The 51,651-nt window shown below is 74.9% G+C and carries 52 protein-coding genes (1 of these 52 cut by a window edge); 23 read left to right on the top strand and 29 right to left on the bottom strand.

Features of this window, described 5'->3' with window-relative positions:
- Window positions 1-61: 61 nt before the first annotated feature.
- Window positions 62-1,057 (bottom strand): aldo/keto reductase, encoded by a 996-nt coding sequence (locus ACFQ8Y_RS16740; protein WP_430549020.1) that lies wholly within the window; start codon window positions 1,055-1,057, stop codon window positions 62-64.
- 143 nt (window positions 1,058-1,200) lie between these two features.
- Here ACFQ8Y_RS16740 and ACFQ8Y_RS16735 point away from each other — a divergent pair, with 143 nt between their 5' ends.
- Both ACFQ8Y_RS16735 and ACFQ8Y_RS16730 read left to right on the top strand, forming a co-directional pair.
- The gene (locus ACFQ8Y_RS16735; RefSeq protein ID WP_430586198.1) at window positions 1,201-2,127 is read left to right on the top strand and encodes an aldose 1-epimerase family protein; all 927 of its coding nucleotides are present in this window, start codon (window positions 1,201-1,203) and stop codon (window positions 2,125-2,127) included.
- Window positions 2,128-2,270: 143 nt separating this feature from the next.
- Window positions 2,271-2,873, top strand: coding sequence for a GDSL-type esterase/lipase family protein (locus ACFQ8Y_RS16730; RefSeq protein WP_430549018.1), 603 nt, complete (start codon window positions 2,271-2,273; stop codon window positions 2,871-2,873).
- Window positions 2,874-2,903: 30 nt separating this feature from the next.
- Here the strand turns inward: ACFQ8Y_RS16730 and ACFQ8Y_RS16725 are convergent, their stop codons facing one another.
- Together ACFQ8Y_RS16725 and ACFQ8Y_RS16720 are read right to left on the bottom strand one after the other, a co-directional pair.
- Window positions 2,904-3,440, bottom strand: coding sequence for a DUF664 domain-containing protein (locus ACFQ8Y_RS16725; RefSeq protein ID WP_430586197.1), 537 nt, complete (start codon window positions 3,438-3,440; stop codon window positions 2,904-2,906).
- A 37-nt stretch (window positions 3,441-3,477) separates the two neighbouring features.
- Window positions 3,478-4,278 carry a DUF4097 family beta strand repeat-containing protein gene (locus tag ACFQ8Y_RS16720; protein ID WP_430586196.1) on the bottom strand — a complete coding sequence of 267 codons (801 nt, stop codon included), beginning with the start codon at window positions 4,276-4,278 and terminating at the stop codon, window positions 3,478-3,480.
- A gap of 159 nt (window positions 4,279-4,437) precedes the next feature.
- On the opposite strand from ACFQ8Y_RS16720, the gene ACFQ8Y_RS16715 reads away from it, so the two are divergent.
- Complete coding sequence (locus ACFQ8Y_RS16715) at window positions 4,438-4,512, top strand: 50S ribosomal protein bL37 (RefSeq protein ID WP_099052597.1); 75 nt, start codon at window positions 4,438-4,440, stop codon at window positions 4,510-4,512.
- 110 nt (window positions 4,513-4,622) lie between these two features.
- On the opposite strand, the gene rsrA is transcribed toward ACFQ8Y_RS16715, so the two are convergent.
- Both rsrA and ACFQ8Y_RS16705 read right to left on the bottom strand, forming a co-directional pair.
- The gene (gene rsrA, locus ACFQ8Y_RS16710; protein ID WP_430549015.1) at window positions 4,623-4,904 is read right to left on the bottom strand and encodes a mycothiol system anti-sigma-R factor; all 282 of its coding nucleotides are present in this window, start codon (window positions 4,902-4,904) and stop codon (window positions 4,623-4,625) included.
- The gene (locus ACFQ8Y_RS16705) at window positions 4,901-5,581 is read right to left on the bottom strand and encodes a sigma-70 family RNA polymerase sigma factor (protein ID WP_430549014.1); all 681 of its coding nucleotides are present in this window, start codon (window positions 5,579-5,581) and stop codon (window positions 4,901-4,903) included. Before ACFQ8Y_RS16705 ends, rsrA begins: the two co-directional genes overlap by 4 nt.
- 64 nt (window positions 5,582-5,645) lie before the next feature.
- Here ACFQ8Y_RS16705 and ACFQ8Y_RS16700 point away from each other — a divergent pair, with 64 nt between their 5' ends.
- A complete protein-coding gene (locus ACFQ8Y_RS16700; RefSeq protein WP_430549013.1) occupies window positions 5,646-5,780 on the top strand; it encodes a hypothetical protein in 135 nt (44 codons plus the stop codon).
- A 63-nt stretch (window positions 5,781-5,843) separates the two neighbouring features.
- Here ACFQ8Y_RS16700 and ACFQ8Y_RS16695 read toward each other — a convergent pair whose 3' ends face one another.
- Entirely contained in the window at window positions 5,844-6,809 is a 966-nt protein-coding gene (locus tag ACFQ8Y_RS16695) for a helix-turn-helix domain-containing protein (protein ID WP_430549012.1), read from the bottom strand.
- A 94-nt stretch (window positions 6,810-6,903) separates the two neighbouring features.
- Between ACFQ8Y_RS16695 and ACFQ8Y_RS16690 the strand changes: the two genes are divergently transcribed.
- From ACFQ8Y_RS16690 to hisN, 8 genes are all read left to right on the top strand, one after another.
- On the top strand, window positions 6,904-7,047 hold the full coding sequence (locus ACFQ8Y_RS16690; protein ID WP_430549011.1) for a hypothetical protein: 144 nt from the start codon (window positions 6,904-6,906) through the stop codon (window positions 7,045-7,047).
- A 65-nt stretch (window positions 7,048-7,112) separates the two neighbouring features.
- Window positions 7,113-7,646, top strand: a complete 534-nt coding sequence (locus tag ACFQ8Y_RS16685) for a DoxX family membrane protein (protein WP_430549010.1) — start codon at window positions 7,113-7,115, stop codon at window positions 7,644-7,646.
- A gap of 73 nt (window positions 7,647-7,719) precedes the next feature.
- A complete protein-coding gene (aroA, locus tag ACFQ8Y_RS16680; protein WP_430586195.1) occupies window positions 7,720-9,102 on the top strand; it encodes a 3-phosphoshikimate 1-carboxyvinyltransferase in 1,383 nt (460 codons plus the stop codon).
- A complete protein-coding gene (gene rsgA, locus ACFQ8Y_RS16675) occupies window positions 9,102-10,139 on the top strand; it encodes a ribosome small subunit-dependent GTPase A (protein WP_430549008.1) in 1,038 nt (345 codons plus the stop codon). The genes aroA and rsgA overlap by 1 nt, the downstream gene beginning before the upstream one ends.
- A gap of 72 nt (window positions 10,140-10,211) precedes the next feature.
- Window positions 10,212-10,709, top strand: a complete 498-nt coding sequence (locus ACFQ8Y_RS16670) for a MarR family winged helix-turn-helix transcriptional regulator (RefSeq protein WP_430586194.1) — start codon at window positions 10,212-10,214, stop codon at window positions 10,707-10,709.
- Window positions 10,706-12,205: an MFS transporter gene (locus ACFQ8Y_RS16665; protein ID WP_430586193.1), complete on the top strand. Its 1,500-nt coding sequence runs from the start codon at window positions 10,706-10,708 to the stop codon at window positions 12,203-12,205. Before ACFQ8Y_RS16670 ends, ACFQ8Y_RS16665 begins: the two co-directional genes overlap by 4 nt.
- Window positions 12,205-12,777: a hydrolase gene (locus tag ACFQ8Y_RS16660; protein ID WP_430586192.1), complete on the top strand. Its 573-nt coding sequence runs from the start codon at window positions 12,205-12,207 to the stop codon at window positions 12,775-12,777. Before ACFQ8Y_RS16665 ends, ACFQ8Y_RS16660 begins: the two co-directional genes overlap by 1 nt.
- A gap of 64 nt (window positions 12,778-12,841) precedes the next feature.
- Window positions 12,842-13,663: a histidinol-phosphatase gene (gene hisN, locus ACFQ8Y_RS16655; protein WP_430563945.1), complete on the top strand. Its 822-nt coding sequence runs from the start codon at window positions 12,842-12,844 to the stop codon at window positions 13,661-13,663.
- Window positions 13,664-13,688: 25 nt separating this feature from the next.
- Here hisN and ACFQ8Y_RS16650 read toward each other — a convergent pair whose 3' ends face one another.
- The 3 genes from ACFQ8Y_RS16650 to ACFQ8Y_RS16640 are packed head-to-tail and all read right to left on the bottom strand — an operon-like array spanning window position 13,689 to window position 16,264.
- Window positions 13,689-14,222 carry a DUF6912 family protein gene (locus ACFQ8Y_RS16650; RefSeq protein ID WP_430549003.1) on the bottom strand — a complete coding sequence of 178 codons (534 nt, stop codon included), beginning with the start codon at window positions 14,220-14,222 and terminating at the stop codon, window positions 13,689-13,691.
- 33 nt (window positions 14,223-14,255) lie between these two features.
- Entirely contained in the window at window positions 14,256-15,608 is a 1,353-nt protein-coding gene (locus tag ACFQ8Y_RS16645) for a CpaE family protein (RefSeq protein ID WP_430586191.1), read from the bottom strand.
- On the bottom strand, window positions 15,608-16,264 hold the full coding sequence (locus ACFQ8Y_RS16640) for a hypothetical protein (protein WP_430586190.1): 657 nt from the start codon (window positions 16,262-16,264) through the stop codon (window positions 15,608-15,610). Before ACFQ8Y_RS16640 ends, ACFQ8Y_RS16645 begins: the two co-directional genes overlap by 1 nt.
- A gap of 142 nt (window positions 16,265-16,406) precedes the next feature.
- Here ACFQ8Y_RS16640 and ACFQ8Y_RS16635 point away from each other — a divergent pair, with 142 nt between their 5' ends.
- The gene (locus ACFQ8Y_RS16635) at window positions 16,407-16,616 is read left to right on the top strand and encodes a helix-turn-helix domain-containing protein (RefSeq protein ID WP_430549000.1); all 210 of its coding nucleotides are present in this window, start codon (window positions 16,407-16,409) and stop codon (window positions 16,614-16,616) included.
- 27 nt (window positions 16,617-16,643) lie between these two features.
- Here the strand turns inward: ACFQ8Y_RS16635 and ACFQ8Y_RS16630 are convergent, their stop codons facing one another.
- Window positions 16,644-17,192 (bottom strand): hypothetical protein, encoded by a 549-nt coding sequence (locus tag ACFQ8Y_RS16630; protein WP_430586189.1) that lies wholly within the window; start codon window positions 17,190-17,192, stop codon window positions 16,644-16,646.
- A 158-nt stretch (window positions 17,193-17,350) separates the two neighbouring features.
- Here ACFQ8Y_RS16630 and ACFQ8Y_RS16625 point away from each other — a divergent pair, with 158 nt between their 5' ends.
- Both ACFQ8Y_RS16625 and ACFQ8Y_RS16620 read left to right on the top strand, forming a co-directional pair.
- Entirely contained in the window at window positions 17,351-18,214 is an 864-nt protein-coding gene (locus tag ACFQ8Y_RS16625) for a LysM peptidoglycan-binding domain-containing protein (protein ID WP_430586188.1), read from the top strand.
- A gap of 45 nt (window positions 18,215-18,259) precedes the next feature.
- Window positions 18,260-18,952: an Rv3235 family protein gene (locus ACFQ8Y_RS16620; protein WP_430586187.1), complete on the top strand. Its 693-nt coding sequence runs from the start codon at window positions 18,260-18,262 to the stop codon at window positions 18,950-18,952.
- 86 nt (window positions 18,953-19,038) lie between these two features.
- Here ACFQ8Y_RS16620 and secA read toward each other — a convergent pair whose 3' ends face one another.
- From secA to mtrA, 8 genes are all read right to left on the bottom strand, one after another.
- The gene (secA, locus tag ACFQ8Y_RS16615; RefSeq protein ID WP_430586186.1) at window positions 19,039-21,981 is read right to left on the bottom strand and encodes a preprotein translocase subunit SecA; all 2,943 of its coding nucleotides are present in this window, start codon (window positions 21,979-21,981) and stop codon (window positions 19,039-19,041) included.
- A 233-nt stretch (window positions 21,982-22,214) separates the two neighbouring features.
- Window positions 22,215-23,819: a cation:proton antiporter gene (locus ACFQ8Y_RS16610; protein WP_430586185.1), complete on the bottom strand. Its 1,605-nt coding sequence runs from the start codon at window positions 23,817-23,819 to the stop codon at window positions 22,215-22,217.
- An 87-nt stretch (window positions 23,820-23,906) separates the two neighbouring features.
- Window positions 23,907-25,157, bottom strand: coding sequence for a winged helix-turn-helix domain-containing protein (locus ACFQ8Y_RS16605; RefSeq protein ID WP_430586184.1), 1,251 nt, complete (start codon window positions 25,155-25,157; stop codon window positions 23,907-23,909).
- A gap of 277 nt (window positions 25,158-25,434) precedes the next feature.
- Window positions 25,435-26,097, bottom strand: coding sequence for a ribosome hibernation-promoting factor, HPF/YfiA family (gene hpf, locus ACFQ8Y_RS16600; RefSeq protein ID WP_430548993.1), 663 nt, complete (start codon window positions 26,095-26,097; stop codon window positions 25,435-25,437).
- A gap of 192 nt (window positions 26,098-26,289) precedes the next feature.
- Window positions 26,290-27,102, bottom strand: coding sequence for a ComF family protein (locus ACFQ8Y_RS16595; protein WP_430586183.1), 813 nt, complete (start codon window positions 27,100-27,102; stop codon window positions 26,290-26,292).
- Between the two features lie 151 nt (window positions 27,103-27,253).
- Window positions 27,254-29,002, bottom strand: coding sequence for an LpqB family beta-propeller domain-containing protein (locus ACFQ8Y_RS16590; RefSeq protein ID WP_430586182.1), 1,749 nt, complete (start codon window positions 29,000-29,002; stop codon window positions 27,254-27,256).
- The gene (gene mtrB / locus ACFQ8Y_RS16585; RefSeq protein ID WP_430548990.1) at window positions 28,999-30,783 is read right to left on the bottom strand and encodes an MtrAB system histidine kinase MtrB; all 1,785 of its coding nucleotides are present in this window, start codon (window positions 30,781-30,783) and stop codon (window positions 28,999-29,001) included. Before mtrB ends, ACFQ8Y_RS16590 begins: the two co-directional genes overlap by 4 nt.
- Window positions 30,770-31,450: an MtrAB system response regulator MtrA gene (gene mtrA / locus ACFQ8Y_RS16580; RefSeq protein ID WP_429735004.1), complete on the bottom strand. Its 681-nt coding sequence runs from the start codon at window positions 31,448-31,450 to the stop codon at window positions 30,770-30,772. The genes mtrB and mtrA overlap by 14 nt, the downstream gene beginning before the upstream one ends.
- Window positions 31,451-31,640: 190 nt before the next feature.
- Here mtrA and ACFQ8Y_RS16575 point away from each other — a divergent pair, with 190 nt between their 5' ends.
- From ACFQ8Y_RS16575 to ACFQ8Y_RS16555, 5 genes are all read left to right on the top strand, one after another.
- Complete coding sequence (locus ACFQ8Y_RS16575) at window positions 31,641-32,894, top strand: glycerophosphoryl diester phosphodiesterase membrane domain-containing protein (RefSeq protein WP_430586181.1); 1,254 nt, start codon at window positions 31,641-31,643, stop codon at window positions 32,892-32,894.
- Entirely contained in the window at window positions 32,891-33,586 is a 696-nt protein-coding gene (locus tag ACFQ8Y_RS16570) for a DUF4129 domain-containing protein (protein ID WP_430586180.1), read from the top strand. The genes ACFQ8Y_RS16575 and ACFQ8Y_RS16570 overlap by 4 nt, the downstream gene beginning before the upstream one ends.
- Window positions 33,583-34,878 carry a DUF4350 domain-containing protein gene (locus ACFQ8Y_RS16565; protein ID WP_430586179.1) on the top strand — a complete coding sequence of 432 codons (1,296 nt, stop codon included), beginning with the start codon at window positions 33,583-33,585 and terminating at the stop codon, window positions 34,876-34,878. Before ACFQ8Y_RS16570 ends, ACFQ8Y_RS16565 begins: the two co-directional genes overlap by 4 nt.
- A gap of 167 nt (window positions 34,879-35,045) precedes the next feature.
- Window positions 35,046-35,987, top strand: coding sequence for an AAA family ATPase (locus tag ACFQ8Y_RS16560; RefSeq protein WP_430549039.1), 942 nt, complete (start codon window positions 35,046-35,048; stop codon window positions 35,985-35,987).
- Window positions 35,988-36,000: 13 nt separating this feature from the next.
- Window positions 36,001-37,407, top strand: coding sequence for a DUF58 domain-containing protein (locus ACFQ8Y_RS16555; RefSeq protein ID WP_430548986.1), 1,407 nt, complete (start codon window positions 36,001-36,003; stop codon window positions 37,405-37,407).
- A gap of 26 nt (window positions 37,408-37,433) precedes the next feature.
- Here ACFQ8Y_RS16555 and ACFQ8Y_RS16550 read toward each other — a convergent pair whose 3' ends face one another.
- On the bottom strand, window positions 37,434-38,423 hold the full coding sequence (locus ACFQ8Y_RS16550) for a stage II sporulation protein M (RefSeq protein WP_430586178.1): 990 nt from the start codon (window positions 38,421-38,423) through the stop codon (window positions 37,434-37,436).
- Between the two features lie 42 nt (window positions 38,424-38,465).
- Between ACFQ8Y_RS16550 and ACFQ8Y_RS16545 the strand changes: the two genes are divergently transcribed.
- On the top strand, window positions 38,466-39,302 hold the full coding sequence (locus tag ACFQ8Y_RS16545; protein WP_430548984.1) for an RDD family protein: 837 nt from the start codon (window positions 38,466-38,468) through the stop codon (window positions 39,300-39,302).
- Here the strand turns inward: ACFQ8Y_RS16545 and ACFQ8Y_RS16540 are convergent.
- The 10 genes from ACFQ8Y_RS16540 to ACFQ8Y_RS16495 all read right to left on the bottom strand — a co-directional run bounded on the left by ACFQ8Y_RS16540 (window position 39,275) and on the right by ACFQ8Y_RS16495 (window position 50,331).
- Window positions 39,275-40,531 carry an acyltransferase family protein gene (locus tag ACFQ8Y_RS16540; protein WP_430586177.1) on the bottom strand — a complete coding sequence of 419 codons (1,257 nt, stop codon included), beginning with the start codon at window positions 40,529-40,531 and terminating at the stop codon, window positions 39,275-39,277. The genes ACFQ8Y_RS16545 and ACFQ8Y_RS16540 overlap by 28 nt on opposite strands.
- Before the next feature lie 181 nt (window positions 40,532-40,712).
- A complete protein-coding gene (locus ACFQ8Y_RS16535; RefSeq protein WP_430549038.1) occupies window positions 40,713-41,381 on the bottom strand; it encodes a response regulator transcription factor in 669 nt (222 codons plus the stop codon).
- Window positions 41,382-41,410: 29 nt separating this feature from the next.
- Window positions 41,411-42,883 carry a sensor histidine kinase gene (locus tag ACFQ8Y_RS16530; protein WP_430563963.1) on the bottom strand — a complete coding sequence of 491 codons (1,473 nt, stop codon included), beginning with the start codon at window positions 42,881-42,883 and terminating at the stop codon, window positions 41,411-41,413.
- A 91-nt stretch (window positions 42,884-42,974) separates the two neighbouring features.
- On the bottom strand, window positions 42,975-44,513 hold the full coding sequence (gene ahcY / locus ACFQ8Y_RS16525; protein ID WP_430548981.1) for an adenosylhomocysteinase: 1,539 nt from the start codon (window positions 44,511-44,513) through the stop codon (window positions 42,975-42,977).
- A gap of 192 nt (window positions 44,514-44,705) precedes the next feature.
- A complete protein-coding gene (locus tag ACFQ8Y_RS16520; RefSeq protein WP_430586176.1) occupies window positions 44,706-45,323 on the bottom strand; it encodes a hypothetical protein in 618 nt (205 codons plus the stop codon).
- A gap of 161 nt (window positions 45,324-45,484) precedes the next feature.
- The gene (locus ACFQ8Y_RS16515; protein ID WP_430586175.1) at window positions 45,485-46,447 is read right to left on the bottom strand and encodes a hypothetical protein; all 963 of its coding nucleotides are present in this window, start codon (window positions 46,445-46,447) and stop codon (window positions 45,485-45,487) included.
- The gene (locus ACFQ8Y_RS16510; protein ID WP_430548978.1) at window positions 46,441-47,028 is read right to left on the bottom strand and encodes a hypothetical protein; all 588 of its coding nucleotides are present in this window, start codon (window positions 47,026-47,028) and stop codon (window positions 46,441-46,443) included. Before ACFQ8Y_RS16510 ends, ACFQ8Y_RS16515 begins: the two co-directional genes overlap by 7 nt.
- A gap of 173 nt (window positions 47,029-47,201) precedes the next feature.
- Window positions 47,202-48,104: a glycine betaine ABC transporter substrate-binding protein gene (locus ACFQ8Y_RS16505; protein WP_430586174.1), complete on the bottom strand. Its 903-nt coding sequence runs from the start codon at window positions 48,102-48,104 to the stop codon at window positions 47,202-47,204.
- A 77-nt stretch (window positions 48,105-48,181) separates the two neighbouring features.
- Entirely contained in the window at window positions 48,182-49,063 is an 882-nt protein-coding gene (locus ACFQ8Y_RS16500) for an ABC transporter permease (RefSeq protein WP_430548976.1), read from the bottom strand.
- A complete protein-coding gene (locus ACFQ8Y_RS16495) occupies window positions 49,060-50,331 on the bottom strand; it encodes a glycine betaine/L-proline ABC transporter ATP-binding protein (RefSeq protein WP_430548975.1) in 1,272 nt (423 codons plus the stop codon). Before ACFQ8Y_RS16495 ends, ACFQ8Y_RS16500 begins: the two co-directional genes overlap by 4 nt.
- 287 nt (window positions 50,332-50,618) lie before the next feature.
- Between ACFQ8Y_RS16495 and ACFQ8Y_RS16490 the strand changes: the two genes are divergently transcribed.
- Complete coding sequence (locus ACFQ8Y_RS16490; protein ID WP_430548974.1) at window positions 50,619-51,308, top strand: DUF1275 family protein; 690 nt, start codon at window positions 50,619-50,621, stop codon at window positions 51,306-51,308.
- A protein-coding gene (locus ACFQ8Y_RS16485; protein ID WP_430586173.1) for a gamma-glutamyltransferase family protein crosses the window boundary here: on the top strand, window positions 51,305-51,651 show its beginning. 1,561 nt of this gene lie beyond the right edge of the window; the window shows 347 of its 1,908 coding nt (coding positions 1-347); its start codon is at window positions 51,305-51,307; its stop codon lies beyond the right edge, outside the window. Before ACFQ8Y_RS16490 ends, ACFQ8Y_RS16485 begins: the two co-directional genes overlap by 4 nt.

Here is a 51,651-nt window from a genome sequence, read left to right as displayed (position 1 = left end):
GGCCGCATCTGATGCGGCCCGCCCTTCGGACTACCTCGGCGAGATCAGTACTTCCTCGGCCTCACCACTTGTCGTGCACGTGCTCCTTGATCGACTCGTCGTAGATCTCGCGCACGCCGGACGTGAAGAGCGGGCCGAGCACGCCGGCGTCGCCGGCCGCGGCGTTGAGCCGCGCCTGCTCGGCGCTGCGCGCGCCCGGGATGACCGTGGAGACGCCGGGCTGCTGCCACACCCAGGCGATGGCCGCCTGCGCGGGCGTGAGGTCCTGGCTCAGGGCGGACCCGGCGAGCTCCGTGAAACGGGCGGCCGCGTCGACGCCGACGTCGAACGGCACGCCGGAGAACGTCTCGCCGACGTCGAAGGCCTTGCCCTCGCGGTTGAACGTGCGGTGGTCGTCCTCCGAGAACGTGGTCTCGTGGGTGTACCGACCCGACAGGAGGCCCGAGGCGAGCGGCACCCGCGCGATGATGCCCACGCCCGCCGCGGAGGCCGCGGGCAGCACCTGCTCCAGCGGCTTGAGCCGGAACGCGTTGAGGATGATCTGCACGGTGGCGACACCGGGGCGCGCGATGGCGGTGAGCGCCTCGTCGACGGTCTCCACGGAGACGCCGTAGGCCGCCGTCACGCCCTCGGCGACGAGTGTGTCCAGCGCGTCGTACACCTCGTCGTCGGAGTAGACGGAGGTCGGCGGGCAGTGCAGCTGCACGAGGTCGAGGGTCTCCACGCCGAGGTTCCGGCGCGACCGGTCGGTCCACTCGCGGAAGTTCGACAGGACGTAGTTCTCCGGCACCTGGTCCATCCGGCGCCCCATCTTCGTGGCCACCGTGATCCCGTCGTCGCGGTGGTCGGCGAGGAAGGCGCCCAGCGCCTGCTCGCTGCGGCCGTCGCCGTAGACGTCGGCGGTGTCGAAGAACGTCACGCCGGACTCGAACGCGGCATCCAGCACCGACCGGGCCTGGTCGTCGTCGACCGTCCCCCAGTCCGCCCCCAGCTGCCAGGTTCCCAGGCCGACGACCGACACCATGCGACCGGTGCGGCCGAGCACCTGTTTCTCCATCGTTCCCCCGTTCGGTGGCGCCCCGGGCCCCCCGGACCCTCGGCGCGGACCCCTCGCGCGCGCGAGGAGACGTCTCGTCAGATATCTGGCTCCCCTACGCTACGACGCCCGCACCGATCCGGCGTGCCGACTACGGTGTGAGCGTGAACACCGCTGACTCCCCCGCCGTCCCCGCCCCGTCGGGCCGGCAGTTCCGCATCTCCTCCGGCGAGCACCGGGCCACCGTCACCGAGGTCGGGGCGATGGTGCGCGAGTACACCGTCGCCGGCCGCGACGTGTTCGTGCCGTTCGCCGAGGACGAGGCGGCCCCCGTCTTCAACGCCGCGGTCCTCGCCCCGTGGCCGAACCGCCTGCGCGACGGCGCCTACACGACCGACGGCATCCTGCACCAGGTGGCCGTGAGCGAACCCGACCGCGGGACGGCGCTGCACGGCCTGGTGTGCTGGTACCGCTGGACGCCCGTCGAGGTGGCCGACGACGCGGTGACGCTCGAGCTCGCCCTTCCCGCACAGAAGGGCTGGCCGTTCCAGCTCGTGCTCCGCACCCGGTACGCCGTGTCCGACGCCGGCCTGGAGGTCGTGGTCAGCGCGCGCAACGTCGGCACCGGGACCGCGCCGTACGGCGTCGGCTTCCACCCGTGGCTGTCCACCGGCGGCGCCACGCTGGACGACTGCACGGTCAGCCTGGACGCCACGACGCACGTCACCGTCGACGACCGGCTGCTGCCCACGGGCACCGAGCCCGTCGCCGGCCGGTACGACCTGCGCACCACGCGGTCGCTCGCCGGCCTGGACCTCGACGACGCGTGGACGGGTGCCACCCGCGACGACGCCGGGCTGTCGTGGGCGCGGCTCGGCCGCCCCGACGGGAGCACCGCCGCGATCTGGATGGACGGGTCCATGGACTGCTGGCAGGTCTGCTCGGCCGACCACATCACCGGCTACGAGCGGTTCGGCCTCGCCGCCGAGCCGATGAGCTGCGTCGCCGACGCGTTCAACACCGGCGAGCACCTCGTCCACCTCGCCCCGGGCGACGAGCACGTCGTGCGCTGGGGTGCCACGCTGCTCTGACCCGTCGGGGCCGCAGGTACGCCTCCCCCGCTGTGGTCCTGACTACTCGGGGAGCCGCGCGGCGTGGGATCCTGCGACGCGGCCGGGCGGGCGGCGACAATGGCCGCGCAACTGCGAGACAGGACTTGGACGGTGAGGGCTCAGTGACCCAGACCGAGGTGCGCATCTGCGTCGTGGGCGACGAGCTCAGCGTGGGCGTCGGGGACGCCCGCGCCCTGGGGTGGACGGGGCGCGTCATGGCCCGGACCCGCTTCGGGCGGCCGGCGATGGCGTTCACCCTCGCCGTGCCCGGGGAGACCAGCTCGGCGCTCGGCGCCCGCTGGCAGGCGGAGACGGAGTCGCGCTTCGGCCCGGAGGACACGTGCGAGAACCGCCTCGTCGTGGCCCTCGGCCGGCACGACGTCGACTCGTCGCTGTCGGTGGCGCGGTCGCGGCTCAACCTCGCGAACATCCTCGACGTGGCCGAGACGAGCCGGATCCCGGCGTTCGTCGTCGGGCCGCCGCCGGGGCGGCCGGAGGACGGCGGACGCATCGCGGACCTCTCGGCCGCGTTCTCCGACGTCGCCAACCGGCGCCGCGTACCGTACGTCGACACGTACACGCCGCTGGCGCAGCACGAGCAGTGGCTGGCGGACCTCGCGACCAACGGCTCGACCTACCCGGGGCAGGCGGGCTACGGCCTCATGGCGTGGCTCGTGCTGCACACCGGCTGGCACGCGTGGCTGGGGCTGCCCGCCGACGAGTGAGACGTGCCGGCGAGCGACCGCCGGCGACCGTCAGACGCCTGCCCGCTCGGCCAGGCCGCGCACGTACGCGGCCTGGCCGACGTGCTGCAGGTCGTCGCCGACGACGCTGACGAGCCGCACCGCGAGCGTGACGGGCGGGTCCCAGCGGGTGTCGACCACGCGCTCCAGGTCCTCGGCCGTCACGGTCCCCAGGTACGCCGTCGTGGCGGCGTGCACGTCGTCGAGGTAGCCCCGCAGCAGCGCGGCGTCGGCGCGCACGGCCGCGACCTGCTCGGGGGTGTGGCCGTAACCCGTGTCCGTGACGTCGAACGGCAGCGCGAGCTTCGCGGCCCAGCCGCCCGCCGTCCACCGCTGCTCGGTGCCGGCGACGTCCGCGACGTGGTCGTCCTGCACCCGCGTCAGGTGCCACACGAGCCACGCGACTGTGTTCGCCTCCGGGTCGGGGCGGTACGTCAGCTGTTCCGCCGTGGCCCCGCGGAGCACGCGGTGCACCGTCCCGGCGATCCGCCCGAAGGCGTCGGTCAGCAGGGCGACGTGGGGTGCGGACGGTTCCGACGGTGCGGTCATCGTGCTCCTCCTCCTCGGCGCCCCGGGCGGGCGACGGTCAGCGGCGGTCGACGGTGACGTGCGCGGACGTCACCGTCGCGGACAGGTAGGCGGCGCTGCGGCCGTCGGCGGGCTGCTCGCCGTGGTCGACGACCAGGGTCGCGCCGGCGCTCGGCAGCACCGAGCCGTCGAGCACGACCTGGCCGGACGCCCCGCGCACCTTGAGGTTCACCGGGCTGCCGGCCGGGAGCCGCAGGTCGATCGCGCCCGAGACCGTCTTGGCCGTGATCAGCGGGCTCGCCTGGGTGGCGGTGACCGTCGCGGCCCCGGACACGGTGTTCAGGGAGACCCGCGCGAGCGCACCGGCAAGGGCGATCGACCCGGCCGCGCTGCTCGCCGTCACGTCCCCGGTGTGCTCCTCGGCCGACAGCGCGCCCGAGACGGTCTTGAGCGACATCGGGCCGGTGGTCCCGGTCGTGCGCACGGCGCCGGTCACGGTCTTCACCGCGACCTTGCGGCCCCCGGTCACCTCGACGTCCGCACCGAGGGTGCCGACGTCGACCGCCCCGTCCGCCGGGACGACGACGCGCACGACGGCACGCTCGCTCTGACGCGGGTTGCGCAGCTTCGCCCACACGGAGTCGAGCACCGAGCTCTCGTAGCCCACGCGCAGCCGGTCCCCGTCGCGCACGACCTGGACCGGCTTGGCGCCCACCTCGAGCAGCTCGATCCGGACCCCCGTCGAGGCCGGGTCGGCGACGACGTCGGCGCGCCCGTCCTGCAGGCGCAGCGTCACCCCCGTGACCTGCTCGACGTCGATGGTCTGCGGGGCGGCGACCGCCCACGACTCCGTGCTCATGAGGCTCCCTGTGATGCTCGGGCTGTGTGCTGGGGACGGGTACCACCCTGGCAGAGCCCGAGGCCGTGCGGATCGGGGATGCCCCGGATTCCGACCCCGGGCCTCGGGTGTGGGACCATGGGACCCGACCCCTCGTCCATCTTTCGTGAGGAGACCACCATGAGCAAGCGCGGTCGCAAGCGTCGTAGCCGCAAGGGCAACGCCGCCAACCACGGCAAGCGTCCCAACGCCTGACGCGCCGAGGTAGTACGACATTCGCCGAGGTAGCTCCGGTGGACGCGTGGCCCGTGGCCACGGCTCCTGCCGGAACTACCTCGGCGAATGTCGTACTACCGGCGTGAGGCCTACTCGGCGGTGGACATCACCGTCAGCTGGGCGTGGATGCGCACGCGGAGGGTCTCCGGGGCGCGCTCCGCGCACGAGCGACGGACGAGCTGCTTGACGAGCTCCTCGACGCTCAGCTCGGCGAGGCACGGCGAGCAGTGCGCGACGTGCGCGCGCATCCGCTGCTCGTCCTCGGGCGTCATCTCCGAGTCGAGGTACTCGTTCAGGTGCACGAGCGCGTGCTCGCACTCGTTCTCCCCTTCGGCCCGGTCGTGCGGGATGGGGGTGACGGGGTCGGTCATGACGCTCCTCCACGAGCCGGGACCAGGCCACGCTGAGCGGCGTAGTCGGCGAGCAGCTCACGCAGCTGCCGGCGTCCGCGGTGCAGCCGGGACATCACCGTCCCGATCGGCGTACCCATGATCTCGGCGATCTCCTTGTAGGGGAAGCCCTCGACGTCGGCGTAGTAGACGACCATGCGCCGGTCCTCGGGCAGCTCCTGCAGCGCGCGCTTCACGTCGGAGTCCGGGAGCCGGTCGAGCGCCTCGGCCTCGGCCGACCGCAGCCCCTGCGACGTGTGCGACGCGGCGCGGGCGATCTGCCAGTCCTCGACGTCCTCCGCCTGGGACTGCTGCGGCTCGCGCTGCTTCTTGCGATAGCTGTTGATGAACGTGTTCGTGAGGATGCGGTACAGCCAGGCCTTGAGGTTCGTGCCGGGCTTGTACTGGTGGAAGGCGGCGAACGCCTTCGCGAACGTCTCCTGCACCAGGTCCTCGGCGTCCGCGGGGTTGCGCGTCATGCGCAGGGCGGCGGAGTAGAGCTGGTCCAGGTACTGCAGGGCGTCACGCTCGAAGCGCTCGGCCCGGGCCGCGCTGCTCTCGCCCTCGGGGGCACGCTCCGTGTCCTCGGGGATCTCCTCGCCGTCCGGGGTGCTCCCGTGCGGCGCGTCGCCGCTCGCCGGGCCAAGGTCCTGGGTCATCACCGACGAGCCTAGTCCAGCCACTGGGCGGGGTCCTCCGATCCACGGGGTGTGCAGGTCTGTCGTGGGGCCGACCACCGCGTCGTCCGCGTTCGCCGTCAGGGCGTCGGCCGGGACGGCGAACAGCCGCACGGACGCGCGTCCGGCTGCGGGGACGGCGGTCGCCGTCGTCGAGGTACGGGTGCTCACGTCGGTGTGAACCGCGGAAGGGGGCTCCGCATTCCCAGGCGGACGCCCGTCGGCGCCCCGGTCGGGAGCCGCGTCAGGACGCCAGCGGTGCGGCGAACCGGCGGCGGTAGGAGACCGGGCTGGTGCCGAGCTGGCGGGCGAAGTGGTGCCGCAGCACGGGCGCGCTGCCGAAGCCGACCAGTCGCGCGATCTCGTCGACGGGCGCCTCGGTCGACTCGAGCAGCTCCTGCGCCCGGGCGACCCGCTGCCGCGCGAGCCAGGCGGCCGGCGTCGTGCCCGTCTCCTGCCGGAAGCGGCGCGCGAAGGTGCGCTCGGACAGCGCGGCCCGGCGAGCCAGCCGGGGCACGGTGTGCTCCTCGGCGAGGTGCTCCCGCATCCAGGCGAGCAGGCCGGCGAGCGACTCGCCGTCGCGCGGGAGCGGGTCCACGACGAACTGCGCCTGGCCGCCCTCGCGCTGCGGCGGCACCACCATGCGCCGCGCGACCGCGCGGGCGGCGTCCGCGCCGACCTCGGTCCGCACGAGGTGCAGCGCGGCGTCGATCCCCGCCGCGGTGCCGGCGCTGGTGAGCACGCGCCCGTCCTCGACGTACAGCGCGCCGGGGTCGACGTCGGCCGTCGGGACCTCGGCCGCGAGCCGCTCCGTGTACATCCAGTGCGTGGTGCACCGCCGCCCGTCGAGCAGCCCCGCCCGCGCGAGCGCGAACGCGCCGGAGCAGATGGCGAACAGCCAGGCGCCGCGGTCGTGGGCGGCCCGGAGCGCGTCGAGGTAGGCCTGCGGGAGGACCTCCTCGCCGTCGTCGTCGATGCCGTAGGCGACGGCGACGACGAGATCGGCGTCGTCGAGCGCCTCGAGGCCGTGCTCCACGACGACGGGGAAGCCGCCCTTGGTCATCACGGGTCCGGGCACGGGTGCGCAGAGCGTGAAGTCGAACGACGGGCCGCCCGTGTCGCGACGGTCGATGCCGAACACCTCGTACGCGACCCCGAGCTCGAACGGCGCGACGCCGGGGACGACGACGGCGGCGACCTTGCGGATCATGTCGCCCATGCTGCCACGTCGATGGCTGGATGTCGACGCATGCTGGCACTTCTGCCACTCGTGGCAGGACCGCAACGCGCGAAGGATTACTGCCATGACCGCACTGATCCTCGTCCTCGCCGCCCTGCTCCTGGCCGCCTACGCCGCCCGCCTCGTCCGGACGGTCCGCCGAGACGGCCTCGGCACCCGCCGCCCCCCACGCTCCCACCACGACTGGTGGGAGGACGCGCCCGCCTGACGCACGGCCGCGCCGCGCCCGCCGGTCGCCGCGCAAGCGCGGGTCTGCTCTGCCACAGTGGGCCCATGCTGCTGCGCCGTATCGCCCGACCCCTCCTGGCCGCCCCGTTCGTCTACGACGGGATCCAGGCCGTGCTGCACCCGGCCGAGCACGTGGACGCCGCCCGCGAGGGCTCCCGGCTCGTCACGGACGCGGTCGGCGCCGAGCCGCTCGGCGACCGCCAGCTCGGGTTCCTGGTACGGGCGCACGGCGCCGTGACCGCCGCGGCCGGCGTCCTGCTCGCCGTCGGCCGCACGCCTCGCACCGCCGCGCTCGCGCTGGCCGCGCTCACCGCGCCGCTCGCCGTCGCCCACCAGCCGTTCACCAGCAAGGGCGCCGAGCGCAGCCTGCGCACCGCGGCCTTCGTCAAGGACCTCGGCAAGGTCGGCGCCGCCGTCATCGCGGGCGTGGACCTCGAGGGCCGGCCGGGCGTGACCTACCGCGTGCAGCAGGCGCGCGAGCACGCCACCCGCCTCGCGGAGGCGAAGGCCGAGGCCGTCAAGGCCACGACGAAGGCCGAGGCCCAGAAGCTGCGCGCCAAGGTCGCCGAGGCGGTCTGACCTTCCGGCGGCAGGCGCGGCGGGCCGCGAGACGCGCCGCTCCGGAGACGTCCCGTGAACTAGCCTCGGAGCCATGACCTCCGCCGTCCCGCCGCACGCCGCCCCGCCCGCCGCCCCCGACCCGGGGGCTGACGGCTGGGCGGCACCGGTCGCGACAGGCCCGCTGGACGCGACGGTCGAGGTGCCGGGCAGCAAGTCGCTGACGAACCGCCTGCTCGTGCTGGCCGCGCTCGCCGACGGCGCGGGCACCCTGCGCGGGGCGCTGCGCTCGCGCGACGCCGACCTCATGATCGGAGCGCTGCGCGCCCTGGGCGCCGGCATCGACGAGGGCGAGGACCCGAGCACCCTGCACGTCACCCCGGGCCCGCTGCGCGGCGACGTGGACGTCGACACCGGGCTGGCGGGCACGGTGATGCGGTTCCTTCCCCCGGTCGCGGCGCTGGCCGACGGCCCGGTCCGCTTCGACGGCGACCCCGAGGCACGGGTGCGGCCGATGCTGCCGGTGCTCGCGGCGCTGGGCAGCCTGGGCGTGCGTGTCACCTCCCCCGACGGCGGGACGCCGACCCACCTGCCGTTCACCGTGCACGGCACGGGCCGGGTGGCGGGCGGCGCCGTCGACGTCGACGCGTCGGCGTCGTCCCAATTCGTCTCGGCCCTGCTCCTCGCCGGCGCCCGCTTCGAGCGCGGCCTCACGCTGCGGCACATCGGCACCACCCTCCCGAGCCTCCCGCACATCGCGATGACCGTGGCCACCCTGCGCGACGTCGGCGTGGAGGTGGACGACTCGCGCGACGGCATCTGGCAGGTCACCCCCGGCCCGGTCGCCGCGCGCGACGTGCGGGTCGAGCCGGACCTGTCCAACGCGGCGCCGTTCCTGGCCGCCGCGGTCGTGGGCGGCGGCAGCGTCCGCGTGCCGGGCTGGCCCACGGTGACCACCCAGCCGGGCGCGCTGCTCCCGGACCTGTTCGCCCGGCTCGGGGCGCAGGCCCGCCTCGACGGCGACGCCCTGACCGTCACCGGCACGGGCGAGGTCCGCGGAGCCGACCTGGACCTGCACGCCGCGGGCGAGCTCGCCCCGACCTTCGCCGTCCTCGCCGCGCTCGCCGACTCCCCCAGCCGCCTGCGCGGCATCGCGCACCTGCGCGGTCATGAGACCGACCGCCTGGCGGCTCTCGCGACCGAGATCACCCGGCTCGGCGGGCAGGCCGAGGAGACGCGCGACGGGCTGGTCATCACGCCGCGGCCGCTGCACGGCGGCCTGTTCCGCACCTACGCCGACCACCGCATGGCGACGTCGGCCGCCGTCCTGGGCCTGCGGGTGCCGGGCGTGCGGGTGGAGAACGTCGGCACCACGGCCAAGACCCTGCCCGGCTTCGACGGGATGTGGGAGCGGATGCTGGGGGTCGGCGCCGCCACCGGGCCCGTCACCCGGCCCGTCACCGAGGGCGAGGCCTGATGGCCCGCCGCGCCGTCGACGAGCACGCGCAGTACGCGCGGCCCTCGAAGCGCGGCTCACGGCCCCGCACCAAGCAGCGCCCCGAGCACGCCGACGCCGAGGTCGGGATGGTGACCGGCGTCGACCGCGGCCGGTACACCCTCGTGGTCGACGACGGCACCGCCGACGAGCGCACCGTCCTCGCGATGAAGGCGCGCGAGCTCACGCGCACCCGTGTCGTCGTGGGCGACCGCGTGGACGTCGTCGGCGACACGTCGGGCGACGAGGGCACGCTCGCGCGGATCGTGCGGATCCAGGACCGGTCGTCGGTGCTGCGGCGCACGGCCGACGACACCGACCCCTACGAGCGGATCGTGGTGGCGAACGCCGACCAGCTGGTCGTGGTCACCGCGCTCGCCCAGCCCGAGCCGCGCACCGGCATGATCGACCGCTGCGTCGTCGCCGCGTACGACGCCGGCATGGACGTGCTGCTGTGCCTCACCAAGGCCGACCTCGCGGACCCCGCCCCCCTGCGGGACCTGTACACCCCCATCGGCGTCGACGTCGTCGTCACGCATCGGGACGACCCCGCGAGCGTCGAAGCGGTCCGCGAGCGCCTGGCCGGGCGGACGTCGGTGCTCGTGGGACACTCCGGCGTCGGCAAGTCGACGCTCATCAACGCGCTGGTGCCCGACGCCGACCGCGCCACCGGCGTCGTCAACGACGTCACCGGCCGGGGCCGGCACACGTCCACGTCGGCGGTCGCGCTGCGGCTGCCGGTCGGGCACGACGGCGACCACGACGGCTGGGTGGTCGACACCCCGGGCGTCCGGTCGTTCGGGCTCGCGCACGTCGAGACGGACCACCTGCTGCAGGCGTTCGAGGACCTCGCCGAGGTCGCCGAGGAGTGCCCGCGCGGCTGCACCCACCTCGCGGACGCCCCAGACTGCGCGCTCGACGACTGGCTCGCCGCGTCGTCCGACGACGAGCGCCCGGCGCGCGAAGCCCGCGTCGCGTCGTTCCGGCGCCTGCTGACCGCGCGCCACTCCGCCGACTGATCCATCGCCTGGTTCCCACGATTCGTCAGGCACAACTTGTCAGTCTGGACTGACGAGTCCTACCGTGGAGCGGTGCCCTCCTCCCCCGATCCCGTGACGCCCGTCGCCGGCGCCGCCGCGGCCGCGCGCGAGCTGCGCTCGCTCGTCGGGCGGCTGCGCCGCCGTTTCCTCGAGCTGAGCGACAACCGGGAGCTCACGCCGTCGCAGACGTCGCTGCTCTCCCGCCTCGCCAAGCACGGACCGGCGTCGCCCGGCGCGCTCGCCGCGGCCGAGCGGGTCCGGCCCCAGTCCCTCGGTGCCACCCTCGGCGTCGTCGCCGAGCGCGGCCTCGTGCGCCGGGACCCCGACCCCGACGACGGCCGCCGCCAGGTGATCTCGCTCAGCGACGACGGCCGCGCGTTCGTCGAGGGCCGGCGCGAGGCGGGGCAGGAGTGGCTGGCGCGAGCCCTGGGCGAGCGCCTCACCGCCGAGGAGCTGGCCACCGTGACCGAGGCCCTCGCGATCCTCGACCGGACGCTGCTCGACCCTGCGCAGGCCGACGAGCAGGCCGACGAGGCCGACCGGCCGTGAGCCTGCTCCACCGTCACCCCGCCGCCCGCCGGGACGCCCCGCTCGCCGGCGTCCCGACCGGCTACGACCGGCGCCTCACCCCGGCGCTGGCGCTCGGCTCGCTGCTCAACCCGATCAACTCGTCGATGATCGCGGTGGCGCTGGTGCCCATCGGGCTCGCGTTCGGCGCCCCCGCCGCGCAGACGGTCTGGCTCGTCACCGCGCTCTACCTCGTCACGGCGGTGGGCCAGCCCGTCGTCGGGCGGGTGGTCGACCTCGTCGGCCCCCGGCGCCCGTACCTGGTCGGAGCCGCGCTCGTCGGCGTCGCCGGGCTGCTCGGCGCGCTGGCCCCCTCGCTCGGCATGCTCGTGCTGGCCCGCGCGCTGCTCGGCATCGGCACCTGCGCCGCCTACCCGGCGGCGATGTGGCTCGTGCGGCGCGCCACCGACCGCTCCGGCGAGGACCGCGGCGTCGCGGCGGTGCTCACGATCCTCGCCGTCACGAACCAGGTGACGATGATCGTCGGCCCGACGCTCGGCGGGCTGCTCGTCGGCGTCGGGGGCTGGCGGGCGATCTTCCTGGTCAACGTGCCGCTCGCGGTCGCGTGCCTCGTGCTGGGCGGCCTGCGGCTGCCGCGCACGACCGCCACCGACCGCACCCCCGACGACATGCGGGACGGCACGCCGGACGACCTCCCGCGCCTCGCCGCGCGCCTCGACGTCCTCGGCGTGCTGCTCTTCGCGGCCGCGCTCACCAGCCTGATGCTCGTCCTCGTCGGGGCCACCCCCTGGTGGGTGCTCGCCGCCACCGTCGTGACGGGCGCCTGGTTCGCGCGGCACGAGCTGCGCGCCCGCCGTCCGTTCATCGACCTGCGGCTGCTCGCCGGGAACCGGCCGCTGCTGCTCACGTACGCCCGCGCCCTGCTCACCGCCACCGCGACGTACGCGTTCATGTTCGGCTACGTGCAGTGGCTCGAGCAGGGCCGCGGCCTGAGCGAGGCCGCCGCGGGGCTGCTGATGCTGCCGACGTCGGTCGTCGCGGTCGCGGTCGCGTCGGCGACCGGGCGCCGTGCCCCCGTGCGCACGGCCCTGCTCGTCGGGTCGGTGTCGCTGCTGCTCGGCGGCGCGATCCTCGCCGTCGTGCGGCCCGAGAGCCCGACGTGGCTGCTCGTCCTCGCCGGCGTCGGCATCGGCGGCATGCAGGGCCTGGCCGGGCTCGCGCACCAGAAGGCGCTCGCCCGTCAGGCCGACGCCGCGACCGTCGGCGCCGCGTCCGGGCTGCTGCGCACGTTCATGTACCTCGGCGCGCTGGTGTCCACGGCGGCCATCGCCGCCCTCTACGCCGACGGCCCCACGACGGCGGGCCTGCACGACCTCGCCCTCGCGATGGCGACCTGCGCCGTCGCGGTCGCCGCCCTGACGCTCGTCGACCGCTCCCTGCGCCGTCGCCCCGCGACCGCCCGCACCGTGCCCGCACCTGTTCCCGCACCCGTACCCGTACCCGGAGAGAACCGCTGATGACCTTCACCTCCCTCGACCCCCGCACCGCGCTCGTCGTCGTCGACCTGCAGGCCGGCATCCTGGCCGCGCCGACCGCACCGCACGCCGCCGACGCCGTCCTCGCCCGCAGCGTCGAGCTCGCCGACGCCTTCCGCGCCCGCGACCTGCCCGTCGTCCTCGTGCGCGTCACCGCCGCCCCCGACGGCGCGGACGCCGTGCCCGGCCGCACCGACGCCCCGCGCGGCGGAGCGCGGCCCGACGGCTGGGACGTCCTCGCCCCCGAGCTGCACGCCGCGGCATCCGACGTCGTCGTGGCCAAGCGGAACTGGGGCGCCTTCTACGGCACCGACCTCGACCTGCAGCTGCGCCGCCGCGGCGTGACGCAGGTCGTGCTGACCGGCATCGCGACGAGCATCGGCGTCGAGTCCACGGCCCGCGCCGCCCACGAGCACGGGTACCACGTCTCCCTCGTCACCGACGCGATGGCCGACCGAGCGGCCGAGGACCACGAGCACAGCGTCGGGCGGCTCTTCCCCCGGCTGGGCGAGTGCGGCACGACCGCCGAGCTGCTCGCCCTGCTGGGCGGCTGACCTCTCTGTCCCACCCCCGCGCGCCGGGGCCCGGGGGCCGCGGCGTACCGCTACCGTGTGAGGCGTGTCGTACACCCAGCCGTCTCCCAGCCCGACCAGCGGGCCCGCGCGCACGTACGAGGACGACCTGCGCCTGGCCCACGTGATCGCCGACCAGGTGGACGCGATCACGATGTCCCGCTTCAAGGCCGTGGACCTGCACGTCGAGAAGAAGCCCGACGACACGCCGGTCTCGGACGCCGACCGCTCCGCCGAGGAGTTCATCCGCGCCCAGCTCCACCGGGCGCGCACGCGGGACGCGATCGTGGGCGAGGAGTACGGCTCGGCCGGCAGCGGCGCTCGGCGCTGGATCATCGACCCGATCGACGGCACCAAGAACTTCGTGCGGGGCGTCCCCGTGTGGGCCACCCTCATCGCGCTGGCCGACGGCGAGGAGGTCGTGATGGGCCTCGTCTCGGCGCCGGCGATCGGCCGCCGCTGGTGGGCGGCGAAGGGCTCGGGCGCCTGGACCGGGAAGTCGCTCGCGTCGGCGTCGCGGATGTCGGTGTCCGGCGTGAGCACGCTCGCCGACGCCTCGTTCTCCTACTCGTCCCTGTCCGGGTGGGAGGAGCACGGCAAGCTCAACGGCTTCCTCGACCTCACCCGCCAGGTGTGGCGCACCCGCGGCTACGGCGACTTCTGGTCGTACATGCTCGTCGCCGAGGGCGCCGCCGACATCGCCGCCGAGCCCGAGCTCGAGGTCTACGACATGGCCGCCCTCGTGCCCATCGTCACCGAGGCCGGCGGCCGCTTCACCGCGCTCGACGGCGCCCCGGGGCCGTGGCACGGCAACGCGCTGGCCACCAACGGCAGGCTCCACGACGAGACGCTCGTCTACCTCGGCTGACCCGTTCCGTCGTCGCCGAGAGCATTCAGGCGCGCGGGATCTGAGGGATCTCGGTCGGGTCGTACCAGAGCAGGTCGCGGTCGGTGACGCGCTGGAGTGCCGCGTCCAGCGCCTCCTCGGACGTCGCGCCCGCGCCGCCCGTGCGCTCGGCGTCGTGCTCCTCGTCAGCAGCGGCGAGCACCGCGCGCACGTCCTCGGCCGCCTCGGGCTCGTCGACGTGGACCGCGACGACGACCACGCCGGTCAGGGCGGCGACGTCGACGGCGCTGGGCTCGTCGGCACCGTCGGCCACCGTGACCTCGGCGTCCGGGACGTCCAGCGAGACGACGACACGGAGCGGCACGGCGGCGCGGCGGGCGGCCACGAGGGCCAGCGAGTCGTCCGCCGCGGCGAGGAAGGCCTCGTACTCCCGGCTCTCGTCGTCCTCGTCGGGCAGCTCACCGGCGAGGGCGGGCGTCACCGCGTGCGCGCGGCGGGCGGGGACGTCCCACCGCGCCCCGGCAGCCGCGACCGCGGCGCCCTCGAGCTCGTCCAGGGTGGCGGGAACGTAGATGCGCATGCGCACAGTCTGCCGCGAGCGGCAGCCCGGTGCTCACACCTCCGCGGCGACGGTCGCCCGCACCCGCTGGGCCAGCCCCTCGAACGCCACGGTCACCGACGAGCCGGGAGCCTCCTCCGCGAGCGTGCGACCCGCCAGCAGCGCGGCGTCCAGGCCGGCGGGGTCGTCCGGGACCAGGTGCACGTCGTCCACCCCGGCGTAGCGCGCCAGCGCGTCCCGCACCGCCGCCTCCGGGCGCGAGCCGGCCGCCGACGCGCGCACGCGGTTCGCGACGACCACGCGCTCCCCCGAGACGGGCACGGGCACGTCGCGCAGGTCCTCGAGCCCGCGCACGAGGCGCTGGACGCCCACCGGGTCGGCGGCGCCGACCACCACGACGACGTCCGCCGCCTGAAGCGCCGCGAGCGTCGCGCCGTTGCGCTGCGGCGCGTGGGTGTCGTACATCAGCAGCTCGTCGGCCTCCAGGAGCGGCCCGCAGTCGACGACGGTCCAGTCGGCGAGCTCGCGCGCCCGCTCGAGGACCACCTCGACGGCGCTGGCCGGCAGCTCGGGCCACCGGGCGGCGCGGGTGATCCCGGTCAGCACCCGGAGCCGGCCGCCGACGACCGGGCTGTGCCGGGCCAGCGTCGGCAGGTCGAGCGACCCGTGCGCCGCGGCGCGGGCGACCGCCGCGAGCCCCGGGGCGTCGTCGAGCAGGCCCAGCCGGGCCGCCACCGACGCGCCGTACGTGTCGGCGTCCACGACCAGCGCGTGCTCGGTGCCCGCCGATGCCGCCTCGCGCCGGGCACGACCGTGGCGCCGGCGCCCGCCGGACAGGCCGCCGAGCACGGCCGCGAGCTCGATCGCCGTCGTCGTCCGTCCCGGCGCGCCGACGGGGCCCCAGACCGCGACGACGCGCCCGCGGCGGGGCGCGGCGTCGTCCGCGACGGCGTCCTCGAGCCCGCGCACCTCCTCCGCGGCGAGCGGGTCGTCGACGTCCGCCGCGCGGCCCAGCACCAGGAGGTCGGGCGCGCCGGGCGCCGACGCGGCGGCGGGCACCGGCGCCGCGTCCCGGACCGCGGCGAGCAGGAGCGCCTCGTCGTACCGCTCGACGACGGCGTCCACGCCCAGCGCGTGCAGCCTGGGCGCCGGCGCGACGTCGTCACCGAGCGCGACCACGCGGACGCCCGCGGCGTGCAGCCGGCCGACCGCCTCCCGGTCCAGGCCGGGCAGGTCGCCGGAGACCAGTGCGACGGCGCCCGCGCCCGCCGCGGCCGCCGCGAGGAGCTCGGCCACGTCGCCGCACCGACGGGTGACGGTGACCCCCGAGCCCGGGCCGCCCAGGGCGAGGACGACGTCGGTCTCCGCCGCGCCGCGCACCGCGCACAGGACGGTGACTCCCGCCATCAGACGCCGGCCCCGGCCTGCGGCACCACGGTCACGCTGCCAGGGACCGCCAGCGCACGGAGGACGACGGGCAGGTCGTCCGAGGGCACGAGCACGTGCAGGGTGGCGCCGTCCGCGACGACGAGCCCGGCCCCCGCCTCGTCGACCTGCTCGACGACGACGCCCTCGACGAGCGGCGCCGGCTCCTCGGCCGCCGCGTCGGCACCGGCGGGCGCCTCGGGCGTCGACCAGAGGTCGACGGCGGACCCCGCCTTCACGCGGGACGACATGGCCTGGTCGACGGGCACGGAGACGGAGCGCACGTCGACGTCCGCGGCGTCGCCGAGGGCCGACCGGGCGACGAGCTCGCCGTCGTCGACCACCCGCAACGCGACGACCTGCTCCGGCAGCTCCTCGTCGGCACGCAGGTACAGCTCGCTCCCCGCGTCGATCCGGACGTCGACCGTGCGCAGCCGCGCCACGTCGACGGTCTCGCCCGGCGTCAGGGTGCCGTCGGCCGCGTAGACGGGCACCGTGCGGCCCGCGGAGGAGACCGCCCACGAGCCGAGGGCCACGGACGCGGCGACGATCACGACGCCGGCGACCAGCCGGGGGTCGCGCCAGGTGGGGCGGCGCAGACGCGCAGCCACGGGTGCCGGCAAGGGGTCGGTGCTCACGGACGTCCTCCGGGGTCGACTGGACGCGGCCTCGGCGCAGCGTCGCGCCGGAACCTATCATCAGGGACCCCTCGCATGCTTTCGGCAACCACTGTGGACAACCGCCGTCATCACGCCTGACCGCTGTGCCAGAATTGCCCGTATGGCCAACCGGTTCCTCTCCCTCGCGGACGTGCAGGAGATGCTCAGCATCTCCAGCACCCAGGCCTACTCGCTCGTGCGCTCGGGCGAGCTGCCCGCCATCCAGGTGGGCCCCAAGAAGGTGTGGCGGGTCGAGGCGAGCAAGCTCGAGGAGTACATCGAGCACCAGTACGCCCGCACGCGCGAGCGGATCGCGTCGGGCGACCTCTGACGCCCCCGCCGGGCTCCCCCGGCGGCCTCAGGCCTCGCTGACGCGCAGCAGGGCCCCGAACGGCACCGTCCGCACGACCGGCCGCGCCCGCTCCGTCTCCTCGACGTCGAGGTGGTCGGCGCCCACGCGCCCGATCCGCCCGGTGACCGACCCGCCCGCGGTGCGGACCAGCACCCGGGCACGGTCGCGCTGCAACCCCCGGAGCACGTGACCCAGACCGAGACCGTCGGTCCGCGCCCGTGACGGCGTCGCGAGCCGGCCCAGGCCGACGACCGAGGCGAGCGCGGCCAGCGGCACCAGGTGCTGCACCCGGCCGCGGGCGCCGCTCCCGTCGAGGAGCAGCCACGCGTGCGCGACGCGGGCGAGCCGTCCCTCGACGCCCTCGCCGTCGAGGAGCTCGAGCCGCAGCACGGAACCCGTCGCGGCACGCAGCCGGTCGGCCAGCGGGATCGAGGCCTGCTCGGCCCGGGTGAGCTCGGCGACCGTGCCCTCCCGCTCGGCCGCCTGCTCGGCGTCGAAGCGCGCCTCGAGGTCCGCGAAGAGCAGCTCCCACCTGGCCGGACCCGCGGATGTCATGAGGCTCCTCTCGTCGGGGTCGATGCCCACAGGATGCCCGGGTAGACAGACCCGGCACCAGTCCGCTTCAATATCCACCACCAGAACACATCAACCGCTATCAAATGACATCACCGGGAACGATCCGAGACGATAGCGGAGGGACGAAGGAGACCTCGATGTCCGGCAGCACCCCTCACGACCGGATCTCACGACCAGGTGGGCTCGGCCGGCTCGCCGTCCTCACGGCCACGGCCGCGGCCGTGGGCGCCGCCCTGGTGCTGCGCACGGCCGCCGTCGTCCCGCGGACGTCCACCGCCGCCGCCGGCATCACCGTCGACCGCTGGGTCGAGCTCGCCGTCCTCGCCGCCGGGCTGCTCGCCGCCGCCTGGCTCGCCCTGAGCGGCGCGGTCGCCCTGGCCTGCGTCGCCGCGTCTCTGCTGGGCCGCCGCTGGCGTGCCGGCGAGGCCGCCGTCGAGCGGCTCGCACCCGCGGCCGTCCGCCGCCTCGTCCGGACCGCCGTCGGCGTCGGCGTCGGCGCAGGGCTCACGCTCGCCCCGACCGCGGCCCTCGCCGCCGACGTCCAGCCCACCGGCCCGACCCCCGAGGCCTCGTCGGTCGCCCTCGACCTCGGCTGGCGGTCCACCGCCTCGGAGGGCGAGGCACCGGCCGACGCACCGACCGGCGCACCGACCGACGAGGCCGTCGAACGCCCGGCGGAGATGCCGGCGCCGGCGGCGGCTCCTGAGGAGGACGTGCTCGTCGAAGAGGTCGCTGCCGCCCCGGTCGCGCACCATGCCGCCCAGGATGCCGCCCAGGATGCCGACGACGACGCGAACGACGACGCGGACGACGACGAGCCGGTCCGCGTGGTGCTCCGCGGCGACACCCTGTGGGGCATCGCGACCGAGGCGCTGGGCGGCTCCCCCACCGACGCGGAGATCCTCCGCGAGGTGACGCGGTGGCACACCGAGAACCGCGACGTCATCGGCGCCGACCCCGACCACCTCCTGCCCGGCCAGATCCTGCACGCCCCGGCCTGACGACCCGACGTCCCACGACTCCCGCACCACCCACCGGAGGGCACCATGACCGCGACGACGACCGCGCCGACCACGCCGGCGACGGAGGCTTCCCCGGAGCAGGGCACCCCCGCCCCCGGCACGGCGCCGGAGGGCACGACGGCGACGCCCGGCACCGGACCGGGCACCGAGGCGGACCGGCACGATGTCACCACGGCGCAGGACGACGGCGCCCCCACCCGGCGGGCGCTGCGGGTGTCGGCCCCGCCGCGACCGGCCGGCCCGGCGGGCTATCCCGAGGCGAGCACCCGGCCGGCGCCGCGGACGCGGCGGGTGCGGGTCGGCACCCCGGGCGTGCGGCGCGACCCTGACGACGACCAGGACCTCACGGCGAGGCCGCTGCGGGAGGCCGCGCCCGCGCCGCTGCCCGACCCGACGGCGCAGTGCTGCACGGTCGTGCGCGCCGCGGTCGAGGTCCTGCGCGGGGAGCGGCCGGCGGCGCAGCTCGCCCGTTGGGTCACGCCGCAGGTGCGCGACCAGCTGGCCGAGCGCGCCCGGATCGGCCTGGCCCACGCCCCGCTGCGGGACGCGGCGCACCACCGGCCCGTCCAGGTGCGGCGCGTCCGGCTGGTCCGCCTGGGTGACGACGTGGCCGAGGCGACCGTCGTCCTGGACGACGACGGGCGGGTGCGTGCCGCGGCCGTCCGGCTGGAGGCGCGCCGAGGCGCCTGGCGCGTCGCCGTCCTCGAGATCGGCTGACCGGCGCGGACGGGAGAACGCCGGAGCCCCGGACCGCGGGTGCGGGTCGGGGCTCCGGCGTCGTGGCGTCGCTCAGGGAGTCGTCGTCACTCCTCGTTGACGCCGTGGCAGACCTTGTACTTCTTCCCGGAGCCGCAGGGGCACTGGGCGTTGCGCGGCGTGCCGGGGAAGGTCCGGCCGTCGCTGGTGGCCGCCGTGGCCTCCCCGTGCAGCTCGCGGCGCGAGCGGCGCGTGGGAGCGCCCGTCGTCGTGGTCGAGCCGTCCTCGCTCGGCGACGAGTAGGACAGGCGCTGCGGCGCCGGGGCGTCGAGCCCCTTGGCCAGGAGCACGGGCTCCTCCGCCGTCGCGGGAGCAGGCTCCGCCGCGGCCGGCTCGGGCTCGGCCGGGGCCGCGGGCTCGGAGACCGGGGCGGCCTCGGCGGCCGGCGCCGTCCCGCCCGCCACGACCTGGCCCGCGTCGGACTGCGCCGCCGCCGCAGCGCTGGCCGCGGAGATCACCGGGGCGCCGGGAGCACCCTGGGCGCCGGGCTGCTGCACCTGCACGTCGAGGTTGAACAGGAACCCGACCGACTCCTCCTTGATGGACTCCGTCATCGCCTGGAACAGCTGGAAGCCCTCGCGCTGGTACTCGATCAAGGGGTCGCGCTGCGCCATCGCGCGCAGGCCGATGCCCTCCTTGAGGTAGTCCATCTCGTAGAGGTGCTCGCGCCACTTGCGGTCGAGCACCGAGAGCACGACGCGGCGCTCGAGCTGGCGCATCGCGGGCCCGCCGAGGGACTCCTCGCGCGCCTCGTACGCCACGCGGGCGTCCGAGAGCAGCTCCTCGAGGATCAGCTCGTGCGTCAGCCGGCCGACGCCGCCCGCCTCCTCGACGACGTCCTCCGGCGTGATCGACACCGGGTACACCGACTTGAGCGCGGTCCACAGCGCGTCCAGGTCCCATGCCTCGGGGTTGCCCTCGGCGGTCGCGCCGTCCACGTACGCGGTGACGACGTCCGTGAGGAAGTGCTGCACCTGGTCCTCGAGGTCCTCGCCCTCGAGCACCCGCTTGCGCTCCGCGTAGATGACCGAGCGCTGCCGCGACAGGACGTCGTCATACTTGAGGACGTTCTTGCGGATCTCGAAGTTGCGGGCCTCGACCTGCGACTGCGCGCTCTGGATGCCGCGCGTGACCATCTTCGACTCGAGCGGCATGTCGTCGGGGAAGCCGGCGCGGTCCATCATCGAGGACGCGAGCCCCGAGTTGAACAGGCGCATGAGGTCGTCCTGCATGGACAGGTAGAACCGCGACTCGCCAGGGTCGCCCTGACGGCCGGAACGACCGCGCAGCTGGTTGTCGATGCGGCGCGACTCGTGCCGCTCCGTGCCGAGCACGTAGAGCCCACCGAGCTCGGTGACCTCCTCGTGCTCCGAGGCCACCGCCTGCTTGGCCTTCTCGAGCACGTCCGGCCAGGCCGCCTCGTAGGCCTCCGGGTCCTCCCCGGCGTCGAGACCGCGCTGGGCCATCTCGGAGACGGCGAGGAACTCGGCGTTGCCGCCGAGCATGATGTCGGTGCCGCGGCCGGCCATGTTGGTGGCGACGGTGACGGCGCCCTTGCGACCGGCCTGCGCGACGACGGACGCCTCGCGCTCGTGCTCCTTGGCGTTCAGGACGCTGTGCGGCACGCCCGCCCGCTTGAGCAGGCCCGACAGCAGCTCGGACTTCTCGACGCTCGTGGTGCCGACCAGCACCGGCTGGCCCTTCGCGTGGCGCTCGACGATGTCCTCGACGACGGCGTTGAACTTGCCGTCCTCGTTCTTGTAGACGAGGTCCGCCTGGTCCATGCGGATCATGGGCCGGTTGGTGGGGATCGGCACGACGCCCAGCTTGTAGGTGCCCTGGAACTCGGCGGCCTCGGTCTCGGCCGTACCGGTCATGCCGGACAGCTTGTCGTAGAGGCGGAAGTAGTTCTGCAGCGTGATCGTGGCGAGCGTCTGGTTCTCCGCCTTGATCTGCACGCCCTCCTTGGCCTCGATGGCCTGGTGCATGCCCTCGTTGTAGCGGCGCCCGGCGAGGATGCGGCCGGTGTGCTCGTCGACGATCATGACCTCGCCGTTGAGCACGACGTAGTCCTTGTCCCGCTTGAACAGCTCCTTCGCCTTGATGGCGTTGTTGAGGAAGCCGATCAGCGGGGTGTTCAGCGACTCGTAGAGGTTGTCGATGCCGAGGTAGTCCTCGATCTTCTCGATGCCGGGCTCGAGCACGCCGACGGTCTTCTTCTTCTCGTCGACCTCGTAGTCCTTCTCGACCTCGAGGCGGCGCACGACCTTCGCGAACTCGGTGTACCAGCGGTTCGCGTCCCCGGAGGCGGGGCCGGAGATGATGAGCGGCGTGCGGGCCTCGTCGATGAGGATCGAGTCCACCTCGTCGACGATGGCGAAGTGGTGGCCGCGCTGCACCAGGTCGTCGGGCGACCAGGCCATGTTGTCGCGCAGGTAGTCGAAGCCGAACTCGTTGTTGGTGCCGTAGGTGATGTCGGCCGCGTACTGCCTGCGGCGCTCCTCCGGCGTCTGACCCGAGACGATGACGCCCGTCGTCATGCCGAGGAAGCGGTAGACGCGGCCCATGAGGTCGCCCTGGTACTTCGCGAGGAAGTCGTTGGTCGTGACGACGTGCACGCCCTTGCCCTCGAGGGCGTTGAGGTAGGCGGCGGTCGTGGCGACGAGCGTCTTGCCCTCACCGGTCTTCATCTCGGCGATGTTGCCGAGGTGCAGGGCGGCGCCGCCCATGAGCTGCACGTCGAAGTGCCGCTGGCCGAGGGTGCGGCGCGCGGCCTCGCGCACCGCGGCGAACGCCTCGGGGAGCAGCTCGTCGAGCGTGGTGCCGTGCTCGAGGCGCTCCTTGAAGCGGTCGGTCTCCTCGTGCAGCTCGGCGTCGCTCAGCTCCTCGAAGCTGGGCTCGAGCCGGTTGACCTGCTGGGCCAGGCTGTTGAGCTTCTTGACAATCCGGCCCTCGCCAAGACGGAGGACCTTCTCGAGGATCGCAGGCACGCAGTACTCCAGGGTCGGTGGCGCCCCGGGGATGGCCGGGACCGTGCGGCGCGACGACGGGCGACGAGGGGCGGTCGGGATCGCACGCCCGCGCCGTCGCCTGGGTCACACCCGTGCCATCCTAGGCCGATCGCCTGGGAGTCCGGCACGGGTTCGCGACGGACGAAACCGCTCCGGCGCCGTGAGCGGGCGTTTGGCCCCGACTCGCCGCGTGCACGGGGCCAGGAGCCCGGTCACAGCGTCTCGTGGTCGCGGCCCTGGCCGGGGGCGAGATCGGCGGCGGCGCGGTCGGCGAGCTCGGCGCCCGCCGCGCCGTACAGGTGGAAGACGGCGTCCGCGCCGTGCCGGCGCAGCTCGGCGGCGTCCTCGTCGTAGCGGGCGATCGCCGCCACCCGGCCGGCGAAGCCCACCGCGCGCAGCCGGGCCAGGGCGATGAGGTTCGCCTTGTGGAACGGCATCGCGAGCACGGCGAGACGCACCTGACCGGCCCGCTTCACCCGGGCCCAGAACTCGGAGTCCGTGGCGTCCGCGGGGACGACGGCGATCCCTTCGTCGCGGAGCGCCGCGACCCGCGTGCGGTCGTGCTCGACCCCCATGACCGACAGGCCGTGCACGTCGCGCAGCCGCCGGTACGTGGCGGAGCCCACCCGCCCCAGGCCGAGGACGACGGCGTCGGCCCGGCCGATGTCGACGGGCCGGTCGTCGGGGTGCAGCTTGTCGACGTCCCGGCGCGGCAGGAGCCCGGTGAGCCGGGCGGCGAGCTCCACCCCGCGCCGGTTGACGATCGCCGAGACGACGAAGCTCGCCGCGACCGCCAGGGACACGATCACCGTCCACTCCTCGTCGAGGAGGCCCGCCGTCGCGCCGAACGCGACGACGATGATGCCGAACTCCGAGAAGTTGCCGAGGGCGAGCCCGGCGAGGAACGAGGTGCGGCGACGCAGCCGCATCAGCCACAGCAGCACGGCGTAGCCGGCCGCCTGGAGGGGCAGGAGCAGGAGCAGGAGGCCGGCGAGCGCCAGGTCGACCGGGGCGGGCATCCCGTGCAGCCCGATCTGCAGGAAGAACGCGACGAGAGCGAGGTCCTTGACCGTGAGCAGGGAGCGGGAGAGCTCGGTGGCCCGCGGGTGCCCGGCGAGCAGCGCACCCATGACGAGCGCTCCCAGGTCGCCCGACAGCCCGACCGCATCGAACAGCCAGAAGCCGGGCACGAGGGCGACGAACGCGCCGAACAGCGCCTGCAGCTCGCCGTGCCCGGCCCGGTCCCAGACCCGGCGCAGCACCCAGGCGCCGGGGATCAGGCCGACGACGGCGAGCGCCCACGGGCTGGGCGGCTCCCCCGTCGAGACGGCGAGGAACGCCACCGCGACGACGTCCTGGACCACGAGCACGCCGACGGCGATGCGCCCGTACAGCGCCGTCGTGTCGGAACGGTCCTCGAGCACCTTGACGACGAAGACCGTCGAGGAGAACGACAGCGCCAGCCCGACGAGCGCCAGGGAGCCGAGCGACTCGTCGGCGAGCAGCCGGATCCCGACGACGGCGAGCAGGCCGAGGAACCCGACCGCGACGGCGACGCTCAGCACCAGGTGCGCCACGGTCGTGAGCCAGATCTCCGGGCGCAGCAGCGAGCGGACGTCGAGCTTCAGCCCGATCGCGAACAGCAGGAGCGCCACGCCCAGCTCGGCGACGGTCTCCAGGCCGGGCAGCTCCGGGGCTCCGGCCGCCCCGAGCGCGAACCCGGCGGCGAGGAAGCCGACCAGCGGCGGCAGCCGCAGGAGCGTCGCCGCCAGACCGCCCACCAGCGCCGCGGCGAGGTACAGCACGGCCGTGGCCATCTGCGCTCCTGACCTTCTCCGGTCCCGACCGACGCGGGTTCCCCGACGTCGTGGCGCCGATCCTACGAGCGCAGGGTGCCCGGCGCCCTATGCCGCGCGCACGGCCCCGGCCAGCGCGGGTGCGAGCTCGCCCACCGGCGCGACCGCCGTCGTCCCGAGCCCGAGCCAGCCCGCGAGCACGGCCAGCTCGGCGCCCAGCGCCGCCGCGGTGTCGGGGCCGGCGTGAGCGGTGGGGTGCACCGCCTGGACGCGCAGGACGCCCGCCTGCCGGTCGGCCTTGAGGTCGACGAACGCCGTGATCGCGTCGCCCTCGAGGAACGGCAGCACGTAGTACCCGAGCACCCGCTGCGGAGCGGGCACGTAGATCTCGATCCGGTAGAACACGTCGAAGAGCGCCTCGAGCCGCCGCCGCTCCCACACGAGCGGGTCGAACGGGCTGAGCAGGGTGCGCGCCTGTGCCCGGCGAGGCACGCGCGCGTCCCGGTGCCGGTAGGTGGGCTCGTCCCAGCCGCGCACCTCGACCGGCACGAGGACGCCGTCCTCGACCAGCTCGTCCCGGGCCCGGCGCACGGCCGGGCCGCGCAGGCGGAAGTAGTCGGCGAAGCAGCGGACCGTGCCCACGCCGTGAGCCCGCGCGCCGAGCTCCAGCAGCCGCCGCACCGCCTCGTCCGCGGGCACCGGTCCCGCCGCGCGGACCGCGGGCGGCAGCACGCGCTCCGGCAGGTCGTAGCAGCGCTCGAACGCGGTGTTGCGTCGCGCGGCCATCACCTCGCCGGTGAAGAACAGGAACTCGAGGCACCGCTTGGCCATCGTCCAGTTCCAGCCCCACTCCTCGCGGGAGCGCGGGCCGGACCGCCCCGTGGCGACCAGCTCGTCGTGGATCTCGCGGGCTGTCACCGGTCCCCGCTCGGCGACCAGCTGCCGCACCAGGTCCATCTCGGCGGCGTGGGCCAGCGGCGCCCCGGCGATGGTGCCCCAGGCCTCGTCGAGATAGTTGCGCCGCCGCCACTCGAGCAGCGGGTACGTCGTGGCCGGCACGAACGAGGCCACGTGCGCCCACGTCTCCACGATCCTGCGCGGCGCCCGCCCCGCCGCCCGGTCCAGCAGCCCGACGTCGTACGGCCCGAGCCGCGAGTACAGCGGCATCAGGTGCGCCCGCGCCAGCACGTTCACGGAGTCGATCTGCAGCAGGTTCAGCTGCTCCACGGTCGCCATCGCCCGGCGCATCGTCACGCCGCCGGCTCCGGACACAGGGCCGGCCAGGTCCGGTCGGGCGCGGTGCAGCCCCTGGGCGCCGAGGGCGACACGGCGGGCCTGCGCGAGCGAGAGGGAGTCCACCCGGCCATCCTGCCGACCCCCACCGACAGCGGGCGACCCAAGCGCTCGACCCGCCGCCCCGGTGATTCCCCCGGGCGCCACCGTCGTCCCGACGAGCGCGACCCGCGACGACCGCAGGCGAGCAGAAAGGGCGGGTAGGGCTTCTTCGCGGCGACGTATCCCTCCCGAAGGGGAGGGCGCCCTGGCGCCCGTGAACGCGTCCCCGCGAAGAAGCCCTACCCGCCCTGACCGCGACCTCGGCGGTCGGACCGCAACCACGGTGGCGGTCAGGACCAGATCACGTCAGCTCGGTCACCGGCTCCACGCCGCCGACGGTCGAGTCCAGCTCGATGACGCCGTACGTCCAGCCCCGACGGCGGTAGACCGCGGACGGACGGGCCGTCTCCTTCGAGATGAAGAGGAAGAAGTCGTGCCCCACCATCTCCATCTGGTAGACGGCGTCGTCGACGGTCATCGGCTCTGCGTGGTGCAGCTTGCGCCGGATCACCACCGGGGAGTCGCCGAGCTGCTCCTCGACGGCGTCACCGGGCTCGGCGAGCGCGACGGGTGCGGTCGGCTGGGCCGCGGTCTCGGTGGCCGCGACCTCGTCGTAGGGGCGGACGTCCACGGACGGGAGGACGCCGTTGGCACGGCGGCGGTGGTCCTTGCGGCGGTCGCGCGATCGGCGCAACCGTTCGGTGAGCTTGTCCAACGCGATGTCGAGGGCACCGAACCGGTCGTCCGCCGCGGCCTCCGCGCGGATCACGGGCCCCTTGTCGTGCACGGTGAGCTCGACCCGCTCTCGGACCTCGGAGAGCCGCGGGTTGTTCTCGCGCGTCACTTCCACGTCCACCCGGCGAGCGGCCGGTGCGAGCTGGGTGACCTTGCTCAGCTTGTCCTCCACGTGCCGGCGGAACCTGTCCGCCACCTCCGTGTGCCTGCCGACGACGACGATCTCCATCGTGTTGCTCCACTTCGTCGTGAGGCCGCCCACTGCTCGAGCGACCCGAGTTGTCTGTCTGGGCACCCCGTCCGGGGCACCGTGCTCGGCACCACCTCCCGGGTCGCCGGACGTCCGTCCGGACCGCTCGTGGGTCGCACGGGCGAGCGTCCCGGACCGAGGTCTCGGGGGCGGTTCGCCCGCGTGGGACCCTCAGGCTAACCCCCTCCCGTGCGCCAGGTACACCGGGGGCGCGAGGAGGTTCCTCACGTCTTTCGTGACGGCCCCCGGAGGTGGGGTCGCGGCCAGCACGAGGGCCCCGAGGACGTCCGCCCCGACGTCCTCGAGGGCGCGTTCCGCGGCTGCGAGCGTGGAACCGGTGGTGACCACGTCGTCGACGAGCAGGACGGCGGGACGGGCCCCGCCGGCGCGGGCGAGCGCCCGGTCGCGCGCGGCCACGGACCCGGTGAGGTTGCGTGCGCGGGCGCGGGCGCCGAGCCCTACCTGGTCGCGCCCGCGGCCGCGCCGGGCCAGCGCCGGGACGACCGTCGCGGCGAGCCCGGCGTCGCGCAGCCCGTCCGCGGCGGCACGGGCGAGGACGCGCACGTGGTCGCGTCCGCGGGCGCGCCGGGACGCCGCCGTGGAGGGTGCGCCGACGACGAGCAGGGGCCGCCCGGCGACGGCGCGCGCCGCGGTCGCGGCGACGGCGCGTGCCGCGGTCCGCACCGGGGGTCCGACGAGCCGGTCGAGGTCGGTGCGTCCACGGTCCTTCCAGGCCACGACGACCTCCCGCACCGGCCCGCCGTAGGCCGCGAGCGCCCAGACCGGCAGCACGGGGACGCCGTCGAGCCGGTCCAGGCGCGGGGCCGCCGCCTCGACGCGGACCGGCGGCCCGACGAGCAGCGCCTCGCAGGTGGGGCACCAGGGCACGTCGAGCGCGCCGCAGCCGGGGCACGACACCGGCACGACGAGGCGGCCGAGCTCGCGGAGCCACCGCACGGGCGGCGCGGTCGTCGTCGGGGGCATGTCTGCAGCGTGCCGCGCCTGCGGGACGCGGCGGGCGTGCTCGCCGCGTCCTGGGGACGACGGCGGCCTGGGGGCAGCGTCGGGCCCTCGTCGCCGTGCGGCGGTGTCGGTGTCGGTGTCGGTGTCGGTGTGGGCGTCGTCGGCCGGGCCGTCAGCCCGGGTAGGCGACCAGGTCGACGTCGTCGGACACCATCGACCACAGCGCGGAGCTCTGCCGCGAGTACAGGGTGCCGCCGCTGTCGATGGCGAGCATGGCCCCCGTACCGACGGACGCCGTCACGGAGCGCGGCTCCGGGACGCCGGGCTGCGCCCGGGACAGCCCGCCCTGGCCGGAGAGCCCACCGACGCCGGTGAGGAAGACCGCGTCGTCGCCGTCGGCCTCCTGGCCGATCAGGGCGAGCGCCGCCTCGTCCTGCCACACCGCCTGCGTCACCTGGCGCACGGAGGCCCCGACCTGCACGGGCGCCGAGAGTCCGGTCGGGACGTTCTCGGCGTCGCGGACCACGCCTGCCACGTGCACCAGACGACCGCTGGGGCCGGAGCTGACGATCGCGACGCGGGCGCCCTCCGGCGACACGTGCACCGACCGGATGGTCCGCGACGACAGCCAGTCGACGTCCAGGGTCCGCACCGCGCCCGACGGCATCGCCACGAGGAGGTCCGCGCCCTGCGCGCTCCACACGGCGCTGAACCGGTCGACGGAGGGCGGCGCGAGCTTCGCGCCGGACAGCAGCACGTCGGGCGCGTCGTCGCCGGTGACGCGGACGATGCGCTCCGTGCCGTCGCGCACCACGACCGGCTCGTCGCCGGGGCCGGCGGCGAGGGCCGTCGGGTCGAGGCCGTCGAGCGCGACGGGCTCGTCCGGCTCGCGCAGCTCCCGCCCGACGACACGCACGAGCGTGCCGTCGGAGACGGCGAGCGCCTCCCCCGACGTCCGGGGCGTGGAGATCGAGTCGGCCGCGCGGGTCGTGAGCGGCGTGTTCTGGTCGGAGAGGACGACGGTGCGCCCTTCGCCCTCGGCGAGCGACGCCTGCAGCTGCGCGGTCGCGAGCGCCCTCTGGTCGGCGCTGGCCTGCGAGATCGTGGACGTGAGGCTCACGTCGATGGTGCCGTCGTCGGTCACCGTCACCGCGTCGATGGCGAGCGACGTGCCCTCGGGGATGACCGTCGTCGTCGAGTCCTGCAGCCACTCGGGCGGGCCGGCGAGGATCTCGCTGGTCGCGTCGGTGCGCCAGGTCTGGCGCGGGAACCACCGCATGTCGGGCACCCACCAGGCGAGGTCGGGCGTCGGGAAGTAGAGGGTCGTCGGGTGGAACGCCTGGCCGAAGAACGCGGCCGGGAGCATGAGACCGTCCTCGAGCTGGGAGATGCGCCACTCCCCGCCCGCACCGCGCGACAGGCCGAAGGACACCACGAACTCGTTGGTCCGCGCCTCTTCGGTGTACATCCCGCGGTCGTCGAGCGTCGCGACCACGCGCACGGTCGCGTCGACGGTCGTCTCCGTCGCGTCCGCGGGGACGTCGGCGAGGTCCAGCTCGGGGTCCTCCTCCAGCACGAGCACGCGCGCGTACCGGTCCCAGCCCTCCCACGCCTCGTCCGTGACGTACTCCTGCGCGACGGCGAACGACGAGCTCGACGTGGGGCCGAGCTGCGCCACGCTGAGGAAGCCCTGCACCACCTGGTCCGGGCTGGCGCCGGCCGCCGGTCCGGACGCGATGTAGCCGATCTCGCTGATGTTCTCCAGCTCGGTGTCGCCGTCGCGCACCGGCCCGTTCGTGGGGATGCGCGCGCACGCGACGGTCACCGCGAGCACGGTCAGGACGGTGACGAGGGCGGCGGGCAGGCCGCCGGCCCGGCGGCGCGGGCGGCGCACCTGCCCGGGGGCGCGGGACGTCGTCATCGGACCTCCTCCTCGGCGTCCGGCCGGCCGGACGGGACGGGGGCGTGGGCGATGTCCACGCCGTCGGCGTCCACGACCCCGAGCTCGGGGATGGCGGTGGGGGTGGGGCCGGTCGGCGGGTTCACGACCGGCAGCTGACCGGTGGGCGGGGCCGTGACCCCGGTCGACGGGCCCTCGAGCGGCAGGGGCGAGCCCTGCAGGCGGATCCCGGCGCGCCGCGGCAGCGTGAGCCGGAAGCTCGCGCCCTCCCCGAGCCGCCCCCACGCCTCGAGGCGGCCCGCGTGCAGGCGCGCGTCCTCGAGGGAGATCGCGAGGCCCAGCCCGGTGCCTCCGGTGGTGCGGGCGCGGGCGGGGTCCGCGCGCCAGAAGCGGTGGAAGACGCGGTCGATGTCCTCGGGCGCGAGCCCCACGCCGTGGTCGCGCACGACGACGGCGACCGCGTCGGCGTCGACCCCGACGGTGACCTCGACCGGCTTGCCCTCGGCGTGCTCGACGGCGTTCACCACGAGGTTGCGCACGATGCGCTCGACGCGCCGCGGGTCGACGTCCGCCGTCGCGGGCTCGTCGGGGAGCGTCACCGAGAGGAAGACGTGCTTGGACTCGGCGAGCGGCATCGAGGTGTCCGCCACGGCCGCGACGACGTCGCGCAGGTCGCGCTGCTCGACGTCGAGCACGGCCGCGCCGGCGTCGAACCGGCTGATCTCGAGCAGGTCGGTGAGCAGGATCTCGAAGCGGTCGAGCTGCGTGTACAGCAGCTCGGCGGAGCGGCGGGCGGCGGGGTCGAGCTCGTCGCGGGAGGCGTGGATGACCTCGCCCGCCATCCGGATCGTCGTCAGCGGCGTGCGAAGCTCGTGCGAGACGTCGGAGACGAAGCGCCGCTGCGCCGCGGAGAGCTCCTCCATCCGCGCGATCTGGTCCTCGAGGTTCCCGGCCATCTCGTTGAACGTGCGGGTGAGGGTGGCCATCTCGTCCTGGCCCTTGGCGTCCGGGAGCCGCTCGTCCAGGTGGCCGTCGGCGAGCCGCGACGCGACCGTCGCGGCGCGGCGCACGGGCGCGACGGTCTGCCGGGTCACGACCCACGTGAGCGCGCCGAGCAGCGCGAGGATCGCGAGCGCGCCGAGCGAGAGGGTGCGCTGCACGAACGACAGCGTCTCCTGCTCGGCCTGCAGGGAGTAGATCGCGTACAGCTCGTACGTGCCGATGGACGGCACCTCGACCGTCGTCCCGACGATCACGCCCGGCTCCGGCACCTCGGTGTCGGTGAACTCGGCGGGGATCTGCACGGACTGCAGCACCTGGCCGTCCGACGCGCGGGTCGCCTCGCGCAGGTCTTCGCCGATGATGGCCTTGAGCTCCGGCTGGGTGCCCGTGTCGGCGAGCCGCTGCGGCTGGTCGGGGGTGCTGAGGAGCAGGAAGTCCTGCGCGCTGGACGCGCCCGCCGCGAGGGTGCGCACCATCTGCGTCAGGAGGAGCTGCACGTCGGAGGCCGACGTCGCGGGCGAGGTGTCGAAGGCGCTGCGGACCTGCTCGGTCATCGAGGCGTTCTCGCGCTCGATGCGGTCCACGCGCTGCTCGTACAGCCCGTCGCGGATCGAGACGGACAGGTAGAGGCCGAGCAGCGCGACCGCGACGACGCCGAGCGCGAGCGCCGAGGTCACGACCCGCAGCTGCAGGGACGACCGCCACCGCCGGACCAGGTACCGGGTCCGCGAGACGGTCCAGGCGCGCCACCGCCGCCACGTCCGGCGGACGCGGCGCGCGGCGGGCTCAGCGCGGGGCACCGGCCTTGTAGCCCACGCCGCGCACGGTCAGCACGACCGTCGGGTTCTCGGGGTCGCGCTCCACCTTGGAGCGCAGGCGCTGCACGTGCACGTTGACCAGGCGGGTGTCGGCGCTGTGCCGGTAGCCCCAGACCTTCTCGAGCAGCACCTCGCGCGTGAACACCTGCCAGGGCTTGCGGGCCAGCGCCACGAGCAGGTCGAACTCCAGCGGGGTGAGGCTGATGCGCTCGCCGTCGCGCACCACGTTGTGGCCGGTGACGTCGATCTCGACGTCGCCGATGCGCAGCCGCTCGGGGCCGGGGTCGTCGTTGCGGCGCAGCCGGGTGCGGATGCGGGCGACGAGCTCCTTGGGCTTGAACGGCTTCGTCACGTAGTCGTCGGCGCCGGACTCGAGGCCGAGCACGACGTCGACCGTGTCGGTCTTGGCGGTGAGCATGATGATCGGGACGCCGGACTCGGCGCGGATCTCGCGGGCGACCTCGATGCCGTCCTTGCCGGGCAGCATGAGGTCGAGCAGGACGAGGTCGGGCTGCTCGTCGCGGAAGGCGACGAGGGCTCCGTCGCCGTCGGCGCAGAACGTCGGCTCGAACCCCTCGGACTTCAGGACGATACCGATCATCTCGGACAGCGCAGTGTCGTCGTCGACCACCAGGACACGGGACTTCATGCACCCATTCTGCCAGGCACGGCGCAAGGTCCGGTGGAAAGCCGCATGAGCGAGCGGGCGCGCCGTACTAGGGTCGGGGCGACCGGCGTCACACCCGGTCCTCCAGCACTCCACCAGCACAGCCCCGACAGTCCCGTCCGCCGACGCCGCGTCGGCACGACCCGACCGCCCTGCAGCCCGGGAGGCCGCGATGAGCACGCCCGACCAGCCCCAGCCGTCCTCCGGCTGGGGCGACGCCCCCGAGCCGCCCCGCTACGGCCAGCGCGCGCCCGAGGGCGCCCCGCAGCCGCCCGCCTACGGGCAGGGCGGGCAGCAGTACGGGCAGGGCCAGTACGGCCAGCAGTACGGGCAGGGCCAGTACGGCCAGCAGTACGGGCAGGCTCAGTACGGGCAGCAGTACGGCCCGCGGCCGCCGAGCGCCCCGGCGGCGACGAAGCCCGGCATCGTGCCGCTGCGCCCGCTGTCGCTCGGCGAGATCTACGACGGCGCGTTCACCGCGATCCGCCACAACCCGAAGGTGATGCTCGGCGCCGCCACGCTCGTGATCCTCGTGGCGACCGTCCTCGGCGTGCTGATCGCGCAGCTCATCGTGCCGACGTTCTCGTCGTCGTTCTCGTCGCTGACCGAGGCCGACCCGGAGCTCGCCGAGCTCGGGTTCGACAACCTCGTCGCGCAGTCCCTCGCGTCGTCCCTCGGCATGAGCGTGACCCTGCTGCTCGCCCAGCCCGTGGTGGAGGGCATCCTCACCGTCTCGGTGAGCCAGTCGGTCATCGGCCGCAAGCTGAGCCTCGGCGAGGTCTGGGAGCGGCTGCGCGGGCGCGTCGGCCGCCTCATCGGCTGGGCCCTGCTGCGCTCGCTCGCCGGCGCCGTCGGGACGTTCGTCTGGTTCTTCGTCCTGGTCCTGCTCGTCGCCCTCGTGAGCGAGCAGTCCACCGGGGCCGCCATCGGCCTCGGGCTCCTGCTCGGCGCCGGGTTCGTCGTCCTCCTCGTGTGGCTGGGGGTGCGGCTCGGGCTCGTCGCGCCCGCGCTGGCGCTGGAGGGTCAGGGCCTGGGGAGCACGATCGCGCGCGCCTGGCGGCTGACGCGCGGGTCCTTCTGGCGCCTGTTCGGCATCTACCTGCTCGCGATGATCATCGTGAGCGCCGCCGCGTACATCATCACGATCCCCCTCAGCTTCGTCGCCGGCATGATCGGCGGCACCGGCGGGAGCACGGAGGCGTTCACCACGGCCACGGTCGTCGCGACCGTGCTGTCGTCGGTCATCTCGGCCGCGATCACCACGATCTTCGTGGCCTCGGTCGTCGCGCTGCTCTACATCGACGTGCGGATGCGCCGCGAGGGCCTGGACGTGCAGCTCGCCGCCGCGGCGCAGGCGTCCGACGGCGGGCGGCCGGGTGGCGAGCCCGGCGCCCGGCCCGGTCCGCCGCCCGGCATGCTCGCGTGAGCGGCGCGTCGGCGGTGGTGCACGGGGTCGTGACGACCCTGGTGGCCCACGTGCCCGCCGGCGTGCCCGTGGACCCCGACCGGGAGACGGCGCACCGCTGGCTCCTGGAGGAGCTGTCGCGACCCGAGTACTCCACGGAGCCGTCGCTCCTGGAGCGCCTGCTCACCTGGCTCGGCGACCTGTTCGACGGCCTGACCCTCGGCGAGGGGCGGTTCCCGCTCGCGTTCGTGGTCGTCGTGGTCCTGGTGCTCGTCGCCGCGCTCGCCTGGTGGGTGGCCGGGCCCGTGCGCCTCGCGCGCCGCCGGCGCCGCTCCGTCGTCGTGCTCGACGGCGACGAGCGCACCGCGGCCGAGCTGCGGGCGTCCGCCGACGCCGCGGCGGCCCGCGGCGACTGGTCCGCGGCCGTGCTGGACCGCTTCCGCGCGCTCGTGCGCTCCCTGGAGGAGCGCGTGGTGCTGGACGACCGCCCGGGCCGGACGGCGCAGGAGGCCGCGCACGACGCCGCCGCCCGGCTGCCCGCCGTCGCCGCCGAGCTGCACGACGCGGCCCGTCTGTTCGACGACGTCTGCTACGGCACGCTCCCCGCCGGACCGGACGACGACCGGCGTCTGCGCGACCTCGACGAGCGGGTGCGCGGGCTGCGGCCCGAGCCCCTCGCGGCCGCCGCGCCCGGCGGGGTGGGGGCGCCGTGACGGCTCCGACGCAGACCACGCCGGGCCCGACCCAGGGCCGGTCCCAGGGCACGGTCCAGGCCGCGACGCCGGGTGCCGGGTCGCCGGACGCCGTGCTCTCGCCGGTCGTGACGGGTGACGGCACCACCGGCCGCGGCCGCACCGCCGACCGCTGGCGCCGGGCCCGCTGGACGCTGCTGGTGCTCGGGGTGCTCGCGCTCGTGGTGGCCGTGCTCGCCGTGCAGCGCCCGGTCACCTCCGCCACCCCGTACGCCCCCGACAACGCGCAGCCGAACGGCGCCCGCGCCGTCGCGCAGGTGCTGGGGCGGCAAGGGGTCGAGGTCCGCCATGTCACCCGCGTCGCGGACGCCGTCGCGGCGGCCGGCGCGGGCACCACGCTGCTCGTGACGCCCGGGAGCCTGCTGCTGCCCGAGCAGGTCGACGCCCTGGCGGGCGTCGACGCGGACCTGGTGCTGCTCGGCGCCGACGACGAGCTGGTGCGCGCGGCCACCGACGGCGCCGTGAGCCGCACGCCCGGGGCCGCAGCCCCGGCGTTCGCCGTCGAGCCGTCGTGCGACCTGCCGCTCGCCACGCGCGCCGGCGCGCTGGCTCTCGCGCCGGGCCTGCGGGCCGAGCCCGGGGCCACCGACGTGACGCTGTGCTGGCCGGTCGACGGGTCGGCGGCGCTGGCGCGCGTCGAGCTGCCCGGGTCCGCGGGCGGACGGTTCGTGACCGCCGTCGACGACCCGTCCTTCGTCACCAACGGCACGGTGCTGGACGACGGCGACGCGGCACTCGCGCTCGGCCTGCTCGGTGCGCAGGAGACGCTCGTGTGGCTCGTGCCCGACCCGCTCGACACGAGCTCGACCGGCGAGGCCGGCGCCCCGTCCGCCGGCGCCGGGATCCTGCCGCCCTGGGCGGGCGTCGTCGGTCTCTGGGCGCTGCTGGTCGTGCTCGTCGCCGCCGTGTGGCGGGCGCGCCGGCTGGGCCCGCTGGTCGCGGAGGAGCTGCCCGTCGTGGTGCGCGCCGCCGAGACCACCCGCGGCCGCGGCCGCCTCTACCGGCGGGCCAGGTCCCGTGGCCACGCCGCCGCGGGTCTGCGCGCCGCCACCGCCGAGACCGTCGCGCGCCGCCTGGGCGTGCCCCGGTCCGCCGACGCCACGGCGCTCACCGACGCCGTCGCCCGCGCCAGCGGCCGGTCCGCCCACGACGTGGCCGACCTCCTGTACGGCCCACCACCCCACGACGACGACGCGCTCACCGAGCTCGCGCGTCGGCTCGACACCCTGGAGAGCGAGGTCCACCGATCGTGACGACCCCCGACGAGAACCCGCAGGGCACACCGCCCGCGGCCCCTGTCGAGACCACTGCGTCAACCACCACGTCGACCACCGCGTCGGCCCCCACCCCGGGCGACCCCGCGCCCCCGCAGGCGCCCACGGCCCCGGAGGCCGCCGCCGTCGGCTCCCCCTCTCGCGAGCTGCGCGGCGCGCTCGCCGGGGTGCGCAGCGAGGTCGGCAAGGCGGTCGTGGGCCAGGACTCCGCGGTGACGAGCCTGCTCATCGCGCTGCTCTGCTCCGGCCACGTGCTGCTCGAGGGCGTGCCCGGGGTCGCGAAGACGCTGCTGGTGCGGGCGCTCGGCGCGTCGCTCGACCTGTCGACGAAGCGCGTGCAGTTCACGCCCGACCTCATGCCCGGCGACGTCACCGGCTCCCTCGTCTACGACGCGCGCACGGCCGAGTTCTCGTTCCGCGAGGGGCCGGTCTTCACGAACCTGCTGCTCGCGGACGAGATCAACCGCACGCCCCCGAAGACGCAGGCGTCCCTGCTCGAGGCGATGGAGGAGCGGCAGGTGTCCGTCGACGGCACGCCGCGCCCCCTGCCGGACCCGTTCGTCGTCATCGCCACGCAGAATCCGGTGGAGCACGAGGGCACGTACCCGCTGCCGGAGGCGCAGCTCGACCGCTTCCTGCTCAAGGTGGTGCTCCCCGTCCCGGAGCGCGAGCAGGAGATCGAGGTCCTGGCCCGGCACGCCGCCGGGTTCGACCCGCGCGACCTGGGCGCCGCGGGCGTCCGGGCGGTCGCGGGCACCGAGCAGCTCGCCGCCGCGCGCGCCGAGGTGCGGCAGGTCCAGGTGGCGCCCGAGGTGCTCGGCTACGCCGTGGACCTGTGCCGCGCCACCCGCCGCTCCCCCTCGCTCTCGCTCGGCGTGTCGCCGCGTGGCGCGACCGCGCTGCTCGCGACGTCGCGCGCCTGGGCCTGGCTGTCCGGGCGCTCGTACGTGACGCCCGACGACGTGAAGGCGCTCGCGCACCCGACGCTGCGGCACCGCGTCCAGCTGCGGCCCGAGGCGGAGCTCGAGGGCGTCACGGCCGAGAGCGTGCTGACGACCGTGCTCGCGACCGTCCCCGTCCCGCGCTGACCGGCACCCGGACATGGCGCTGACGTGGCGCGCCGTCGTGCTGGCGGCGCTCGGGGTGATCCCGGTGGTCCTGTTCCCCGTGCCGGGGACGGTCGTGGTGTGGGGGCTGGTCGTGGCGGCCGTGTGCGCCGTCGACGTCGCCCTCGCCGCGTCCCCGCGCGCGGTCGCGCTCCAGCGCCGGACGCCCCGCTCGGTGCGGCTGGGCACCACGGCCCGCTCGGAGCTGGTGGTCACCAACACCGCACGGCGCCGGCTGCGCGCCGTCGTGCGCGACGCCTGGCCGCCGTCGCTCGTGCCGGACGCGAGCGTGCGCACGGACGGCGCGGGGGCCGGCGAGCCGCTGGTGGCCCGTTCCGCACGGCACGACGTCGACCTGCCGCCCGGCGAGTCCGCGCGCGTGCGCACCCCGCTGCGGCCGACCCGGCGCGGCGACCGCGTCGCCGGGCCCGTGACGGTCCGTTCGTACGGGCCGCTGCGCGTCGCCGCCCGCCAGGCGTCGATCCCGGTGCCGGCCCGGCTGCGCGTGCTCCCCGAGTTCGCCAGCCGGAGGCACCTGCCGTCGCGGCTCGCGCGGCTGCGCGAGATGGACGGGCGGGCCGCCGTGCAGGTGCGCGGCGAGGGCACCGAGTTCGACTCGCTGCGCGAGTACGTGGTGGGCGACGACGTGCGCTCGATCGACTGGCGCGCCACCGCCCGTCGCGGCGACGTCGTCGTGCGCACGTGGCGGCCCGAGCGCGACCGGCGCGTGGTGATCGTGCTCGACACCGGCCGCACGTCCGCCGCGCGGATCGGCACCGCCGCCGCGAGCGACACCGAGCAGGCGCCCGAGGGCGCCGCCGACGCGCCGTCGTCGCTCGGCGGCACCCGGCTGGAGGCCGGCATCGAGGCTGCCCTGCTGCTCGGTGCGCTCGCCGACCGCGCCGGCGACCGCGTCCAGGTGCTGGCGTACGACCGGGCGCTGCGCGCGCGGGTCGCGGGCGCGTCGGGCCCGCGGCTGCTGCCCGCGCTGGCGGAGTCCCTGTCGACCGTCGAGCCCGCCCTGCTGGAGACCGACTGGCCCGGCCTCGTCGGGCAGGTGCGCCAGCGGGTCTCGCAGCGCTCGCTCGTCGTGCTGCTGACGTCGCTCGACCCGGCGGCCGTCGAGACGGGTCTGTTGCCGGTAATCGACCGGCTCTCCGGCACCCACCAGGTGGTCGTCGCCGCCGTCGCCGACGCGGACGCCGCCCGGCTGCGCTCCGACCGGTCGTCCGTGGCCGCGGTCTACGACGCCGCCGCGGCCGCGCGCGCCGACCTCGAGCGTGCCGCCGTCCAGGCCGTGCTGCGCCAGCACGGCGCCGAGGTCGTCGAGGCGCTCCCGGACGACCTCGCGCCCCGGCTCGCCGACACCTACCTCGCGCTGAAGGCCGCCGGCCGGCTCTGACCCGACCGGTGGCGGGCAGGCGGCCGTCAGCCGACCGTGGGCACGACCTCGCCGGCGCGGTCGGCGTCCAGGTCGCCGGTGAGCCCCGCGGCGGTGGCGCGACGGCCCAGCACGACGACGTAGACCCAGAAACCGGCGAGCGCGATCGCGCCGATGACGATCTTGAGCCACCAGGGCAACGTCGAGCCCGTCACGTACCCCTCGATCAGCCCGGACACCGCGAGCGCGCCCGCGAGCCCGATCGCGACGGTCACGAGCGCACGACCCTCCTGCGCCAGCGCGACGGTGCGCGGCCGCGGGCCGGGCGACACCGCCGTCCAGAAGATCTTGAGGCCCGCGGCGCCGGCGACGAACACCGCGGTGAGCTCGAGCAGCCCGTGCGGCGCGATGAGCTGCAGGAACACGTCCAGCTCGTCGTAGGCCGCCATCATGCCGCCGGTGGCGCCCACCCCCACCGCGTTCTGGACCAGCACGAAGGCCGGCCAGACCCCGGTGATGCCGAGGCCCACGCACTGCGCGGCGATCCACGCGTTGTTCGTCCACACCATGGCGGCGAAGGACGCGCCCGGGTCGTAGTACGACGCGAACGCCTCGTTCACGTACGCCTCGCGCTCGGCGGGCGTGCCCATCTGCGCCAGCACGTCCGGGTCCGTGGCGACGCGGTACCCGGCGACGACGGCGAGCGCGAGGCACACCACGACGACGCCGAGCGTCCACCAGCGCACCCGGTACAGCGCCGCGGGCACCGTCACCGCCACGAACCGGACGACGTCGGCCCAGGCCGGCTCGTGCGTGCCCGTGACGCGCACCCGGGCACGGCTCAGGAGGTCCGAGAGCCGGGTGACGAGCACGGGGTCGGGCGCGGCCGACCGCACCGTGGACAGATGCGTCGCGACCGCCTGGTAGAGCCGCACCAGCTCGTCGGCCTCCGCGCCGTCGAGCCGCCGCTTGCGGGTGAGGACGCGCAGGCGCCCCCACTGCGGGCTGTGCACGGCGGTGAAGGCGTCGAGGTCCACGGCCGCTAGCCTTCCACACGGGAGACGTCGCACGAGCGGGGGATGCACATGTCAGTCGGGATCCACGACGGGATCGTCATCGGCGAGGGCGTGGTGCTCGACGCGCGGCCGGCGTCGTTCGTCAGCCGCGCGCTCGCGGCGCTGCTCGACCTCGCGGCGCTCGCGATCGTCGGGATCGCGCTGCTGATCGTGGTCGCCCTGCAGGACGTGTCGATCGACGAGCAGTGGGCCCGGGTGGCCGGCGTCGTGGTGGCGGTGCTCGTGATGGTCGTGGTGCCGACGACGGTCGAGACGCTGAGCCGTGGCCGCTCGCTGGGCAAGCTGATCACCGGGCTCCGCGTGGTGCGCGACGACGGCGGCCCGGTGCGCTTCCGCCATGCCTTCGTGCGGGCGCTGGTGGGCATCGGCGAGCTGTGGCTGACGGTCGGCAGCGTGGCGCTGGTCGCGTCGCTGTCCAACTCCCGCGGCAAGCGGCTCGGCGACCTGCTGGCCGGCACCTACGTCATCCGCGTGCGGGGCGGCCGCGCCCGCACGGTCCCGCTCGCCATGCCGCCGGAGCTGGCTGCCTGGGCCCGCACGGCCGACATCCGGCGGCTGCCCGACGGGCTCGCCCTCGCGGCCCGGCAGCTCCTCGACCGCGCGCCCCGCCTCGCGCCGGCGTCGCGCGCGGGCCTCGCCGACGACCTCGCCGGGCGCGTCGAGCCGTTCGTCGCCCCCGGTCCGCCGCCCGGTACGCCGCCCGAGGCGTTCCTGCACGCCGTCCTGCACGAGCGCCGCGAGCGGGAGCTGGAGCGCGGGACGGCCGAGCAGGAGCGGGCCGAGGCCCGCGCCGCCACCCTGCACCGCCTGCCCTACGCCGTCCCCGACCCGCCCCGCTGACCCCGCCCGCTCACGGCGTCCCGGCGGCGGTCCTCGAAGCGGCCGAAGACGCGCACCAGGCCGAGCAGCACCAGCAGGTACGCCGCGAACCACACCGGGCGGGACGCCCACCAGTCCGCGCCCCACGCGACCGGCAGCTCCTGCCCGAGCCCGAGGAGCGCGACCCCGACGACGGCGAACATCGCGGTGAGGTGCCACAGGTAGACGGTCATCGACCGGCGGGCCAGCGCGCCGACGGCCCGCGCGCCCGCCCCGGTCGCGGCGCGCCGCACGAGCGCGGCGCGGAACAGCAGCACCAGGCAGACCTGCGCGACGGCGTGCGCGACGACGGGCGCCGTGGGCGGGCCGAGGTTGGAGATCTCGTCCCCCGGCATCCCGACGAGGCTGAGCGGGTACGGCCCCGCCGCCACGAGCACGACCGTCGCGGCGACGGCCGCGAGGGCGCCGGCGGCCAGGGCCAGCCGGGCACCGCGACGGGTCAGCGGTCCGGCGGCCGGGTCGGGCACCGGCCGGCGCGGGGCGCTGCGCTCGGCGGCGTAGGCGATCCCGGCCAGGAACGGCGCGGCCCACGTGAGCAGCACGTTGGCCCAGGCGAGCCCACCGGTGAGCTCGCCGGGGAGCCCGAACCGCAGCGCGTCGAGGGTCAGCGGCAGCGCCACGGCGACGACGAGGGCGCCCCACCGCCAGCGCTGCCAGGCCGAGCGGAGCAGAGGCGTGAGCGCCATGAGCACCACCCACACCCCGAGGAACCACAGCAGCTGCGGCGCCATCCGCGCCATCCGCCACACCGCGTCGTCGGGCACCCCGACGGCGAGGAGCGCGGCGACCGCGAGCGCCCACGCGCCGACGAACGCCCCGACGGGCCGGGCCGTCGCCCGCAGCCGGGCGAGGACGGTCCCGCCCCAGCCGCGACCCCCGACGGTCGTGGCGGAGCGCTGGTACCCGGCGGAGGCGCCCGCCGCGAAGAACAGCAGGGCCAAGGGCTGCAGCCAGGTGACGAGCCAGCCGGCGCCGTGGCCGAGCGCGTTGCCGACGAGGAGCGTCCGCCCGTCCCACGTGGCCTCCGCCATCAGCCAGTGCAGCAGCACCACCCCGAGGGTGCCGAGCGCCCGGACGACGTCGACGAACGGGTCCCGCGCCCGCCGCGGCCGTGCCGCCGGGGCGACAGGACGGGGTCGTGCGAGCGGTGCGGTCGGGACCGGTGGTGCGGGGGCGTCGAGGACGGCCACGATGGCTCCTGAGGCTGGGCGACGAGGACCCTTCCAGCCTCGTGACCTGCGACGTCGTCCGACATGGGCCTGGCCCCCTCGCCGCCCGCCGTCTCCCCCGTGCCGGTCCGGGGGACATCCCCCGTCGACCTGTCAGGAGGCGCGCCGGGTATACCCCGCGCAGGCCCTGACAGGTCGGGGGTCAGGCGTCGACGCCCAGGTAGCGCAGGACGGCGCGCACGCGCCGGTGGTCGGCGGAGTCCTGCGGCAGGTCGAGCTTGGTGAAGATGGCGGCCACGTTCTTCTCCACCGCCCCGTACGACAGGTACAGCTGCTCGGCGATGGCGCCGTTGGAGCGGCCCTGCGCCATGAGCTCCAGGACCTCCTTCTCGCGCGGCGTCAGGCGGCCGACGCCGTCCTCCGGCGAGCGGTGCGCGCCCATGAGCTGCCGCACCACCTCCGGGTCGAGCACCGTCTCCCCCGCCGCGACCCGGCCGAGTGCGGCGACGAAGTCCCCGACGTCGGCGACGCGGTCCTTCAGCAGGTACCCGACGCCGCGCGGGTCGCCCTCGAGCAGCCGGGACGCGTAGCGCGTCTCGACCCACTGGGAGAACACCAGCACCGGCAGGCCGGGGTGCGCGGCGCGCAGCGCCTCGGCCGCGCGCAGCCCCTCGTCGGTGTGCGACGGCGGCATGCGGATGTCGGCGACGAGCACGTCGGGCAGCGCATCGGCGGCGGCAAGGGTCGTGACCTCGCGGACGAGGGCGTCGCCGTCCGGCACCGCCGCGACGACGTCGTGCCCACGGCGCGACAGGAGGGCGACGAGGCCGTCGCGCAGGATGGCGGAGTCCTCCGCGACCACGACGCGCAGCGGGCTCGGGCCGGTCGGCGCGCCGGGCGTCATCGGCGGGACCCGGGGGCGGGCAGCGGGATCGTCACGGTGATCACCGTAGGCCCTCCCGCCGGGCTGACCACCCGGAGCGTCCCGTCGACCCCCGACAACCGGTCCGTGAGCCCCGCGAGGCCGCTGCCCCTGCCGGAGGCGTCGGGCGCGCGCACCGCCGCGCCGCCCACGCCGTCGTCGTGCACGCGCAGCACGAGCGCACGCACGGCCGCCCCGGTCGCGGCGTCCGCGATCGGCTCCACGCCCGCCACGACGTCGACCCCGGTCGCCCGGGCGTGCTTCGTCGCGTTGGCGACCAGCTCCGCGACCGCGAAGTAGGAGATGGCGGTGACGCTGGGTGGGAGGTCCGCGCCGTCCAGCCCGACGGCGTGCACCCGCACCGGCAGCGCGGCCCGCGCGGCGAGCGTCTCGAGGGCGACGGCGAGGCCGGCGTCCAGCGCGGGCGGGCGGATGCCGCGGGCGAGCTCGCGCAGCTCGGCGAGCGTGTCCTTCGTGCTCGAGTGGGCGGTCTCCAGGACGGCGGCGAGCTCCGCCGTGTCGACGCCGTCGGTGCCGTCGCGCAGCAGCTCGCGCGCCTCGCCGATCTGCATGGCGACGGCGACGAGGTGCGCCTGGGTGCCGTCGTGCAGGTCGCGCTCGATGCGGCGCAGGCGCTCGTCGGCGTCCTCGACGGTGACGGCGCGGGCCCGCTCGGCGTACGCCACGCGCAGGCTGGCGCGCGTGGGGCTGAGCAGGCCCTCCGCCAGGAGCCGGAAGAGGCCGACGAACATCGACTGCACCTGCGGCCACAGGTACAGCAGGATCACGCCGACCGCGACGAGCAGGAGCTGACGGGCCGGAGTGTCGACGAACCAGTCCGTGCCGAACGACGCGCCCCGGTGCCAGGTGCCGTCGCCCGCCTGCTGCAGCGGCAGCCAGCGCGACCAGAACCAGTGCGTCATCCCGCCGAGCGCGACGGCGAGGAACACCGTGCTCACGACGAACGACGCGATCGCCAGCGGGAACGTCACCGCCATGTACAGCAGCGCGCGCCACGCGGTCGCGTCACCGAGCATCCCGCCGAGCCGCCGCCAGAACCCCTTGCGCGGGGTGCGGGGCGCCGGCTCGGCGATCTCGACGCCCAGGTAGCGGACCGCCATCCGGCGGTACGTCGAGCCCCAGCCGCGCGCGCCGAGCAGCACGCCGCCGGCGACGAACAGGCCCACGACGGTGACCGCCACCCCCGCCATGAACGAGACGGTGAAGATCGCGTACGTGAACGCGAACGGTGCGAGCAGCAGGGAGAGCCACAGGAAGCCGTAGGCACGCCAGGTCCGGCCGTCGAACGGGGCGAGGAGGAACGGCGGCGCCCCGTCCGTCGTCGCCCGCGGGGACGCCGCCGGACGCTCTGCGGGCTGCGTGGACGACGGCGAGGTCGGCGGGTTCGCGGGCGGCGGCACCGGGCCGTCGGTGGACGTCATGCTGGTCATGCTTCCAGGCTGCCGCCCCGGTCGCCGAGCCGACATCCGGCGTGCCACCCTGCGCACGGGGGCTGTCCCCCGTGCGCAGGGCGACGGGCCGTCAGTAGCGGTAGTGCTCCGGCTTGTACGGGCCCTCCACCGGCACGCCGAGGTACTCGGCCTGCTCCTTGCTCAGCTCGGTGAGCCGCACGCCGAGGGCGTCGAGGTGCAGGCGCGCGACCTTCTCGTCGAGCACCTTGGGCAGGCGGTACACCTGGCGCTCGTACTGCCGCTCCTCGGCCGGGCGGGCCATGTCGGCGAACAGCTCCAGCTGGCCGATCACCTGGTTGGCGAACGAGTTCGACATGACGAACGACGGGTGCCCGGTCGCGTTGCCCAGGTTGAGCAGGCGCCCCTCGGACAGCACGATGATCGACCGCTCGGCGCGGCCGTCGCCGGCCGGCAGCGTCCACTCGTGCACCTGCGGCTTGATCTCCGTCTTGACGACGCCCGGGACGGCCGCGAGCCCGGCCATGTCGATCTCGTTGTCGAAGTGCCCGATGTTGCCGACGACGGCCTTGTCCTTGAGCCCGAGCATGTGCTCGACGCGCACGACGTCCTTGTTGCCCGTGGTGGTGATGACGAAGTCGGCCTCGCCGATCGCGTCCTCCAGGCGCGCCACCTGGAAGCCGTCCATCGCGGCCTGCAGGGCGCAGATCGGGTCCACCTCGGACACGATGACGCGGGCCCCCTGGCCGCGGAACGCCTCCGCCGCGCCCTTGCCGACGTCGCCGTAGCCGCACACGAACGCGACCTTGCCGCCGATGAGGATGTCGGTGGCGCGGTTGATGCCGTCCGGCAGCGAGTGGCGGATGCCGTACTTGTTGTCGAACTTCGACTTGGTGACCGAGTCGTTGACGTTGATCGCCGGGAAGATCAGCTCCCCCGCCTCGGCGAGGTGGTAGAGCCGGTGCACGCCCGTCGTCGTCTCCTCGGTGACGCCGCCGATGCTCTGCGCGACCGTCGTCCAGCGCAGCGGGTCGGAGTCGAGCGCCCGGCGCAGCACGCCGCGCACGACGTTCATCTCGTGCGTGTGGTCCGGCTCGCCCGGCAGCGTGTCGGGCGGCACCACGCCGGCGCGCTCGTACTGCAGGCCCAGGTGCACCAGCATCGTGGCGTCGCCGCCGTCGTCGAGGATGAGGTTGGGGCCGCCCTGGCCGTTCTCCGCGCCGGGCCACACGAGGATCTGCTCGGTGCAGTCCCAGTACTCCTCGAGGCTCTCGCCCTTCCACGCGAAGACCGGGACGCCCTGCGGGTCCTCGGGGGTCCCGTGCGGGCCGACGACGATCGCCGCGGCCGCCTCGTCCTGCGTACTGAAGATGTTGCAGCTGGCCCAGCGCACCTCGGCGCCGAGCGCGACGAGCGTCTCGATGAGGACGGCGGTCTGGACCGTCATGTGCAGGGAGCCGGCGATGCGGGCACCCGCCAGCGGCTGCGACTCGCCGTACTCGGCGCGCAGCGCCATGAGGCCGGGCATCTCGTGCTCGGCGAGCCGGATCTGGTGCCGGCCGGCCTCCGCCAGCGCGAGCGAGCGCACCTTGTAGCGGCCGGGAGCCTCGTCGAAGCCCGTCGTGCCGGGTGCCTCAGCGGTCGTGGACATGGTCGCCCTCCTGGGGTCTGCGGTATGAGCCGTGTGCGCTGGGGGCTCCCGTCTGCGCGTGGCCTGCCGTCGGTCGTCGACGGAACGGGCCAGCACCCAGGGTAGACCGCGGGCCGTCCCGGACGCAGCGAGGCCGGCACCCGCGGGGGTGCCGGCCCCGTCGGAGCGGTCGTGGTGCGACGACGGCCTCGGTCAGCCGTTCTTCGACGCGCGGTAGCCCGCCTTGCGCGCGGCGGACTCGGTGGTGAAGCACTTCTCCGGGGTGGTCTGCTTGTAGTACCGCCCGCCGGGGACGTGGTAGATCCCCGACTGGTTGCCCTTGATCGGCGCCCAGCTCGGGCAGTCGTACTTGCTGACGGGCGACGTCTGCGACGGCTTCTTGCCCTGCTTGACGACGAGCGTCTGCGTCCTGGTCTTGGCCTTCGTCGCCGACCAGACCTTCGTGTGCGCCGAGGTCAGCCGGTAGGTCCTGTAGGTGACCCGCGTCGTCACCTTGTAGGTGCCGGCCTTCAGCCGCACGGACTTCTTGTTCTTGGCGATCGTCTTGCCGGACTTCTTCACCGTGAGCGTCTTGGACTTCACCGAGACCTTGCCCTGGGCGACGACGATCGGCTTGACCGTCGCCTTCTTCGCGTAGGGCGCGGTCTTGGTGCCGATCTTCTTGATCGTCACGGACGTGGCGGTCGCCGCCGATGCCGACGGCGCGGACAGGGCCGCGGGGACGACGGCGAGCGGGGCCGCCAGCAACGTCACGGCGGTGACGAGGGCGACGAGACGGCCGTAGCGGCGCGCGGGCAGGGTTGACTTCACAGAGTTCTCCAGGTCGGGGGCCCCGTTCCCGGGGCGCGGGGTCCGCGATTCGACCCGCGGACGCGCCCCTCCCCAGGCGGTGCGCCGGCGTCGCCGGACAAGTATCCCCGAGGACGCCGGCGAACCGGCCCCACCGTGGCCGACTTCACCCGCCGGGGTGGTCACCGGGTCAGGACCTGCAGCTCCCCCACCGTGATCGTCGCCGCCGGCGACGTGAAGTCGTCGGTGAGCTGCCCCGACTGGTCACCACCCGTCCAGTCCGCGACCCAGTAGGTCGTGGCGGTCACCTGGTACTCGCCCTGCCGCGTGTACGTGTGCCCGCAGTCGGGCGACTCCTTCTTGCCGTAGGAGTCCTGGTAGGGCGTCCCGGGTCCGTCGCACGTCACGGTGGTGCCGTCGCCCATGTCCCACACGACGCGGTCGACCCGGGCGTCCAGACTGACCGTCAGGCCCTGGTCCGTGGCCGACGTCTCGCGCGGCCCGACCTGGTTCGCCGTCGGGCTCCGCGCCCACATCCACGTGGGCATGCCGACCAGGCCGACCCGTCCCGGTCCGTCCTCGGGCACGATGCCGATGTCGATCGCCGTGAGGGGCAACGCGGCGAACGCCCGCCGGGCTATCGCGGCCGGGTCGGCCGGCGGCGCACCCGGCGGGTTCTCCTGCCAGCCGTCGGTCGTCGTGAGGCACGCCGCGGGGCCGGTGCCGCCGGGGATGGCCACCTCGTTGCACCACTCCTCCGACGGCGAGCAGGTCACGATGTAGCCCTCGTCGTTGCCGTCCCACACCGGGTCGCTCGTGGGCGGCTGCGGGCTCACGAGCTTCTCGTAGCACAGGCGGGAGGCGTTCCAGGTGCCGGCGTCGGTCCTGCAGTCGACGACGTACTCGGGCAGCCCGTACCCTCCGGGCACCTTGCACTGCCGCTCGCTGCCGCTGCCCCCGCCGCCGGGGCCGTCGGGCGGGTCCCCGGGATCGGCCGGGACCTCGTCGTCGCACCCCATGCTGATCCCGCCCGGCGACCTGCAGTCCGACGGCGCGGCCTGCGCCGGGAGCCCGGCCCCCGCCACGGCGCCCCAGGCCAGCACGAACGCGAGCGCGAGCGTCACGACCCGCCGGAGGGTCAGCACGACCGCTCCATCTGCCCGGTGGAGTCCGTCACCCGCCACGCCCCGTCCTTGCCCTGGTGCTCGAGCTCGTACACGTTGACGTACCGCTCGGCGGTGTCGTTCGGCAACGGGACCTCGGTGCCGTCCTTCTCGTGCATGCGCAGCCCCGACGTGTCCAGGCAGGTGGTGAACTCGATCTTCTCGTACCCGGCGTCCCGCGCGGTGTAGCCCGTCACCTCCGAGTCGACCATCTCGGCGGCACCCGTGGTGTACCAGCCCTTCTCCGCCATGTCCCGGTACCAGGGGGCGTAGGCCTCCGCCAGCTCACCGCCCCAGTAGTCCATGGTCAGCCGGGTCCACCCGCCGTACCCGTCGTTCGCCACCTCGGCCTCCAGCGCGCGGAAGTCGTCGAGCACGCCCGTGGCGTCGTCGATCGCCTTCTGCTCGGCCTGCTCCTCCGGGTCGAGGCCGGGGCCGGCGCTCGCGGAGGCCTGCAGCTCGGCGAGGGTCGCCGCACCGGCGTCGTCGTCGGTGCAGGCCGACACGCTCCCGGCGACCGTCAGGGCGAGCAGGACGACGCCTGCCGTTCCGGTCCTTCTCATCCGTGCGCTCTCCTCGTCGATGATGCGGCGCGGTGGGCAAATGAAGGGGCAGAGGTCAACCTAGCGCCGGTGCCCGCGCCCCGGGCAAGCGTTCCGAACGCCGAGACGCCCGCCCGGTGCGGACCGGGCGGGCGTCTCGGGTCGATCGGTGATGTCGATCGGTGCTGCGGAGGTCAGCCCTCGAACGCCGGGACGACGTCCGGGTTCTCCTCGAGCCACGCCTCGACGCCGGCCTGCGGGTCGTCGGCGTTGTCCTGGGCCACGGCCTTCTCCAGCGAGGAGTACTGCTCGTCGTCCAGCTTGATCTTGCCGAGCCACTCGGCGACCTCGGACTGCTCGTCGCCGAACCCTGCGGTGGCCTGGAACTGCAGGTTGTTCTCGATGTCGAACGCGCCCTTGGGGTCCTCGAGCTGCTTCAGCGGGTAGACCGCGTTCGGCCAGAACGGGGTCCACATCGTGACGAGGATGTCCTCCTTGCTCTTGATCGCGTCGTCGAGGGCCGCGAGCATCGCCGGCGTGCCGGACGGCTTGAGCGTGTAGCCCGCGTCCTCCAGCCCGTAGGCCTCGATGACCTCCTCGGTGTCGTCCATCACGCCGGCGCTCGCCTCGATGCCCGTGATCGTGCCGCCGAACTTGTCGACGTTGTCGGCCAGGTCCTCGATGGAGTCCACGTCGGTGTACTCGGGCACGCCGAGGTACGTCGTCCCGCCGTCGTAGAAGTCGCCGAGGTTCTCGAGCTTGCCCTCGTACTTCTCCATGTAGCTCTCGTGGAGGCCCGACCAGGCGGACGGGTACATGTCGACGTCGCCGTCGGCGACCGCCGTGTACAGCACGCCGACGTCGTTCAGCTCCTCGAGCTCGACGTCGTAGCCGGCGGCCGTGAGCTGGTGCTCGAGGAGGTTCGCCATGGTGAGCCCGTCGGGCCAGCCGGGGACGTAGCCGAGCGTCACCTCCTTGTCGCCGCCCTCGCTGCCGCCGTCGTCGCTGCTGCAGGCGGCCAGCGTCAGGCCGAGGGTGGCGACCGCCGCGAGGGCGGTGCCGCGCCGGAGGCGAGGGCTCATGCGGTGGGTGCTCATGGTTGTACTTCCTTTCCTGTCGACGCCGCGCGCCGACGTTCGAAGAGTGCGGTCCCGTGCGTCGGGACCGGACACGCTCAGGCGGCGGGCGCGACGCGCCGGCGACGGCGCAGCACGGCGAGGAGCGACCGGCTGTTCTGCTGCCCGATCGCGCCGGTGAGACGGTCCAGGTAGATGGCGATGATGACGACCGACAGGCCGCCCTCGAAGCCCAGGGCGACGTCGAGCTGCGAGATCGCGCCGACGACCTCCTGGCCGAGACCCCCGGCCCCGACGAGGCCGGCGACGACCGCCATCGACAGCGCGAGCATGATGACCTGGTTGACGCCGGCCATGATCGTCGGCAGGCCCAGCGGCAGCTGGATGCCTCGCAGGATCTGGCCGCTCGTGCCGCCGAAGGACTCGCCGGCCTCGACGGTCTCGCGGTCCACCTGGCGGATCGCCAGCTCGGTGAGGCGCACGCCGGGGGGCAGGGCGAAGACGATGGTCGCGCAGACGCCGGGCGCCACGCCGATGCCGAAGAAGATCACGACCGGCACCAGGTAGACGAAGGCCGGCATGGTCTGCATGAAGTCCAGGATCGGCCGGACCACCGTGCTGAACCCGCTGCTGCGGGCCGCGAGGATACCGAGCGGGACGGCGATGATCAGGGCGATCAGCGCGGCGACGAGGACCAGCGCGAGGGTCTCCATCGCGGGCTCCCACATCTCCATGCTCACGATGAGGAGCATGCCGACGACGGTGAACGCCGCGAACGCCCACGAGCGGACGAGCAGCGCGAGCAGCGCGAACACGACGACGACCACGAGCGGCGTCGGCGCGAGGAGCAGGTCGGAGATCCCGTCGACGAGGGTCGACAGGCCCGTGCTGATGCCGTCGAGCAGCGGCTCGAGGTTCTCCTTGATCCAGTCGACGCCGTCCGCGACGTAGTCGCCCAGGTGCAGGTTGGGGATGGTCATCGGTTCGCTCCCGCGGGGTCGAGGACGGTGTCGCCGTCGCCGCCCGGGGCAGCGGCAGGGGCGGCGGGCTCGTCGCCCGTCGCGCCGTTCTCGCCGTCGGGCATCGACAGCGCGCTCAGCAGCGTCACGCGGGGGATCACGCCCAGGAGCCGGCCGTTCTCGTCGACGACGGCCAGCGGCGCACGGCTCGACGCGGCGTCGCCGAGGATCTCGATGAGCGGGGTGTCGGGGGTCACGCGGATGGCGCCCTCGTCGCTCAGCGGGAGCTTGTCGGCGCCCTGCTTGACGGCGTTCGCGACGTCGTCCTCCCAGACGACGCCCTCGAGGCGACGGTTGCGGCCCGTGACGATCAGCGCGGGGACCTGGTGCTCGCGCAGCAGCTTGTGCGCGGCCTTGGGCCCGGACTCGACGCCGATGACCGCGGCGGGGCGCTCCATCACCGCGGACGCGGTGAGCACGCGGCTGCGGTCGACGTCCGCGACGAACTGCGCGACGTAGTCGTTGGCCGGCTCGTTGAGGATCTGCTCGGCGGTGCCGACCTGCACGATGCGGCCGTCGCGCATCATGGCGATGCGGTCGCCGAGGCGCATGGCCTCGTTGAGGTCGTGGGTGATGAACAGGATGGTCTTGCCGAGCTCGGACTGGAGCTCCAGCAGCTGGTCCTGCATCTCCTTGCGGATCAGCGGGTCCAGGGCGCTGAACGCCTCGTCCATGAGCAGGACGTCGGTGCCCGCGGCGAGCGCGCGGGCCAGGCCGACGCGCTGGCGCATGCCGCCGGACAGCTCGGACGGCAGCGAGCCGCCCCAGCCGGCCAGGCCGACCATGCCCAGGGCCTCCTCGGCGCGCTGCTCGCGTTCGGCCTTGTTCACGCCCCGCAGCTGAAGCGGGTAGGCGGCGTTCTCGCCGACGGTGCGGTGCGGCAGCAGCGCGAAGTGCTGGAACACCATGCTCACCTTGGTGCGGCGGACCTCGCGGAGGCCGGCCTTGGACAGGTGCGTGACGTCCTGCCCGTCGATGCTGATGGATCCGGCGGTGGGCTCGAGGAGCCCGTTCACCGTGCGGATCAGGGTGGACTTGCCGGATCCCGACAGTCCCATGACGACGAAGATCTCGCCGGGCTCGACGTCGAACGTGGCGTCGATGACCGCGGCGGTGAGACCTTCCTTGCGCAGCTTGGCGCGATCGGCGCCCTCTTCCAACATGCGGACGCCGCGCTGCGGGCGGCGTCCGAAGATCTTCGTCAAACCATTTGCCTGGATGGCTGACACAACTCTCCCGGGGTCGGGGACATGGCCTGCCCGGCGCGACGGCGACGCTCGTCTGCCGGGCGGTGGCGGCGTCGTCACGGCTTCGTACGCCGGCACGACGCGGCCACACACTGTTCACGACGTTAGGCCATCTCCGGCACGGCTCTGTACGCGGCCCTGGCAAAACCCCCGTGATCTTTATCATGCTGTGACCAACAGGGCAGATTAGGCACGGATCCACCCCGGTGTCATCTGGAACTGTCCAGCGCCCCGGGCATCCACCCGGGGCCGGTCGCTACGGTGACCTGGTGCCCTCGCTCCTCGGACCGCTCCGTCGTGACCGCGACCGCCTCCATCTCGCCCTCATGCTCGCCCTGACGTTCTCCACCGGGATCGCCGACGCCGTCGGCTATCTCGGCCTCGACCGGGTGTTCACCGGCAACATGACGGGCAACGTCGTCATCCTCGGGATGGCGCTGGCCGGCGGCGACGACCTGCCCGTGGTCGGCCCGCTGCTCGCGCTGGGCACGTTCATGGCCGGCGCGGCGGTCGCGGGCGTGGCGCTGCGCCCGGTGCAGGTCGGGTGGACGGCCCGCACCACGGGGATGTTCGCGACCGTCGGGGCGCTGCTCGCCGCGATCACGGTGCTGCTCGCCGTGTCGGGCGACGACCTGCCGCACGCCGTGCAGCTCGTCGTGACCGGGCTGCTGGCCCTCGCGATGGGCACGCAGGCGGCGACGGCGCGTCATCTGTCGGTCAAGGACGTCACCACGGTCGTCGTGACGTCGACCATCACCGGCCTGGCCGCCGACTCCCGGCTCGCCGGCGGCCACGGCACCCACTCCGGGCGGCGCGTCGCCGCGATCGCCCTCATCTGCGCCGGCGCGGCCGCCGGCGCCCTGCTGCTGCAGGCCCACCTGGCGTGGGGCGTGGGCGTGAGCGCGGTGCTCACGCTCCTCGTCGCCGCCGTCGGACACACCACGGAGGATCCTCGATGACGTTCACTCCCCCGCCTCCCCACCCCACGCGCCCGGACCTGCGCGGAACGTTCGGGATGGCCGCCTCCACGCACTGGCTGGCGAGCGCGAGCGCCCAGTCGGTGCTGGAGCGGGGCGGCACCGCCTTCGACGCCGCCGTCGCGGGGGCGTTCGTGCTGCACGTCGTCGAGCCGCACCTCAACGGTCCCGGCGGGGACATGACGGCGATCCTCGCGACCGCGGACGACCCCGGGCGCCCCCGGGTGCTGATGGGGCAGGGCCCGGCGCCGGCCGGGGCGACGATCGCGCACTACCGCGACGTCGAGGGCCTGGACCTCGTGCCCGGCTCGGGCGCGCTGGCGGC

The sequence above is a fragment of the Isoptericola sp. NPDC056605 genome (genome assembly GCF_042792795.1).
Classification (GTDB): Bacteria; Actinomycetota; Actinomycetes; order Actinomycetales; family Cellulomonadaceae; genus Isoptericola.
Note: the sequence above shows the minus strand (reverse complement) of the source record. Positions and strands in the feature narration are given on the sequence as shown.

Bases quoted from the DNA above. Each gene is read 5' to 3' on its own strand.
- mtrA (WP_429735004.1), bottom strand. From the start codon at position 31,450: ATGAAGTCCCGTGTCCTGGTGGTCGACGACGACACTGCGCTGTCCGAG.
- ACFQ8Y_RS16635 (WP_430549000.1), top strand. From the start codon at position 16,407: ATGGCCAACCGGTTCCTCTCCCTCGCGGACGTGCAGGAGATGCTCAGC.
- ACFQ8Y_RS16720 (WP_430586196.1), bottom strand. From the start codon at position 4,278: ATGAGCACGGAGTCGTGGGCGGTCGCCGCCCCGCAGACCATCGACGTC.
- ACFQ8Y_RS16575 (WP_430586181.1), top strand. From the start codon at position 31,641: ATGAGCACGCCCGACCAGCCCCAGCCGTCCTCCGGCTGGGGCGACGCC.
- ACFQ8Y_RS16500 (WP_430548976.1), bottom strand. From the start codon at position 49,063: ATGACCATCCCCAACCTGCACCTGGGCGACTACGTCGCGGACGGCGTC.
- ACFQ8Y_RS16645 (WP_430586191.1), bottom strand. From the start codon at position 15,608: ATGGCGGGAGTCACCGTCCTGTGCGCGGTGCGCGGCGCGGCGGAGACC.
- ACFQ8Y_RS16725 (WP_430586197.1), bottom strand. From the start codon at position 3,440: ATGACCGCACCGTCGGAACCGTCCGCACCCCACGTCGCCCTGCTGACC.
- ahcY (WP_430548981.1), bottom strand. From the start codon at position 44,513: ATGTCCACGACCGCTGAGGCACCCGGCACGACGGGCTTCGACGAGGCT.
- ACFQ8Y_RS16545 (WP_430548984.1), top strand. From the start codon at position 38,466: ATGCACATGTCAGTCGGGATCCACGACGGGATCGTCATCGGCGAGGGC.
- hpf (WP_430548993.1), bottom strand. From the start codon at position 26,097: ATGGAGATCGTCGTCGTCGGCAGGCACACGGAGGTGGCGGACAGGTTC.
- ACFQ8Y_RS16650 (WP_430549003.1), bottom strand. From the start codon at position 14,222: ATGCGCATCTACGTTCCCGCCACCCTGGACGAGCTCGAGGGCGCCGCG.
- rsrA (WP_430549015.1), bottom strand. From the start codon at position 4,904: ATGACCGACCCCGTCACCCCCATCCCGCACGACCGGGCCGAAGGGGAG.
- ACFQ8Y_RS16510 (WP_430548978.1), bottom strand. From the start codon at position 47,028: ATGAGAAGGACCGGAACGGCAGGCGTCGTCCTGCTCGCCCTGACGGTC.
- ACFQ8Y_RS16695 (WP_430549012.1), bottom strand. From the start codon at position 6,809: ATGATCCGCAAGGTCGCCGCCGTCGTCGTCCCCGGCGTCGCGCCGTTC.
- ACFQ8Y_RS16630 (WP_430586189.1), bottom strand. From the start codon at position 17,192: ATGACATCCGCGGGTCCGGCCAGGTGGGAGCTGCTCTTCGCGGACCTC.
- ACFQ8Y_RS16555 (WP_430548986.1), top strand. From the start codon at position 36,001: ATGGCGCTGACGTGGCGCGCCGTCGTGCTGGCGGCGCTCGGGGTGATC.
- ACFQ8Y_RS16590 (WP_430586182.1), bottom strand. From the start codon at position 29,002: ATGACGACGTCCCGCGCCCCCGGGCAGGTGCGCCGCCCGCGCCGCCGG.
- ACFQ8Y_RS16705 (WP_430549014.1), bottom strand. From the start codon at position 5,581: ATGACCCAGGACCTTGGCCCGGCGAGCGGCGACGCGCCGCACGGGAGC.
- aroA (WP_430586195.1), top strand. From the start codon at position 7,720: ATGACCTCCGCCGTCCCGCCGCACGCCGCCCCGCCCGCCGCCCCCGAC.
- ACFQ8Y_RS16620 (WP_430586187.1), top strand. From the start codon at position 18,260: ATGACCGCGACGACGACCGCGCCGACCACGCCGGCGACGGAGGCTTCC.
- rsgA (WP_430549008.1), top strand. From the start codon at position 9,102: ATGGCCCGCCGCGCCGTCGACGAGCACGCGCAGTACGCGCGGCCCTCG.
- ACFQ8Y_RS16595 (WP_430586183.1), bottom strand. From the start codon at position 27,102: ATGCCCCCGACGACGACCGCGCCGCCCGTGCGGTGGCTCCGCGAGCTC.
- ACFQ8Y_RS16660 (WP_430586192.1), top strand. From the start codon at position 12,205: ATGACCTTCACCTCCCTCGACCCCCGCACCGCGCTCGTCGTCGTCGAC.
- ACFQ8Y_RS16690 (WP_430549011.1), top strand. From the start codon at position 6,904: ATGACCGCACTGATCCTCGTCCTCGCCGCCCTGCTCCTGGCCGCCTAC.
- ACFQ8Y_RS16505 (WP_430586174.1), bottom strand. From the start codon at position 48,104: ATGAGCACCCACCGCATGAGCCCTCGCCTCCGGCGCGGCACCGCCCTC.
- ACFQ8Y_RS16740 (WP_430549020.1), bottom strand. From the start codon at position 1,057: ATGGAGAAACAGGTGCTCGGCCGCACCGGTCGCATGGTGTCGGTCGTC.
- ACFQ8Y_RS16530 (WP_430563963.1), bottom strand. From the start codon at position 42,883: ATGACCAGCATGACGTCCACCGACGGCCCGGTGCCGCCGCCCGCGAAC.
- ACFQ8Y_RS16685 (WP_430549010.1), top strand. From the start codon at position 7,113: ATGCTGCTGCGCCGTATCGCCCGACCCCTCCTGGCCGCCCCGTTCGTC.
- ACFQ8Y_RS16625 (WP_430586188.1), top strand. From the start codon at position 17,351: ATGTCCGGCAGCACCCCTCACGACCGGATCTCACGACCAGGTGGGCTC.
- ACFQ8Y_RS16610 (WP_430586185.1), bottom strand. From the start codon at position 23,819: ATGGCCACGGCCGTGCTGTACCTCGCCGCGGCGCTGGTGGGCGGTCTG.